This window comes from Deefgea chitinilytica (assembly GCF_016881405.1).
GTDB lineage: Bacteria > Pseudomonadota > Gammaproteobacteria > Burkholderiales > Chitinibacteraceae > Deefgea > Deefgea chitinilytica.
Map to the genome: position 1 here is coordinate 1 of NZ_WOFE01000011.1, position 57,671 is coordinate 57,671.

At 47.5% G+C, this 57,671-nt stretch carries 53 protein-coding genes and 3 tRNA genes (1 of these 56 running past the window's edge); 26 read left to right on the top strand and 30 right to left on the bottom strand.

From position 1 onward, the window contains the following. Positions 1-205 precede the first annotated feature (205 nt). Positions 206-1,048: an archaetidylserine decarboxylase gene (gene asd, locus GM173_RS14505; protein WP_203572110.1), complete on the bottom strand. Its 843-nt coding sequence runs from the start codon at positions 1,046-1,048 to the stop codon at positions 206-208. 117 nt (positions 1,049-1,165) lie between these two features. Between asd and pssA the strand changes: the two genes are divergently transcribed. Further along, positions 1,166-1,954 (top strand): CDP-diacylglycerol--serine O-phosphatidyltransferase, encoded by a 789-nt coding sequence (gene pssA / locus GM173_RS14510; protein ID WP_203572111.1) that lies wholly within the window; start codon positions 1,166-1,168, stop codon positions 1,952-1,954. A gap of 128 nt (positions 1,955-2,082) precedes the next feature. Further along, positions 2,083-3,891, top strand: coding sequence for a 2-isopropylmalate synthase (locus GM173_RS14515; RefSeq protein WP_203572112.1), 1,809 nt, complete (start codon positions 2,083-2,085; stop codon positions 3,889-3,891). Positions 3,892-4,102: 211 nt separating this feature from the next. Here GM173_RS14515 and GM173_RS14520 read toward each other — a convergent pair whose 3' ends face one another. Further along, complete coding sequence (locus tag GM173_RS14520) at positions 4,103-4,489, bottom strand: DUF2069 domain-containing protein (protein WP_239078543.1); 387 nt, start codon at positions 4,487-4,489, stop codon at positions 4,103-4,105. Continuing rightward, entirely contained in the window at positions 4,486-5,088 is a 603-nt protein-coding gene (gene wrbA / locus GM173_RS14525) for an NAD(P)H:quinone oxidoreductase (RefSeq protein ID WP_203572113.1), read from the bottom strand. Before wrbA ends, GM173_RS14520 begins: the two co-directional genes overlap by 4 nt. 62 nt (positions 5,089-5,150) lie before the next feature. On the opposite strand from wrbA, the gene GM173_RS14530 reads away from it, so the two are divergent. After that, entirely contained in the window at positions 5,151-6,386 is a 1,236-nt protein-coding gene (locus tag GM173_RS14530) for a YihY family inner membrane protein (protein ID WP_203572114.1), read from the top strand. On the opposite strand, the gene aroB is transcribed toward GM173_RS14530, so the two are convergent. The 7 genes from aroB to GM173_RS14565 form a co-directional block, all read right to left on the bottom strand. Further along, the gene (gene aroB / locus GM173_RS14535; RefSeq protein ID WP_203572115.1) at positions 6,317-7,408 is read right to left on the bottom strand and encodes a 3-dehydroquinate synthase; all 1,092 of its coding nucleotides are present in this window, start codon (positions 7,406-7,408) and stop codon (positions 6,317-6,319) included. The two genes, GM173_RS14530 and aroB, sit on opposite strands and share 70 nt — an antisense overlap. After that, complete coding sequence (locus GM173_RS14540) at positions 7,405-7,920, bottom strand: shikimate kinase (RefSeq protein ID WP_239078544.1); 516 nt, start codon at positions 7,918-7,920, stop codon at positions 7,405-7,407. The genes aroB and GM173_RS14540 overlap by 4 nt, the downstream gene beginning before the upstream one ends. A 66-nt stretch (positions 7,921-7,986) precedes the next feature. Further along, a complete protein-coding gene (locus GM173_RS14545) occupies positions 7,987-10,071 on the bottom strand; it encodes a type IV pilus secretin PilQ (protein ID WP_203572117.1) in 2,085 nt (694 codons plus the stop codon). Beyond that, complete coding sequence (locus GM173_RS14550) at positions 10,068-10,592, bottom strand: pilus assembly protein PilP (protein WP_308439611.1); 525 nt, start codon at positions 10,590-10,592, stop codon at positions 10,068-10,070. Before GM173_RS14550 ends, GM173_RS14545 begins: the two co-directional genes overlap by 4 nt. Positions 10,593-10,612: 20 nt before the next feature. After that, entirely contained in the window at positions 10,613-11,242 is a 630-nt protein-coding gene (locus tag GM173_RS14555) for a type IV pilus inner membrane component PilO (protein ID WP_203572118.1), read from the bottom strand. After that, positions 11,239-11,829, bottom strand: a complete 591-nt coding sequence (locus tag GM173_RS14560) for a PilN domain-containing protein (RefSeq protein WP_203572119.1) — start codon at positions 11,827-11,829, stop codon at positions 11,239-11,241. The genes GM173_RS14555 and GM173_RS14560 overlap by 4 nt, the downstream gene beginning before the upstream one ends. Next, positions 11,826-12,899 carry a pilus assembly protein PilM gene (locus tag GM173_RS14565; protein ID WP_203572120.1) on the bottom strand — a complete coding sequence of 358 codons (1,074 nt, stop codon included), beginning with the start codon at positions 12,897-12,899 and terminating at the stop codon, positions 11,826-11,828. Before GM173_RS14565 ends, GM173_RS14560 begins: the two co-directional genes overlap by 4 nt. Before the next feature lie 232 nt (positions 12,900-13,131). On the opposite strand from GM173_RS14565, the gene GM173_RS14570 reads away from it, so the two are divergent. From GM173_RS14570 to GM173_RS14585, 4 genes are all read left to right on the top strand, one after another. Continuing rightward, entirely contained in the window at positions 13,132-15,342 is a 2,211-nt protein-coding gene (locus tag GM173_RS14570; RefSeq protein WP_308439612.1) for a penicillin-binding protein 1A, read from the top strand. A 117-nt stretch (positions 15,343-15,459) separates the two neighbouring features. Next, the gene (locus tag GM173_RS14575; protein ID WP_203572122.1) at positions 15,460-16,089 is read left to right on the top strand and encodes a nucleotidyltransferase family protein; all 630 of its coding nucleotides are present in this window, start codon (positions 15,460-15,462) and stop codon (positions 16,087-16,089) included. Positions 16,090-16,108: 19 nt separating this feature from the next. Then, a complete protein-coding gene (locus tag GM173_RS14580) occupies positions 16,109-16,849 on the top strand; it encodes a flagellar brake protein (protein ID WP_203572123.1) in 741 nt (246 codons plus the stop codon). Further along, entirely contained in the window at positions 16,849-17,703 is an 855-nt protein-coding gene (locus GM173_RS14585) for an NAD(P)H-hydrate dehydratase (RefSeq protein WP_203572124.1), read from the top strand. Before GM173_RS14580 ends, GM173_RS14585 begins: the two co-directional genes overlap by 1 nt. Positions 17,704-17,832: 129 nt before the next feature. Here GM173_RS14585 and GM173_RS14590 read toward each other — a convergent pair whose 3' ends face one another. The 6 genes from GM173_RS14590 to edd all read right to left on the bottom strand — a co-directional run bounded on the left by GM173_RS14590 (position 17,833) and on the right by edd (position 25,634). Further along, the gene (locus tag GM173_RS14590) at positions 17,833-18,921 is read right to left on the bottom strand and encodes a porin (protein ID WP_203572125.1); all 1,089 of its coding nucleotides are present in this window, start codon (positions 18,919-18,921) and stop codon (positions 17,833-17,835) included. A 234-nt stretch (positions 18,922-19,155) separates the two neighbouring features. Then, complete coding sequence (locus tag GM173_RS14595) at positions 19,156-20,283, bottom strand: porin (protein ID WP_203572126.1); 1,128 nt, start codon at positions 20,281-20,283, stop codon at positions 19,156-19,158. Between the two features lie 222 nt (positions 20,284-20,505). Further along, complete coding sequence (locus GM173_RS14600) at positions 20,506-21,600, bottom strand: porin (protein WP_203572127.1); 1,095 nt, start codon at positions 21,598-21,600, stop codon at positions 20,506-20,508. A gap of 233 nt (positions 21,601-21,833) precedes the next feature. Next, entirely contained in the window at positions 21,834-22,838 is a 1,005-nt protein-coding gene (gap, locus tag GM173_RS14605; RefSeq protein ID WP_203572128.1) for a type I glyceraldehyde-3-phosphate dehydrogenase, read from the bottom strand. Between the two features lie 228 nt (positions 22,839-23,066). Continuing rightward, positions 23,067-23,690, bottom strand: a complete 624-nt coding sequence (gene eda, locus GM173_RS14610) for a bifunctional 4-hydroxy-2-oxoglutarate aldolase/2-dehydro-3-deoxy-phosphogluconate aldolase (protein ID WP_203572129.1) — start codon at positions 23,688-23,690, stop codon at positions 23,067-23,069. 120 nt (positions 23,691-23,810) lie between these two features. Next, entirely contained in the window at positions 23,811-25,634 is a 1,824-nt protein-coding gene (edd, locus tag GM173_RS14615; RefSeq protein ID WP_203572130.1) for a phosphogluconate dehydratase, read from the bottom strand. 304 nt (positions 25,635-25,938) lie between these two features. On the opposite strand from edd, the gene zwf reads away from it, so the two are divergent. The 8 genes from zwf to GM173_RS14655 all read left to right on the top strand — a co-directional run bounded on the left by zwf (position 25,939) and on the right by GM173_RS14655 (position 37,782). After that, the gene (gene zwf, locus GM173_RS14620) at positions 25,939-27,387 is read left to right on the top strand and encodes a glucose-6-phosphate dehydrogenase (protein WP_203572131.1); all 1,449 of its coding nucleotides are present in this window, start codon (positions 25,939-25,941) and stop codon (positions 27,385-27,387) included. Between the two features lie 110 nt (positions 27,388-27,497). After that, positions 27,498-28,196, top strand: coding sequence for a 6-phosphogluconolactonase (gene pgl, locus GM173_RS14625; RefSeq protein ID WP_203572132.1), 699 nt, complete (start codon positions 27,498-27,500; stop codon positions 28,194-28,196). An 87-nt stretch (positions 28,197-28,283) separates the two neighbouring features. Then, positions 28,284-29,129: a transcriptional regulator HexR gene (gene hexR / locus GM173_RS14630; protein WP_203572133.1), complete on the top strand. Its 846-nt coding sequence runs from the start codon at positions 28,284-28,286 to the stop codon at positions 29,127-29,129. Positions 29,130-29,187: 58 nt separating this feature from the next. Then, complete coding sequence (gene pgi, locus GM173_RS14635) at positions 29,188-30,834, top strand: glucose-6-phosphate isomerase (RefSeq protein WP_203572194.1); 1,647 nt, start codon at positions 29,188-29,190, stop codon at positions 30,832-30,834. Between the two features lie 95 nt (positions 30,835-30,929). Beyond that, positions 30,930-33,590: a pyruvate dehydrogenase (acetyl-transferring), homodimeric type gene (gene aceE / locus GM173_RS14640; protein WP_203572134.1), complete on the top strand. Its 2,661-nt coding sequence runs from the start codon at positions 30,930-30,932 to the stop codon at positions 33,588-33,590. Between the two features lie 150 nt (positions 33,591-33,740). Continuing rightward, a complete protein-coding gene (gene aceF, locus GM173_RS14645; protein ID WP_203572135.1) occupies positions 33,741-35,402 on the top strand; it encodes a dihydrolipoyllysine-residue acetyltransferase in 1,662 nt (553 codons plus the stop codon). 124 nt (positions 35,403-35,526) lie between these two features. Beyond that, the gene (gene lpdA / locus GM173_RS14650; RefSeq protein WP_203572136.1) at positions 35,527-37,317 is read left to right on the top strand and encodes a dihydrolipoyl dehydrogenase; all 1,791 of its coding nucleotides are present in this window, start codon (positions 35,527-35,529) and stop codon (positions 37,315-37,317) included. 288 nt (positions 37,318-37,605) lie between these two features. Beyond that, entirely contained in the window at positions 37,606-37,782 is a 177-nt protein-coding gene (locus GM173_RS14655) for a hypothetical protein (RefSeq protein WP_203572137.1), read from the top strand. Positions 37,783-37,841: 59 nt separating this feature from the next. Here GM173_RS14655 and GM173_RS14660 read toward each other — a convergent pair. The 4 genes from GM173_RS14660 to GM173_RS14675 form a co-directional block, all read right to left on the bottom strand. Then, positions 37,842-37,916: transfer RNA gene (locus tag GM173_RS14660), tRNA-Glu, on the bottom strand. Positions 37,917-37,955: 39 nt separating this feature from the next. Then, positions 37,956-38,030: transfer RNA gene (locus tag GM173_RS14665), tRNA-Glu, on the bottom strand. A gap of 7 nt (positions 38,031-38,037) precedes the next feature. Then, positions 38,038-38,113 (bottom strand) — tRNA-Ala (locus GM173_RS14670). 72 nt (positions 38,114-38,185) lie between these two features. Continuing rightward, complete coding sequence (locus GM173_RS14675) at positions 38,186-38,989, bottom strand: outer membrane protein assembly factor BamD (RefSeq protein WP_203572138.1); 804 nt, start codon at positions 38,987-38,989, stop codon at positions 38,186-38,188. Here GM173_RS14675 and rluD point away from each other — a divergent pair. Together rluD and pgeF are read left to right on the top strand one after the other, a co-directional pair. Continuing rightward, complete coding sequence (gene rluD, locus GM173_RS14680; RefSeq protein ID WP_203572139.1) at positions 38,988-40,040, top strand: 23S rRNA pseudouridine(1911/1915/1917) synthase RluD; 1,053 nt, start codon at positions 38,988-38,990, stop codon at positions 40,038-40,040. The two genes, GM173_RS14675 and rluD, sit on opposite strands and share 2 nt — an antisense overlap. 5 nt (positions 40,041-40,045) lie before the next feature. Next, the gene (pgeF, locus tag GM173_RS14685) at positions 40,046-40,777 is read left to right on the top strand and encodes a peptidoglycan editing factor PgeF (protein WP_203572140.1); all 732 of its coding nucleotides are present in this window, start codon (positions 40,046-40,048) and stop codon (positions 40,775-40,777) included. Between the two features lie 57 nt (positions 40,778-40,834). Here pgeF and GM173_RS14690 read toward each other — a convergent pair whose 3' ends face one another. The 10 genes from GM173_RS14690 to GM173_RS14735 all read right to left on the bottom strand — a co-directional run bounded on the left by GM173_RS14690 (position 40,835) and on the right by GM173_RS14735 (position 47,716). Continuing rightward, on the bottom strand, positions 40,835-41,026 hold the full coding sequence (locus GM173_RS14690; protein ID WP_203572141.1) for a hypothetical protein: 192 nt from the start codon (positions 41,024-41,026) through the stop codon (positions 40,835-40,837). 132 nt (positions 41,027-41,158) lie between these two features. Continuing rightward, the gene (gene folE2, locus GM173_RS14695) at positions 41,159-41,944 is read right to left on the bottom strand and encodes a GTP cyclohydrolase FolE2 (protein ID WP_203572142.1); all 786 of its coding nucleotides are present in this window, start codon (positions 41,942-41,944) and stop codon (positions 41,159-41,161) included. Between the two features lie 100 nt (positions 41,945-42,044). Next, on the bottom strand, positions 42,045-42,833 hold the full coding sequence (fliR, locus tag GM173_RS14700) for a flagellar biosynthetic protein FliR (RefSeq protein ID WP_203572143.1): 789 nt from the start codon (positions 42,831-42,833) through the stop codon (positions 42,045-42,047). Further along, positions 42,830-43,099: a flagellar biosynthesis protein FliQ gene (fliQ, locus tag GM173_RS14705; protein WP_203572144.1), complete on the bottom strand. Its 270-nt coding sequence runs from the start codon at positions 43,097-43,099 to the stop codon at positions 42,830-42,832. Before fliQ ends, fliR begins: the two co-directional genes overlap by 4 nt. A 44-nt stretch (positions 43,100-43,143) precedes the next feature. Continuing rightward, positions 43,144-43,890, bottom strand: coding sequence for a flagellar type III secretion system pore protein FliP (gene fliP, locus GM173_RS14710; protein WP_308439614.1), 747 nt, complete (start codon positions 43,888-43,890; stop codon positions 43,144-43,146). Further along, positions 43,887-44,303: a flagellar biosynthetic protein FliO gene (fliO, locus tag GM173_RS14715; protein WP_203572145.1), complete on the bottom strand. Its 417-nt coding sequence runs from the start codon at positions 44,301-44,303 to the stop codon at positions 43,887-43,889. The genes fliP and fliO overlap by 4 nt, the downstream gene beginning before the upstream one ends. Before the next feature lie 8 nt (positions 44,304-44,311). After that, positions 44,312-44,743, bottom strand: a complete 432-nt coding sequence (fliN, locus tag GM173_RS14720; RefSeq protein ID WP_203572146.1) for a flagellar motor switch protein FliN — start codon at positions 44,741-44,743, stop codon at positions 44,312-44,314. Beyond that, a complete protein-coding gene (gene fliM / locus GM173_RS14725; RefSeq protein ID WP_203572147.1) occupies positions 44,736-45,755 on the bottom strand; it encodes a flagellar motor switch protein FliM in 1,020 nt (339 codons plus the stop codon). Before fliM ends, fliN begins: the two co-directional genes overlap by 8 nt. A 41-nt stretch (positions 45,756-45,796) precedes the next feature. After that, positions 45,797-46,351, bottom strand: coding sequence for a flagellar basal body-associated FliL family protein (locus GM173_RS14730; protein ID WP_203572148.1), 555 nt, complete (start codon positions 46,349-46,351; stop codon positions 45,797-45,799). Positions 46,352-46,519: 168 nt separating this feature from the next. Continuing rightward, complete coding sequence (locus tag GM173_RS14735; protein WP_203572149.1) at positions 46,520-47,716, bottom strand: flagellar hook-length control protein FliK; 1,197 nt, start codon at positions 47,714-47,716, stop codon at positions 46,520-46,522. An 83-nt stretch (positions 47,717-47,799) separates the two neighbouring features. Here GM173_RS14735 and flhB point away from each other — a divergent pair, with 83 nt between their 5' ends. The 9 genes from flhB to GM173_RS14780 all read left to right on the top strand — a co-directional run. Further along, positions 47,800-48,945 (top strand): flagellar biosynthesis protein FlhB, encoded by a 1,146-nt coding sequence (gene flhB, locus GM173_RS14740; protein ID WP_203572150.1) that lies wholly within the window; start codon positions 47,800-47,802, stop codon positions 48,943-48,945. A gap of 55 nt (positions 48,946-49,000) precedes the next feature. After that, positions 49,001-51,079 (top strand): flagellar biosynthesis protein FlhA, encoded by a 2,079-nt coding sequence (gene flhA / locus GM173_RS14745; protein ID WP_203572151.1) that lies wholly within the window; start codon positions 49,001-49,003, stop codon positions 51,077-51,079. Positions 51,080-51,247: 168 nt separating this feature from the next. Then, on the top strand, positions 51,248-52,777 hold the full coding sequence (flhF, locus tag GM173_RS14750; RefSeq protein WP_203572152.1) for a flagellar biosynthesis GTPase FlhF: 1,530 nt from the start codon (positions 51,248-51,250) through the stop codon (positions 52,775-52,777). Positions 52,778-52,816: 39 nt separating this feature from the next. Next, positions 52,817-53,716, top strand: coding sequence for a MinD/ParA family ATP-binding protein (locus GM173_RS14755; RefSeq protein ID WP_203572153.1), 900 nt, complete (start codon positions 52,817-52,819; stop codon positions 53,714-53,716). Beyond that, on the top strand, positions 53,703-54,791 hold the full coding sequence (locus GM173_RS14760; protein WP_203572154.1) for an ABC transporter permease: 1,089 nt from the start codon (positions 53,703-53,705) through the stop codon (positions 54,789-54,791). Before GM173_RS14755 ends, GM173_RS14760 begins: the two co-directional genes overlap by 14 nt. Positions 54,792-54,793: 2 nt before the next feature. Continuing rightward, the gene (locus tag GM173_RS14765; RefSeq protein ID WP_203572155.1) at positions 54,794-55,561 is read left to right on the top strand and encodes an ABC transporter ATP-binding protein; all 768 of its coding nucleotides are present in this window, start codon (positions 54,794-54,796) and stop codon (positions 55,559-55,561) included. 99 nt (positions 55,562-55,660) lie between these two features. After that, positions 55,661-56,704, top strand: a complete 1,044-nt coding sequence (locus tag GM173_RS14770; protein WP_203572156.1) for an MlaD family protein — start codon at positions 55,661-55,663, stop codon at positions 56,702-56,704. Continuing rightward, positions 56,701-57,291 (top strand): ABC-type transport auxiliary lipoprotein family protein, encoded by a 591-nt coding sequence (locus GM173_RS14775; protein WP_203572157.1) that lies wholly within the window; start codon positions 56,701-56,703, stop codon positions 57,289-57,291. The genes GM173_RS14770 and GM173_RS14775 overlap by 4 nt, the downstream gene beginning before the upstream one ends. A 42-nt stretch (positions 57,292-57,333) precedes the next feature. Continuing rightward, positions 57,334-57,671: the beginning of an RNA polymerase sigma factor FliA gene (locus GM173_RS14780; RefSeq protein WP_203572158.1), read on the top strand. 409 nt of this gene lie beyond the right edge of the window; only the first 338 of its 747 coding nucleotides appear in the window; the start codon lies at positions 57,334-57,336; its stop codon lies beyond the right edge, outside the window.

The window sequence follows — 57,671 nt, forward strand, 5'->3', positions numbered from 1 at the left end:
CGTTTTTGGCTTGAGGCTTCAGATGGTGCGCACATTTTAATTTGCGCACGCGGATTCGGTGCTGATTGATTATCTCGATATTCATTTCATCGCACTCGGTGTGCAAATCCCTGCGGGATTTGCACACCCTACAACCCCCACCAAAATATCGGGGTATATCAATCCACGCTTCATTTAAAATTGATCACATCGACATACCCCAACATCAATCCGCCATCACTTCACCCAACCGCACGCCACGCCCCGCTTTCCAATCGGCATTAAATTCCAAATCACCCTCAGGAAACAGCAGCACCACGGTTGAGCCGAGTAAAAAGCGGCCCATTTCGGCGCCCTGCTCCAAGATAATTTGTTGATCGCGATAATCTTTGGTCCACACCGACTTACTGCGTGGAGGATTAACAACACCGTGCCATGTGGTGGCCATGCTGCCGACAATCGTCGCGCCGACCAGCACTTGCACGAAGGGCTGACCTTTATCGTTCTCAAACACGCACACCACGCGCTCATTGAGTGCGAATAGTGCATCAACGCCGCGCGCAGTAGCAGGATTCACTGAAAACAACTCACCCGGCACATAGGTCATTTCCAGCAAGCGGCCACGGCATGGCATGTGAATGCGGTGATAGTCTTTCGGGCTCAGATAAATCGTTGCAAATAGTCCATTTTCAAACTTTTTCGCCAGCGCGGCATCGCCACCGAGCAAGGCTTTAGTGGTGAAATATTTGCCTTTGGCTTGATAAATTTGGTCTTTTTCAATCGGCCCAAACTGGCTAATCGCACCATCCACAGTACAAATCAATTCGGCATTCGCGATTGGCCGAGCGCCGTCTTTCAGCGGGCGCGTAAAAAATTCATTAAACGTGGGATAAGCGGCAATATCTGGATTAGCGGCTTCTGCCATATTCACTTGATACTTAGCGACAAAACCTCGAATCACTGCGGTCGTCAGCTTGCCTGCGCGTAAACCGGCCAAAAAACCCATTAGTTGCGTCAACAGCAACTTTGGAATGACATACTGCAACATCACAAAAAGGCGATCGGACAACGCAAGTCCCCAATATCTAAAAAGAGCGCGAATTATAGCGTATCCGGCGCTGCGCTACCGATGCGACGATGCCTCAGTTACAATGTTGCCTCATACGCCTGAATTAAAGAGGTTTTCATGCCGCAATCGCCGTACACGAAACCATCACTGAACCGCGCACAGACCTTGCGCCGCCAAAGCATTTATCTGCTCCCCAATTTATTCACGCTGGCCGCGCTGTTTTCCGGCTTTTATGCCATTGTGCAGGCGATGAACGGTAAATTTGAACACGCCGCTTTAGCGATTTTTGCCGCGATGATATTAGACGGCCTCGATGGTCGTGTTGCCCGTATGACGCACACCCAATCTGAATTTGGCGCGCAATTTGATAGCTTGTCCGATATGGTTTCATTTGGCGTTGCGCCCGCGCTGGTGATGTACTCTTGGGGTTTATCGGGCTTTGGCAAGCTCGGCTGGGCGGTGGCGTTTATTTATTGCGCTGGCGCTGCGCTACGTTTAGCGCGCTTTAACACCAATATTGAAACGGTCGATAAACGTTTCTTTCAAGGACTGCCCAGCCCCGCCGCTGCGGCGCTGGTCGCCGGCTTGGTATGGATTAACATCGAATACCACGAAGATCTGGCACCGCTGGCTGAATTACTCCCCTATGCCGCGATGTTTTTTACGCTGTTTGCTGGGCTAACAATGGTATCAAACGTCCCTTTTTGGAGTTTCAAAGAACTACACATGCGCAAGACCGTTCCCTTTGTAACGCTATTGATTGCGACCCTAGTTTTGCTGATCGGCGCATCGCGACCTGCACTGGTGCTATTTAGCTTTTTCATTTGCTATGCTGCGTCCGGCTATCTGTACTGGCTTTGGAAGATCATCAAACGTCCGGTTACCAGTCCAAAATTAGACATTTAGTCCAATACTTATTAATTAAACACATAAAATAGCGCCAAATTTCTCACTGGCGCTATTTTTTTATCAAAATATTTGACATCAAGTCTAATAATATTTAATCTGAACTCATTAATGCGAAGGGGAATACTGTGTCATTAGACATTGACCGTCTAATCGCTGATTTTGGTGGCCCAAGTACGCTGGCGGATCAGCTTAATGCTGCATTTCCAGCTGACCCAGTCTCCCGAGCTGCGATTTATAAATGGCGTGAACGCGGCAGTTTGCCACTCACCCAAGTGGACAAACTGGCCAAATTGGCCACAAGCCAAGGCCGTAGCTTTAATATCCAAAACTATATGAGCGATGCGCAATCCGCAGCGACTCACATTCAGGAGAGCACCATGAGCAGCACCAATAATCACAACAATCGTTTGGTTATTTTTGATACAACATTGCGCGACGGCGAACAATCGCCCGGTGCGTCGATGACCAAAGAAGAAAAAATTCGGATTGCCCGCCAATTGGAGCGCTTGGGGGTTGACGTGATTGAGGCTGGTTTTGCTGCTGCCAGCCCGGGCGACGCCGATGCGATCAAGACTATCGCCGGCATTATCGAAAACAGTACCGTCTGTTCTTTGGCACGCGCGAACGAACGTGACGTGCGCGCTGCTGGTGAAGCAATCAAAGACGCCAAACGCGGCCGGATTCACACTTTTATCGCGACTAGCCCAATCCACATGGAACACAAATTGCGTATGACGCCGGATCAAGTGGTTGAAGCGGCCGTCAAAGCAGTAAAAATCGCAGGCGAATACACCAAAGACATCGAATTCTCAGCCGAGGATGCACTACGCAGTGATATTGATTTTCTGGCGCGCATTTTTGGCGCGGTGATTGCAGCGGGAGCGACCACCTTGAACGTGCCGGATACCGTTGGCTACGCCGTACCGCAACGCACCGAAGCATTTTTCCGCGAATTGATCGCCAAAACTCCAGGTGGCGACAAGGTCGTTTGGTCCGCGCATTGCCACAATGATTTGGGCATGGCGGTAGCCAATTCATTGGCGGCAGTTTTGGGTGGTGCACGCCAAGTGGAGTGCACGATTAATGGCCTCGGCGAGCGCGCAGGCAATGCGGCAATGGAAGAAATTGTGATGGCCACCCGTACTCGTCGTGATATTTTTGGCGTTGAATGCGGTGTCGACGCAACACAGATCGTCCCAACCAGCAAACTTGTGTCAACGATTACCGGTTATCCAGTACAACCGAATAAAGCAATTGTCGGCGCGAATGCGTTTGCACATGAATCGGGCATCCACCAAGACGGCGTGTTGAAACACCGTGAAACCTACGAAATTATGAGTGCCGAATCAGTAGGCTGGAGCACCAATCGCTTGAGTTTGGGCAAATTGTCAGGCCGCAACGCCTTTAAGACCAAATTGCTTGAACTTGGTATTGAATTGCAATCCGAAGAAGCATTAAACGCCGCGTTTGCACGCTTCAAAACACTGGCTGACAAAAAGCGTGAAATCTTTGATGAAGATTTGCATGCCTTGGTGTCCGATGAATTGATCACCATCGAGCAAGAGCACATCAAGCTGATTTCACTGAAAGTGATTTCTGAAACGGGCGAAACACCAAGTGCCGATTTAGTGGTCAGCGAAGCAGGCACTGAGCGCCGCGCAACCGCACTGGGCGATGGTACCGTTGACGCGACGTTCAAAGCGATTGAGTCGCTGTTCAATAGCGGCGCTGAGCTGCAATTATATTCAGTCAATGCAATTACATCAGGTACGGACAGCCAAGGTGAAGTGACGGTTCGTTTGATGAAGGACGCTAAAATCGTTAACGGTCAAGGCGCGGACACCGACATTATCGTAGCCAGTGCGAAGGCTTACATTTCCGCGCTCAACAAAATTCACAACAATATCAGCCGCGTGCATCCGCAACCGGTTTAAAGCTTTGCGATTACGGAGCGAGTCGACACCACCCTGTTAACTCGTGAGGCTGTTGCCACCAGCGATAGTACTCAAGCCAAGTAGCTCGTGAACCCAAGCGAGAAAAACTAGAAACCGAGCGTAAAATTACAAAGCCCCGCATATCCTGCGGGGCTTTGTTCGTAGGTATATCTACAAAAACATTTGAAGTTATTACTCACAGAGCAATACCCTAGCCATTACTTGAATTAACTTGTTGCAATAAACTAGGTCGTGAGTATTTTGCATACAGTGTCGCGGACACAAAGCTAATCACCGTCAACGCGACTTGGACTCCTGCCAGCAATTGCGAAACGCCTTTATCACTCCACGCCCGCATTACGCCTTCCATAAAAAATAGCAGTACAAACATCGTGTACCACTGATAGGTATAGCGGCGACCATACAATAAACCGCGTAGTGGCAACATTAATACAAAAGCTTTTAACACCACCCAAGATGGCTTCCCCCCCATAGGTGCTAACCACAACTCCCAAGCCAGAACTAAAAAGATCATCGCCACCACAGCAGACACGGTCATTTTTTGCAGCACAGGTAAACTCTGTGGACTTAGCTTCATTTTGTCTCCCCTTTCAGTTTGAGCGCTATTTCAGCAATACGGCGACCTTGAGCTAAGCACAACTGACGTTCAGCTTCAGAAATCGGTTGATTCGACTCAGTTCCCGCCCAGTGGCTTGCGCCATATGGCGTCCCCCCCGTAGTGGTCGATAATAAGGCGGTTTCTGAATACGGAGTACCGACGATCACCATGCCGTGATGCAATAAGGGCAACATCATCGTGAGTAATGTTGACTCATTACCGCCATGCAAAGTCCCCGAGCTAGTAAACACTGAAGCTGGCTTGCCAATTAAAGTGCCCTTGAGCCAATCGGCAATCGTTGAATCCCAAAAATATTTCATTGGCGCGGCCATATTGCCAAAACGGGTTGGACTTCCCAATACCAAGCCATCGCACTCCAATAGATCTGCCAACGTCACATACGGCGCGCCCGCAGCCGGCACATCCGATTCCACGCTTTCACATACAGTAGAAATGCGCGGCACGGTACGCAGTCGCGCTGAACAATCAGCAACCGACTCGACACCGCGGGCGATTAACTGCGCCATTTGCCGCGTCGCGCCGTGAGTTGAGTAATACAAAACAAGAATTTCAGTCATTATGCGAGCCCGCTTTCTGGATGCGCTATTATAATGGGATTCGCATGTTACCGTGACTCACCATGAATCTTGCCAGCACTTTTCCACTCATCGCTCGAGTGAGTGGTTTTTCCCGCTTTGTTGGTCGCCGCCTGATTAATGATCGATGCCTAGAAACCGCAGGTAGCCTTACATTTACGACCTTGCTGGCGGTGGTGCCACTCTTTACGATTGCACTCACCTTGATTTCGGCATTTCCGATGTTTGGTATCAATGTGAACCGCTTTCGCGGGTTTATCCTGAACAATCTGGTTCCCGAGGCCTCTGGCAAAGTGATTGGTGTCTATATGCGCCAATTTGCCGATAACGCGGATAGCCTCACAACGATGGGTATGGTCGGCTTGCTCGCAACGGCATTGCTGATGATGTTCACCATCGAAAAAACATTTAATACCATTTGGCGCGTCAAGCGGCCAAGAAAACTACTGTCTCGAACATTAACGTACTGGGCAACTATCACACTGGCCCCAATATTGATAGGTCTTAGTCTATCGGTCACGAGCTGGCTCTCACAAAATGCAGGCTTAAGCGGGCTAAATTTTCCACTGTTGAAGATATCATCTTGGTTGCTGATGTTCGTGACCTTGAGCCTGCTGTATCTAACTCTGCCAAATTGTTTTGTACCACGCTCTCATGCCCTCACATCTGCGCTGATTGTCAGTGGCGGTTTGGAATTGATGAAAATTTTATTCGGCTTGTATATTAAGCAATTTACCACCTACAACTTGGTTTACGGTACGTTTGCAAGTTTCCCGATTTTCTTAATCTGGCTCTATTTATGCTGGGTACTGATTTTAGGCGGCGCAGTGCTATCGGCCACACTCTCTTATTGGTATGGCAACGGTTGGCGCTGGGATAATCATCACGGAACTCGTTTTGAACAAGCGGTACGCATCTTAGCTGCTTTAGCTGCCGCGCATCAAAACGGGCAACTGATGCATATCAATCAGTTGCGTCGCAAAGTTGAATTAGGAGTCGATGTCACCCAAGAAATTCTGGAGCAAATGACTACCAAGCAATGGGTCGAGTCAACGCGTGATGGGGAATGGATTTTAGCTTGTGCTGCTGAGCGTATTAGCTTGCTAACCGTCTTTGAGTTGGTGGTAAGTCCACTCAATAGTGATGTAGATAGCGGGCTAGAATCTCGCTTAGAAGCCGCCCGCTCAAGTTTAAATTTAAGTCTTGCTGATTATTTGGCTGCTGCGCAGCCTGAAATCAATGCTGCATCAATAGCAACTTCAGGTAGCTCGCCGATATAAGCATCGCCTAAAGCGCGCAAGAGAATAAATTTGATGCGCCCCGCATCCACTTTCTTATCTTGCGCCATTAATGCTTTATAGCGCTCAAGACCCAAAGCGGGCGCGACCACAGGTAAGCCAGCTCGCTCAATCAAGCTAATTACGCGGGCAATATCTGCATCATCTAAATGCCCTAAAGCACGGGAAGCGTAAGCTGCCAACACCATTCCAGCAGCGACCGCTTCTCCATGCAGCCACGTACCATAGCCTAAGCCGGCCTCAATGGCGTGTCCAAAGGTATGCCCCAGATTTAACAGCGCACGCTGCCCAGTTTCTTTTTCGTCCGCAGCAACAATCCGCGCCTTATTTTGGCAACAACGTTCAACAGCATACGCGATTAATTCTTTATCACGGTTCATCAAACCGACGATATTCTGTTCAAGCCAGGTCAAGAACTCGACATCATCAATTAAGCCATACTTGATCACTTCAGCCATACCGGCTGAAAACTCACGCTGCGGCAGCGTATCGAGTGTAGTCAAATCAGCCAAAACCAATTTAGGCTGGTAAAACGCCCCAATCATATTTTTGCCCAAAGGATGATTAATCGCTGTTTTGCCACCAACCGAAGAATCAACCTGAGCTAGCAAAGTAGTTGGAATTTGAATAAATGGCACACCGCGTTGATAAATCGCTGCGGCAAAACCCGTCATATCGCCAATAACACCGCCACCAAGCGCAATGAGCGTAGTTTTTCTTTCTGCACGCTCTGTCAGCAACGCACCAAAAATCATATTTAGGCTATCCCAAGTTTTATATTGCTCACCATCGGGCAATACAATTGCTTGGCTTTGCACACCAGCTTGCGCTAATAAAGCAACTAGGCCATTTAAATAAAGCGGCGCTATAGTTTCATTCGTCACGATTGCAACACGCTTTTGTGCTAGAAGCGGCAAAATGCTTTCAACAGAGCTGAGTAAATCTTGACCAATTAAAATAGAATACGGGGCGTGGTCAATATCAACGTTGACGATTCGGCTCATAACTGGCGCTCCAATTCTTTTAAAAGTAATTGCAAAAGTGAGTTAACAGTCTGCTGGCTGGTATCAATCACAAGATCAGCAACCTCACGGTATAACGGGTCACGAATTTGATAGAGCTCTTTGAGCTTGGCCAAAGGGTCGGCTGTTTGCAATAAAGGTCGATTTTTATCATGGCAAGTCCGCGCATAGAGCTCTTCTGGACTTGCTCGAAGATAAATCACATAACCATTGCGTCGTAGCAGCTTACGATTATTGGGATTAAGTACGACGCCACCGCCGGTACCAAGCACGATACCTTGCAATTGCGTCAAAGCCGCAATGGACTCCGCTTCACGTTCCCGAAACCCACTCTCACCTTCAATTTCAAAAATCACTGGGATCTTGGCGCCAGTCCGCGCCTCAATGTCATGATCTGAATCATAAAAGGTTTTTTGGGTTGCACGCGCTAAGGCGCGCCCAACGGTGGTTTTGCCAGCCCCCATGAGACCGACCAAATAAAAATTGCCTGGCATTTTCATGCCAGGCATTTTACTTGAATATCCAACTCTTAGCGAGTTAGCAAAGGGACTATCTGCCAATTAACGCAGAGTCAAATCAGACTCCAGAACACGAGGCGTCAAGAAAATTAAGAGCTCACGGCGTACTTTATTAACAGCCCTATTTTTAAACAAATTACCGACCATAGGGATATCACCCAACAATGGAACTTGCGTCACGGTATTGCTGTTATCTTCAATATAAATACCACCGATAACAACGGTACCACCACTTTCAACCAACACTTTAGTTCGGATTTGTTTGGTATTAATTGCAGGACCACTGATGGTATTTTCACCCCGGCTATCTTTATTAACTTGCACATCCATAAATACACTACCGTCAGGTGTAATTTGTGGTGTAACACGTAATGAAAGTGTTGCCTTTTTAAATGCCACAGTACTAGCGCCATTTTGAGCGGATTCAGTGTAAGGGATTTCTTGACCATCTTCTATCACCGCCTCAACTTGATCAGCAGTAATCAAGCGTGGGCTTGAAACGATCTTTAATTTGCCGTCTTGCTCAAGTGCATTTAATTCAAGACCTAAAATGCCATCCGACCCAGCAATTAACATTGCAATGGATGCAGGACTAAAGCCTCCGATACCAGCTGCAGGCAGACTTACCTGAGGGATATTGCCAGCAATCGCAGGAACTGGACCGTCATTGGGAGGTGTTCCAACTGTTTTAGTGGTAGTGCCGCCACCAAGGGTGACATCACCACGCCATGCTAGGCCGTGCAACTTAACACCTAAGTTACGCTGGAACCCATCCTCCGCTTCAACAATCCGTGACTCAATCATTACCTGACGGACTGGCACATCAATTTTGGCCAATAGCTCACGAATTTGCTCTAATTTTGCAGGTATATCTTGCACAACCACTTGATTTGTACGCGGATCAATTACAGCCGAACCACGCGGAGACAAAATACGCTGTTTCTCATCACTTAAGATTGTTTTCAACGCATCTGCCTTGTGATACTTCAATTGAAAGAACTCTGTTCGAGTGGGCTCCAACTCTGAAATTTGCTTGCGGCTTTCGAGTTCCGCCTTTTCTTTCGCGGCCAATTCATCTCGCGGCGCGATCCACATTACATTTCCAGTTTTGCGCTGATCCAAACCCTTAGCTTGCAAAATGATATCTAATGCTTGATCCCAAGGCACGTCTTTCAAACGCAATGTCAAAGCACCACCGACAGAATCACTAGTAATAATATTCATACCAGTAAATTCAGCGATAACCTGAAGAACCGTTCTCACTTCAACATTTTGAAAATTCAAAGACAGCTTTTCACCTTTAAAATTAGCTTTAGAAGCAAGCTTATCTTTGCTTTGTGACGCATCACGCACCTCAACAACAAAACGATTCTCTGTTTGATAGGCTGAGTATTCCCAATTTCCTTGAGGCTCAATCATCATCTTCACGGAGTCGCCTTGAGCAAAAGTTTCTACTTTTTGAATTGGCGTTCCAAAATCTGTTACATCGAGTCGGCGCTCTAAATTTTTTGGCAACGCCGATTTGGGAAATTCAACAACCAAATTTTTACCTTGTTGGCGAATATCAATTCCAACATTTGGGCTGGTCAAATCAATAATGACTTTCCCTTCACCACTGGAGCCACGGCGAAAATCAATATTTTGTATTCCTTCTCGTTTTCCGCTCGGTTTACTGTCGGCAAATTGAGTATTTTTCTGTGCTGGTGCACTACTAGCAGTACTAGCTGAACCAGCGGAAGCTGCATCCACCGTAATAAACAAAGAATTGCCTTCCACCTTTGTTTCATAGCCAGCTAACTTCTGCAAATTAAACACCAAACGTGTACGCCCTGTACCTTCGGCAACATTTAAGGTTCGTAAAGCAGCGCCATTCACCTGAATTGTATTTTTTCCAGTCTGATTAGCTGTATTTGCAAAATCAAAAGCAATACGTGGGGGCGTATTAACAGAAAAACTAGTCGGAGTCGGCGGAGCCTCATTAAAAGTAACTTTGACGACCTGCTTGTCTGCACTAACGTTACTAACTTCAATATTCGTAATGCTTGAAGTATCAACAGCAAACGCAAGTGGAACCCAAAGGAACATTACAACTTTGCTTAAACGAGTTACGAACTTATTCATTTTCATTTTTTCTGCTCCGCATCATCCAAGCTCAAACTAGTGGTGCGCTCAACCCAATCGCCACCACTGTCCTCAACAATTTCTTTAAGAGTAACTTCTGTTTCCGACACTTGAGTTACCATCCCAAAATTTTGCCCCATGTAACTGCCTTGCTTAACACGGTATAAATTTCCATCTGGAGCACGAACCAAAGCTTGGACTGTTTTTCCTTGTTGCAAGGTACCCACCATACGCAACTTCTCAAGATCATAATTTTCTAAGACTTCTTTAACGCGGTTGGTATTGGGAGCTAAACCGCTACCACTTCCTTTTTTTGCTAGCTCCATCTTGCTAGCACGGAATGGATCTGGCAATTCAAACGCATTATATGGAAATGCCACGTATACTTTTGCTTCAGGCAAAGGCTCTACTTTACCTCGTAAGCCTTTAGACTCTTCAGCCATCCACTCTTTTAAATCTCCATGCTCTTCGCCAAAACAGCCAGTAAGTCCTGTTAGCAGTAGCAGGTAAAGGAGGCATCTATTCACAATTATTCTCCGATGGGCCTTTATTTTTTCTTTTTACGGGCTTCAGCTTCAGCCTGTTGGATTGCCTGTCTTTCAGCTTCATCCAGCGCTCGATATGTTTTAATCGTTGCTTCCATTGTGAGCAATTGATCTTTGGCTCCGATTAATTTCACATCGGTCAAAATAACAATCCGAGAGAGTTGAGCAATATCACTAACAAATGCTGCTAAATCATGATAAGAGCCAGTTACTTTAATCGCGATAGGTCCCTCAACAAACTCTGCGGTCTTAACTTCAACACCAGGCTTGAACAATTCAAATAATAAACCCCGACCAACGCCAGCCTGATTAATCTCTGTTAATAATGTCTCCATTTCTGAGCGATTAGGCAACTGTTTTAGTAACGCTCCAAAAGACTGCTGAATTTCAAGTAACTGCTGCCTATACTCAGCTAGATTAATTGCACGCTTTTTCTTGTCTAAATAATCAATCTTTAACTGCTCTTCTGTAGCTTTTGCTGCGGCAAGCTCTTCCATTTGTGAACTCCACAAATAAAAATAGCCTCCCGCAACAACTAAGATCAACACAAGTACAAAAGAAGCAATTTGAACTTGTACCGGCCAGTTACCCGCGTCTTTAGGATCTAAGTTTCTCAAGTCATCAAGTGTCATGTTCGACCTCGTTTAACAGCACTGGCAGTTGATTCAGTGGTTTCATCGGCACGGGTCAATTTCACATTGAGAGTAAATTCAGAAAGACGCTGATTACCCACTGTCGCAGACTTGGCCTCAATTAGCAACGGTTGCTCAAAAGTGGGAGAATCATTCAAATTTCGCATTAACGTTGACACTCGCGCATTTGATTGAGCGTAGCCAACCAATACTAATTGGTCATTAGCTTGCTTAACATCTCTCAAATAAACACCTTCAGGCACTTGTCGGGTTAATTGATCTAATAAATGAACAGTTTCAGTGCGATTAGACTGCAAACGCTCAACAATTTTTTTACGATCTAAAAGCGCCTGCTTTTCTGCTTTCAATTTATCAATTTCGGCGATTTCACGATCAAGCTTAGCATTCTCTTCTGTTAAGAATTGATTACGATCGGCCTGCGTATCAATTTTGGCAGAAAGAAACATATAGCCGGCCAAAACCACACCTGCCGCAACTAGGAAAGACATAACTAACATCGAAACATAACGACGCTGCCTTGCGATTCTTTTTTGCTCACGATGCGGAAGCAAATTAATTCTGATCATACTGGGTCAAACCTCCGCATAGCCAATCCACAAGCAATTAAAAGTGATGGCGCATCCAACTGAATTTGCTTTCCTTTCACTTTACCTGTAGACATGCTAAAAAATGGATTCGCACGCATCGTACTAGCAACTTGAGTACGACTGGAAACGGCTTCATCCAAGCCATGAATTACACTGCAACCACCAGCGAGTAAAATATGATCTACTGAATTGTAATTACTAGACGTATAGAAAAATTGCAAGGAACGAGAGATTTCTAGCGCCATAGTGTCCATAAATGGCTGCAATACATCGGGCTCGTAATTATCAGGCAATCCACCTTGACGCTTTGCCTGCTCTGCTTCTTCTGCAGACATATTAAATTTTCTTTGAATTTCTTGAGTCAATTGATTACCAGCATAACCTTGATCTCGGCTATAAATCGACTGACCATCTTTAAAAATATTCATGTGCATTGCTGTTGAACCAATATCAACTACCGCAACAATTTGATTATCACCACCATTAGGTAATTGTGGTCGCATTAATTCAAAAGCAGCTTGTGTAGCAAAGGACTCAACATCTAAAACAACAGCCTTAAGACCGGCCTCTTCAATCGCAGCAACGCGCTCATCTACTTTATCTTTTTTTGCTGCAGCAATAAGCACGTCTTCTTCTTCTGGATTGTTTGCCGCAAATCCTAATACCTGAAAATCTAAATTCACTTCATCGAGTGAAAATGGAATGTATTGGTTAGCCTCTGTCTCAACTTGACTTTCCAATTCACGCTCATTCATGCCTGCAGGAACAAGAATCTTTTTAGTAATAACAGCGGAAGCTGGCAAAGCAGCAGCGACATTTTTGACCTTCGTGCCCATTCGTTTCCAAGCGTTTCGAATCGCAAGCGCCACAGCTTCAGAATTGACAATGTTATTGTCGGTAACCGCATCCTTAGGAAGCGGTTCGATTACATATCGTTCAAGGCTAAAATTGCGCCCTGCTTGACTCAGCTCCACCATTTTCACGGCCGACGAGCTGATATCCACACCGATTAGCGGTGGGGCTTTCGGTTTTAGAAAATCGAGGTTCAACGCAATATTCCCTATTTTAGTTGGTAAAAAATCGTATCAGTCCACGCTTACTCCTGTAAAGTAAGCTAGTTCTCAATCTCTTTTTTTGCAACATCTAAATAAAACCCGTAAATTACAATAACATCAAACATTCAACTCCGATGACATGGCAAAAAAACTACTTTATTCACTGCTAATCGCAATATTTGGCTTAAGCTTCATCGCAATTAGTCTAGCAGCACTTGCAGTCATAGTGACCTACCCCAAGCTCCCTGCATTGAATGCGCTGACAGACTACAAACCCAAAATCCCATTGCGCATCTTCAGTGAAGATAATGTATTAATCGGCGAATTTGGCGAAGAAAAGCGCGCGTTCACACCAATTAGCCAAACTCCTCCGCTGATGATTAAAGCACTTCTTGCCGCGGAAGACGAACGGTTTTACCAGCATGGCGGAATCGACTACATTGGTGTTTTGCGTGCAATTGGTGGAAATTTGCTCTCAGGCCGCTCTCAATCAGGGGCCAGTACAATTACAATGCAAGTAGCTAAAAACTTCTATCTTTCTAATGAAAAGACCTACACGCGAAAATTTAATGAAGCCCTTCTGTCGTTTAAAATTGAGCACAATTTATCTAAAGATCAAATTCTAGAGCTGTATCTCAATCAAATCTATCTTGGGCAACGCGCGTATGGTTTTTCTTCTGCTGCGCAAATTTACTTTGGCAAAGAGCTTAAAGAACTTAGCATCGCTGAATACGCAATGCTAGCGGGCTTACCCAAAGCTCCTTCTGCATACAATCCGATTGTCAATCCTAAGCGTGCCACACTCAGACAAAAATATGTATTACGCCGCATGGCGGAATTGAACTTCATTACAGAGGCGGAATACCAAGCAGCACTGAATGCCACGTTAACTTACAAACGTAGCAGCGAACAATACCCCGTTCACGCCGAGTATGTTGCAGAAATGGTAAGACAGATGATGGTCAAAAAGTACCAAGAAGCCGCTTATACTCAAGGGTTCAAGGTCTACACCACGATCAATAGTCAAGCACAGCAAGATGCTTATTCTGCACTAAGAACTGGCATATTAAATTACGATATCCGTCACGGTTACAATGGACCAGAAGGATTTATTGATGCAACTCTACTTGATGGGCAGCAAGAAGAACAACTCGATGAAGCATTAAGCAACATCAAAGACGCCGACGACCTTCGCCCTGCAATTGTTTTAACCAGCAACGCCAACCTAGTCACTGCTTACTTACATGGCGGAGAAAAAATCAATATCCAAGGTGAGGGTTTGCGTTTTGCCAGAAACGCATTATCCGAGAAAAATCCTCCTGCCATTCGCATTCGACCTGGTGCAATTATTCGGGTCACCGCAACTGAAAAAGGCTGGATTATCACCCAGCTTCCCAAAGTGGAAGGTGCGCTTATTGCCATGAATCCAAACAATGGCGCAATTCGCGCGCTGGTTGGGGGGTTTGACTTCAACAACAGTAGTTTCAATCATGTGACCCAAGCATGGCGGCAACCGGGCTCGACATTCAAGCCCTTCATTTACTCTGCCAGCTTAGAGCGTGGTGTAACACCAGCAACGATGATTAACGATGCACCTTTAGTGATTGAAATGAACGGTCAACGCTGGGAACCCAAAAATTATGATGGTAGTTTTTCAGGAATGACTTCCGTTAGACGCGCCCTAACCTTCTCAAAAAACTTGGTATCAGTACGAATTTTACAAGCAATCGGCGCAGATTACGCACAGCAACATATCGCAAAGTTTGGCTTTGAACCGAAGCAACACCCCGCCTATCTAACGATGGCGCTGGGAGCTGGCAGCGTTACCCCACTACAAATGGCAGAGGGTTACTCGGTGTTTGCCAATACGGGCTACCGTGTTCGATCCTACTATGTTGATCGTATTGAAGACGCCCGCGGCAAAGTGCTCGCCAAAACACAACCAGAAATCGCCGGGAAAAATGCGCCAAGAACGCTCGATGCTAGAAATGCATTCATCATGACCTCAATGATGGGCGATGTCATCCGCATGGGAACCGCAACAAAGGCTAAAGCACTGGGCAGGAACGATTTAGCAGGCAAAACCGGAACAACTAATGATGCATTTGATGCATGGTTTGCAGGTTTTCAACCCAATTTAGTTGCAGTCACTTGGATCGGTTTTGATCAACCGAAAAGCTTAGGAGCTAGGGAAACGGGCGGCGCTGCAGCCCTTCCAATTTGGGTGAGCTTTATGAACAAAGCGCTCGCAAATGTGCCAGAATCACCATGGCAAATACCAGACGGGGTAATCGCAAAAACAACAGAAACCGAACGCGGACCACTAACTGAATATTTCTTTCAAGAGTTTCAATCAACCAGCCCACAACTGGGTCTGAGTGGCAGTGCGGACTCTGAGTCAGCGCCAATTGACGAAATTAAAGAACAGTTATTTTAAATTGCACGACGTATATGCCTCAGATCTTTATTAAACAATAATTTGAGGCATATACATCAGAATTAAATTGCAAACTATTGAGTTCCAAAGCCGACTTTGAGACAGAACAAGCACTGGTTGATTCAACACGCAACGATGAGAAGAACGATAATGTCGACCCCAACTCAATCAAACACAGCACGTATCGCACAACGTGCGGCACAGTTAATTTGCAATCACCAGCAAAGCGATCCCAAAATAGCGAGCCTGCAAGCTACTTTAGAATTAGGGCTATCCAGAAAAGAAGCGCAACCCAACGAAGCAGAAATCAACGCAGCAATTGCAGACTATCGCCAATTATTTAGTCCAAATTATGATGCCGATCTACTTAACTTGCGCCAGAAATCATTAGCTTTACTGGATTTTTTCCAGCAATTTCAACCTTTTCTCATCGGTTCCGTACTCAAAGGAAGCGCGAGCAAACACTCGGACATTAATCTACTTATTTTCTCTGATGACCCCAAAGTCATTGAGATTTTCTTACTCAACCAACAAATAGCCTATAGTTGTAAAGAAAAAAGAACGCAATATCGTCAAACTGACTCGCCCGCAATCGCTTTTTGGTTTGACAACACTCAGGTACATCTGCAGGTTCTACCCACTACGGCGCGCCATCAAGCCAATAAGAAAGCCGACCGAGCCAACTATGAACAATTAAAACAACTAATTGCATCAAGCACACAAATTGATTGTATTGCAACCGACTAAAAATGCAGGAATCACAGTTATGACTGCCAGACAATCTCTCACCCCCATTCAATTTAAAGACCCTAGCCCCTATTTAGTGCGTGATGTTGACGAGATTGAATTCATTCTTAAAACATTAGCTCGCAAGCCTGAATTAGCCTGTCTCTACGTAAATAATCAGCGACACACTTTTGTTTTAAGTGCAATATTGGGCTGCGAATCTGGCAATTTAATTTTTGACTACGGCCCAGACTTAGCGCTAAATCAACAACTCGCCTCAGCAACAGCTATTTGCTGCGTATCTCATCTAAATAGTGTTCATTATCAATTTGACTTGAATACCATTCACACAATTGAATACAAAAATAAGCCAGCCTTCCTAGCTAGCATCCCACAACAAATTTTACGACTTCAGCGCCGTGATTTTTTCCGGCTCTCCGTACCATTATCGACTCCTCTATCCTGCTTAATACCTTTAGGGGATGAGCAAGCTGAAATCTCTATTGCAGACATTAGCTTAGGAGGTTTAGGCTTGCTAGGATATTTTCCTGATATCTCCCTGAATGTCGGTAATATTTTAAAAAACTGCCGCATTGAATTACCCCAAATTGGAGTAATTACTTCTGATATTGAAGTTTGCACAAGCACTGAACAATTACTCAAAAATGGAATTCGTACTTTGCGCAGTGGCTGTCGTTTTTTAAATTTATCTGGAACAGGCCAAACACTTTTGCAGAGGTATATTAATCAGGTTGAACGCAAACGTTTAGCGCTTGAATAATGAACGTTAACATTCTTACAACACCACCGTTAGCTTTGAAAATGCTTATTCGCAAAGCGGATACGCACAAAGGAATGTATGGCAATGTTGCCATTATTGGTGGTGCCCCCGGCATGATAGGCGCGGCACTGCTCGCGGGACGCGCGGCGCTTCATTTAGGTGCAGGAAGAGTACACATTGGATTACTAAAATCGAAAATAGCCGTTGATTTTATGCAACCAGAATTAATGATGAATAGCCCTCAGCGACTCATTAATAATGATCTGATTACTCATTTACTCATTGGCCCAGGACTAAGTCAAAGCCGTAAAGCAAAATACCTCATTTCAGAATCCCTAAATTCATCCAAGTCCTTAATTATTGATGCCGATGGACTAAATATCATTGCAAACAACTCTAAACTACAGCGCACATTAAAACACCGCCAAGCAGAAACAATAATTACTCCACATCCCGCAGAAGCGGCTCGCCTATTAAATTGCGAACTCGCGAACATTCAATCCAATCGACAATCAGCTGTTATACAGCTATTTAAAACGTATCAGTGTGGAGTTATTCTAAAAGGCCACAATACTTTAATTATGGCGAGCGGTGATATTATTCATCAAAATACATCTGGTAATTCCGCATTAAGTAATGCAGGCCAAGGTGACGTACTCGGCGGAATTATTCTTTCACTCTGGGCCCAAGGCCTAAGCTTAATTAATGCCAGTTGTAGTGGAGTTTTCTTGCATGGACAAGCCGCTGATTTATGGCGAACTCACAACGCAAATCGAATTGGTCTAACTGCGAGTCAAGTTATCGAATTAGCCAAGTCCGCTTTAAACAATTTCATCCTGCCAACGATAGATTAAATTCTCGCTTAGTATTCAGCTGTAACTAGAACCAATACAGCATTTTAATCAAAAAGCTAATTATTAAAAAAACGCCCTATCATCTGATAGGGCGTATGAAGTTCAAGCGCTTATATCCAATACTATAAATTAAAAGTCCGTACGAACACCAACTGAGAACAAGTCGACACTTTGACCATTATTCACCGTATAGCCAGACTCTGTTGTGAAGCTTGCATGTTTATCATTATTCAACATGGTGTAAGTCGCATAAATACGAGATTTTTTCGACAAATTATATGTAGCACCTAATGAAAGCTGATCACCACCAGAGTCAGCTAAAGTATCTACATCACCCACGTTGACATAAGTTACCAAGAAATTGAATTTGTCGAGCTTATATGATGCAGCAACAGCGAAAGAATCTTGATCTCGTGATTTTTTCCCATCGTCACGAGTTAGGTTTTCATAAGTCAAACCCAAGCCAAAATCCATGTATTTAGCATTTGCACCAATCATATAGCTGCTTACATCTGCACCGTTGCTGGCTGGTTTAAGCGAAATTTTAGATGATTTATAGTCTGAAGTTTGATCTTTTGACAATGAATAAGCAGCGCCTACATTAAACATACTGTTTGACCAAAATGCCGCCAATTGGTATGTGTGAGCATCATATGCAGCTGTTTGATCACCAATAGACCATGAACCATGAGCACCAAAACCATTAAAGTTTGGTGTTTCATAGTAAACGACTTGTCCATCGCGACTACCTACACGGCGCAACATTTGTGAAGTACCCATATAGCTTGAAGTATCATTAATTGAGCCTTCAATCGTCGGCGCAATATTTTTGTATGCCGCTTTATAAGCATTATCCATTTTACCAAAGCGACCAAAACCGAAATCGCCTTTATAACCTACATATGTATCGCGCGACCCCCAAACTGCACCTGAAGTTTTTTGATATGGATCACCAACGTAAAAACGGTTTTCTAAAACCCAAACTAATTCACCACCAAAATCTAATTTATCTTTGCCAGAAAAACGGATACGAGAGCCTTGATCCACCAATTGTGTTTTGCTAGAGCCATCATTTTTAGCCGTTTTAGACGTTGTGCCTACATTATCTGGATTTGAATATTCAAAAGCGGTTCTAATGCTACCGCTAATTGTAACTTCAGCATTCACCGCTGTAGAAGCCATTGCAGCAGCAATTGACAAGGCAATAATCTTATACATATCTCTATTCGCTTATTCAAAAAGTTAAAAAAGTAACTGCTAAACAATCAAATTAATGCAAAATAAAATTTGCTTTTTGATTAACTCGTGAATATTAACACGAAATAGATTGCAGAATAATGACAAAGCAATCAACACTGAACAGCTATAGCAGATATTTTTCAATAGTTTTTGAAATAGAAAAAGGCAGCCGAAGCTGCCTTTTCAATTCTAATTAGTAATTAAATTACTAGATTAGAAACCAGTCCAAGTACCAACTAAGATACGAGTTGAATTGTCTTTAGAACCTGCTTTACCATCAGCATTTTGCCATGCTGCTTCGTTATCAGCCCAGTTTTTGCCGACCATGTTGTGACGGATTTGCAAGAATGCGCCAGTATTTTTAGACAATGAGTAGTCCCATTGGAAACCAATCGTGTCAAAATCATTGTCGCTATGAGATTCGCCATCTTTCTCAGCAGTTTGGTGCATATAACCAAGGCTCAGCGCATTTTTACCAAAGCCGTAAGTACCGCTGAGCAAGTAACCCATTTGATCAGCTTTTACATTTTTACCTGCAGTACCAACTTCAGATGTAATGTTACGTACAGCAGCACGGATTGCTACGTCTGCGATAGAACCGCGAGCACCGATAATCCAGTTAGAGAACTTACCACCTTTCAAGCTCTCCATGATGTCTTTACCAGTAACTGCATCAGTACCGATCTTACGCTCACCAGTCAAGTTATTACCTTTGCTACCACCATGAGATACAGGCGCGCCATCTTCTACTGCAAAGTAGCCCATATCCAAGTTAACAGGACCAATTGCGCCTTGCAAAGTTACTTCGTAAGCAGTAGGAGCATCTTTGTTGCCATTACCAAAGTCATAAGCCGCTTGAAGATTAAAGCCGCCAAATGAAGGTGATGTATAGCTAATACCAGAACCAAAACCAGTGTAGCCAGGTTCACCCATAGTGCCTGAGAAGCCTTTAGAAGCATATGGCCAGTCTTGGATCAAGTAAGTGTTAGACCATTGGTTACCAAACTTCAAGCTACCCCAGTCGCCACCGTAAGCGATCCATGCTTCACGCGCACCAAACGAGTCAAAGCGCCAGTCAGTGGCAACTTTTTGAGCAAGACGCCAAGACAAAGTGCTGCCGTTGTCTAGTTTGTCTTTACCGTCAACGTTCACAACGATTGCGATTTCTTGCAAGAATTTTGTTGTTGTATTGTCATTACCTGCTGCATCTTTAGTGCCGTCACCGTTATTGGTACGAGCAAAAAAGTCCATTTCAGCAGAACCAGAAATAGAAACTTCAGCAAAAGCTGGAGCAGAAACTGCGGCAGCTACAGCTGCAGCGAGTAGAACGCGCTTGAACATTTATTATTCTCCAAAGATACGAGAGTTAAGTTAAAACCACCGTAACAGCAGGCTGCAACCTGAACAATTGCTGCCACTGCTTTACAGACTCGAGAATACGCACATTTATAAGCTCAAGCAAAGACAAGACACTTACGCGCAACAAACTGTAGCTAGTGCGCAACAAAAAACGGCACATTGCTGTGCCGTTTAGATGCATAACCAAAGAAGGACGCTAAAGACTTAGAAGCCTGTCCAAGTGCCGACCAGAATACGTGTGGCTGAATCTTTGCCACCATTGGCCGCTCCGTCTAACTGCCATGCACCGTGCATCACGCTCGATTTATTTGCATCATCCATCATATGGTGACGTGCTTGCACGAAAGCGCTAGTATTTTTCGACAATGCATAGTTGTACTGAGCATTGATCACATCCATACCATCATTTGCAGTTACGCCGTCTGTTTTACTATCGGCAACGCGTTGATAGCCCAAATTAAAGTTGTGCTTGCCAGTTGTATAACCTGCACGAACCAAATATTGATCTACCGTTGTTTTACCATTGCCACCGTGAATACTATTATCCACATCGCCAGACCATTCGTTGCGCTTCATACCCGCGGCAATATCAAAACCATTATCGAATTTATAGATTGCACCTACGTTGTAAGCACGTACCGTATTCTCTTTGCTAAAGTCATTACCGCTACCCCAAGTCGAGCCGCCAAACACCAATGCCTCTGATGAGGCATGACCATCATTCTTAGCCTCATGGAAGCCAGCGTCTAAGCGCAAGCCACCTTGAACATATTTTGCGGTAACTTCATAAGCACGCGCATCACTCGTACCTGAGCCCAAGTCATATTGAGCTTGGAAATCAAAACCACCAAATTTAGGAGAGAAGTAACTCACTGCTTTTGAATATTGCACTTTTTGTGCACCAAAATCAGCCCATAAATTACCTTGACCTTGGGCGCCATACGGCCAGTCAAGTGCTAAATACTGATTAGAGAATTGATTGCCAAAACGCAATTCACCCCAGCCGCCTTCATAACCAATCCACGCTTCACGCTGACCAAATGAATCATAACGGTAATCCGTTGCCACTTTCTGCGCCAAACGCCATTTCAACGTATCACCACTATCTAGCTTATCTTTACCATCCACATTCACAATGATGGCGATTTCTTGACCAAATGCACCATCACCATTATTTGAAGCCTGGTTCGTACGGTAGAAAAAGTCCATTTCAGCAGAACCAGAAATAGATACTTCAGCCATTGCGGGTGCAGCAAATGCAGTTGCAAGCAAACTGCCCATTAAAATACGTTTGAACATATTTAAAAACTCCAGATTTGAACAGAGAAAACCCAAAACCTAAGGGCATGGGACGCATTATCCCGACTCAGTAAAATGCGCTCTGTGCAAAATGCCGCTCTAAAAACATGTAAAACTACACCTATCTAACAGGCAAAAACCTGCTCGTCATATCAATCAGCCAAAGTTTTAATTCAGCAACAAAAAAGCCAGCCGACAATGTCGACTGGCTTTTTAACAAATTAAATCGCAGCTTATTTTGCTGCCATAACACGAACCATTTCCAGTACTTTGCTCGAATAGCCCCATTCATTGTCGTACCAAGACACCAACTTAACAAACGTGCCATCCAATGCAATACCAGCGCCCGCATCAAACACAGAAGTGCAAGACTCACCGCGGAAGTCAGTTGAAACGACTTTCTCTGTGGTGTAACCCAACACGCCTTTCATAGCACCTTCTGAAGCGGCTTTAATCGTTGCGCAGATGTCTTCATACGACGCTTCTTTGTTCAACTCAACGGTCAAGTCAACCACCGACACATCCGACGTTGGCACGCGGAATGCCATACCCGTCAATTTGCCTTTGATTTCTGGAATCACCACACCAACGGCTTTCGCAGCGCCCGTTGACGATGGAATGATGTTTTCCAAAATACCGCGACCACCACGCCAATCTTTGTTTGATGGGCCATCAACCGTTTTTTGCGTTGCAGTAGCAGCGTGAACTGTCGTCATCAAACCACGTTTGATACCAAAGTTATCATTAATCACTTTTGCCAATGGTGCCAAGCAGTTCGTTGTACACGATGCATTAGAAATAATCGCTTGACCCGCGTAAGTGTCGTTATTCACACCGTATACAAACATTGGGGTGTCGTCTTTTGAAGGAGCAGACATGATGACTTTTTTCGCACCAGCAGCCAAATGCGCTTCGCAGGTTTCTTTAGTCAAAAACAAACCTGTTGACTCAACAACAACATCAGCGCCGACTTCATTCCACTTCAATTCTGCTGGGTTTTTTACTGCGCTAAGGCGGATTGTTTTGCCATTAACGACCAAGTTACCGTCAACTACAGCAACCTCACCTTTGAATTTGCCATGCACTGAATCGTGCTTAAGCATGTAGGCTAGATAATCTGGCTCAAGCAAATCATTGATACCAACGATTTCGATATCATCAGCAAAGTTATAAACAGCAGCGCGGAATACCATGCGACCAATACGGCCAAAACCATTGATACCAACTTTGATAGTCATGAATCATCTCCAGAAAATGGGAAAATCGAATAAATCGGGACGGTTAAGCATGCACCAAGTAGCACATTCTTGCCTTTGCGCCACGACAAACACCGCGCAAATAATTCTAAAAACAGTAGAATAAAACAGATATTAATTACAACAGCAGTAACATAATTTATACGGGCTCACCCTAGGCAGCAAGCCCGCCATCGCCAGCGATCAACGACCACAGCGACATCAAACAAATTATGGGCGCAACGCAGCCGCTTCACGTGCTAACGCAGTGATACCAGCCCAGTCGCCAGCTGCGACCATTTCTTTCGGTGCCAACCAAGAGCCACCAACACAGCCAACGTTTGGCAAAGCCAATAATTTCGGCGCAGACTCCAAGCTCACGCCGCCCGTTGGGCAGAATAAAATTTGTGGCAATGGGCCGCCAAGTGCTTTAAGCATAGCCAAGCTACCAGCTTGCTCCGCTGGGAACAATTTCATGGCATCAAAGCCCTCTTCCAATGCAGCAATCGCTTCTGATGGCGTCATAACGCCAGGCAGCAACTCAATACCACACTCACGCGCAGCCGCGGCGAGTTTAGGCGTCAAGCCTGGAGTAACAGCAAATACCGCGCCTGCGTCTTTCGCTTGTTGGAATTGCTCTGGACGAACCACTGTACCGACACCCACAATCGCGCCGGGTACGTTATCAGCGATAGCTTTGACCGCGGCCAATGCAGCCTCAGTACGCAAAGTCACTTCCAGTACTCGAATACCACCCTCAACCAAAGCTTGCGCCAAAGGCACAGCGTGTTCCACTTTTTCAATGACCAAAACTGGCATCACCGAGCAAGAGCGCATAATGTCGCGAATTTGCATGTTCAACTCTTCCGTTTTCGTTATAAAAATAAGCCACTCAATAAAAATGACCCAATAAAAATCTTGGGTATATCGAACAAGCCATTATTAAAAAATGGTCCGATCAATATACCCAACAAATCAATGCGCCAAACCCATACTCACGGCACCTTCTTCGGCGCCAGTCGCACTTTGACGGAATGTCGTAAACAATTCACGCCCCATGCCAAAACCATTTTTCGATAAATCAGCGCTAACGACTTCACGTGCTGCCCACTCCGCAGCATCAACTTGCGCCACGAGCTCACCGGTTTCAGCGTTCAACAAAATCATATCGCCGGTGCGTACTTTACCCAGCGCACCGCCAGATACCACTTCAGGCGTAATATGAATTGCAGCAGGCACTTTACCCGACGCGCCTGACATACGTCCGTCGGTCACGAGCGCCACTTTGAAACCACGGTCTTGCAACACACCCAGTGGCGGCGTCAGTTTGTGCAACTCAGGCATACCGTTGGCTCGTGGACCTTGGAAACGCACTACTGCCACAAAATCACGCTCGAGCTCACCACGTTTAAAGGCAGCAATCACATCTTCTTGATCATCAAACACAATCGCAGGCGCATTGACAATGCGGAATTCTGGCGCAACCGCCGAAGTTTTAATCACCGCACGACCCAAATTACCTTGCAGCAACTTAGTGCCGCCATCCGCTTGGAATGGTTTTGCAACCGTACTCAATACCGTTGCATCACCGGCAACCGTTGGCGCATCACGCCAAACCACTGCACCGTTATCAAGGAACGGTTCTTGTGCGTAGTGGCGCAAGCCAAAGCCTGCGGCAGTCCACACATCATTGTGTAACAGACCTGCGTCCAGCAATTCACGGATGATATAGCCCATACCACCTGCGGCGTGGAAGTGATTCACATCCGCCGCGCCATTTGGATACACTTTTGCCAATAACGGAATAACAGCGGACAAATCACTAAAATCAGACCAATCAATGATCACGCCAGCCGCACGCGCGATTGCGATCAAATGAATCGTGTGATTGGTTGAGCCGCCGGTCGCCAGTAAGCCGATAATGCCGTTGATGATGGTTTTTTCATCCACCACTTTACCAACAGGAATAAATTCATTGCCCAGTGCGGTAATTTGCGCGACGCGCTTGGTGGCCGCAGCGGTCAAAGCATCTCGCAGTGGCGTACCTGGATTGGTAAATGCCGCGCCAGGTAAATGCAAGCCCATGATTTCCATCAGCATTTGGTTCGAATTCGCGGTACCAAAGAAGGTGCAGGTGCCTGCGCCGTGGTAAGAGCCTTCCTCTGACGCCAACAAGGCGTCACGCCCCACTTTCCCTTCGGCAAACAATTGGCGAGTTATATTCTTCTCTTTATTGGAAATGCCCGAGGTCATCGGGCCGGCAGGTACAAAAATCGTCGGCAAATGACCAAACTGCAACGCACCAATCAACAAACCCGGTACGATTTTGTCGCACACACCTAAACACAAGGTCGCATCAAACATATTGTGCGACAAGGCCACCGCCGTTGACATCGCGATCACATCGCGACTGAACAGCGACAATTCCATCCCCGCCTGACCTTGGGTCACACCATCGCACATCGCCGGCACGCCACCAGCAAATTGTGCGGTGGCGCCAACCTCATGGGCGGCTTTTTTAATAATTGCCGGGAAAGATTCAAAGGGCTGATGCGCCGACAACATCTCGTTATACGACGATACGATGGCAATATTCGCAGACTTCATCTCGCGCAACATGATCTTATCGGTCGCTGGCATAGCAGCCCAAGCGTGCGCTTGATTTGTACAGGCCAAACCTTTACGCACCGGCTCTTTACTCGCCGCCTCTTCCAAACGAGCCAAATATCGACCGCGTGAATCTTTACTGCGCTCTATAACACGCTGTGTTACCTCAGCCAGACGTGGATGCAATGTCATACGAAACTCCAAAAATTCTGGGTGCGATGCCCCAGCAAAAACACACGGAAAGTAGGCGTAGTTTTACTACAATCAACGCCATAGAGCAACCCAAAAAGTAGACGCCCGCCTTGCGTTGCAATGCAACATTGGCGTTTACTACCATGGACTTGCTACTCTTTGCGAACAAAAACCTTATGATAGAATCAACAATTAACAAATTCGTTTGCACCGTCATTTATGCATGTAGTAAGATTACAAAGCTTACTTGTCTGCATGCACGTTAGGTGCACATCAAACCTCAAACTAGGAAGGATTTTCGGCAATGACTCCGATCGACGCTTTCGACATGGTATTTTTTGGCGGCACTGGTGACTTGGCACTGCGCAAGCTATTACCAGCACTTTACCACCAACACCAAGATGGCAACCTTCCCGTGGATGGTCGCATCATCTGTTTGGGTCGTAGCCCATCAGATACAGCAAGCTACGTTGCGAAAGCACAAAGCAAAGCGAAGGAATTCTTAGGCAAGCATTATAACGAAGCTGACTGGGCTTTGTTCGCCTCTCGCATTGAATATTTCAAAGTTGACGCAAATACCACGGCTGATTTTGTCGTATTAGCTGAAGCGCTCAACAAATACCCTACACGCAATCGTGTATTTTATCTTTCAACAGCGCCAGATTTCTTTGCGCCGATTGCTAAAAACTTAGCCGAAGTTGGTCTGAACAAAGGCAATGCGCGTGTCGTACTCGAAAAGCCGCTCGGCCACGATCTCGAATCATCAAATAAAATCAACGACGAAGTCGGCGAATACTTTACCGAACAACAAATTTACCGGATTGACCACTACCTCGGCAAAGAGCCGGTACTAAATTTAATCGCACTCCGTTTTGCCAATACCTTGCTCGAGCCACTGTGGCGTCGTGAATGGATCCGTGATGTGCAAATTACGGTGACCGAGCAAGTTGGTGTAGAAACTCGTGCTGATTTTTACGACAAAACCGGTGCCTTGCGCGATATGGTACAAAACCATCTCTTGCAGTTATTGACCATTGTGGCCATGGAGCCGCCAGCGTCAATCGACGCGGATGCCGTTCGTGATGAAAAACTAAAAGTTTTGCGTGCATTAAAGCCGCTGACTCCAGAAACCGTTCACAACAAAGTCGTTCGTGGTCAATATCGAGCGGGCGCAGTCGGTGGCAAAGCTGTTCCTGGCTACCAAGATGAACCCGGCGTTCCTGCTGGCTCAAAAGCAGAAACCTTTGTGGCATTAAAAGCTGAAATCGAAACTTGGCGCTGGGCTGGCGTACCGTTCTTCTTACGTACCGGCAAACGCCTACAAGAACGTCTAGCTGAAATTGTCATCAATTTCCGCGAAGCGCCAACGTCGATTTTCGGCAAAAACACTCAGCCAAATCGCTTAGTGATTCAATTGCAACCCGCGGAATCGGTTCGCCTCTATATGCTCGCCAAAGAGCCTGGCCGTGAGCGTTTGCGTGAAGTGTATCTGGACTTGGATTTCAAAGAAGCGTTCAGCACCCGCAGCCCTGAAGCCTACGAGCGTTTGTTGATGGACGTGATCAAAGGCGATCTGTCGCTCTTCGTTCGTCGCGATGAACAACGTGCGGCATGGCGTTGGGTTGAACCAATCATCGAAAGCTGGGAAAACAGCAACGAAGGTCCAAAAACTTACTCAGCTGGCACTTGGGGTCCTGCGGCGTCTTCAGCCTTGTTATCACGTGATGGCTTGTGCTGGCACGAAGAAGCCTAACCAATGCGTAAGCTTTAAATCAGTTTCCCGAATTATGCTGACTCGTGGCAGAATTCGGGAAACTCCGAATTGCGTTGCAAATATCATATTGAATTTCTGGAGAAGCCTGAATGTCCCTGCAATGGCATGAGTTCGCAAGTAAAGATGAACTCGACCTTAATCTTGCTCACTATATTGCTGCACAACTACAACAAGCAATTGCTGAGCGTGGCACAGCCAGCCTAGCCGTTTCCGGTGGCCGAACGCCAGCAGGTATGTTCAAAGCATTACGCGCTAGCGATGTAGAGTGGAGTAAAGTCTACATTACTTTGGTCGACGAACGCTGGGTGCCCAACGATCACGCCGACAGCAACGAGCGCCTCACGCGTGAAAATCTATTGCAAGATGGCGCGGCGGCGGCAAACTTTATTTCCATGGTGAATGATGCCGCAACGCCACACGCGGGCTTAGCAGGTATCGAAGCGCGACTCTCAGTTATCAAAACACCTATTGATATACTTATCCTGGGTATGGGCGATGACGGTCATACTGCTTCCCTGTTTCCCAATGCCGTTGAACTCGAACAAGCCTGCGCGTCAACCCAACTGGTCGCTGCCGTTACTCCGCCAGTAGCGCCTCACCAGCGCATTACGCTCACGCTCCCCACGATCGTGCAAGCTCGAAACGTACTGGTGCATATTACCGGCACTGGTAAAAAAGAACTGCTCAATACCGCGATGCAAGAGCAAAAAGCCATCACCGAACTTTATCCGATTCGCCGGGTGCTCGATCAAGTGAAAAGCACCGCACAGGTCTACTGGACAGCTTAAGTGATCGGCATTTTTTTCCATTTTTTATCCAACGCCAAAGCAGATTTTCTGCTTGGCGTTATTGCGTTTGATTGAGGGCGCTAAACCATGCTCGAACGAATCAAAGCAGTACTCGACACACTATCTAAATCAGAACGCAAGGTCGCCGACCTCGTATTGGCGCAGCCCAATTTAGTGGCGAACGCACCCATTGCGCAAATTGCTGAGCTTTCAGACGTGTCGCAACCGACGGTCATTCGTTTTTGCCGTTCTCTCAACTGCTCTGGGCTGCAAGACTTCAAACTGCGCCTCACGCGCAGTTTGGTATCTGGCGTACCGTATGTACACTCGATGGTGTCATCCGATGATTCAGCCCATGATCTGGCCAAGAAATTATTCGATAATAATATTTCCCACCTATTACGCTGCCGCAACGAACTCGACACCGATGTGCTCGATAAAGCCATCAAAATTCTGTCCAGCACAGGAAAAATCGAAGTTTGGGGTCAAGGGCAATCCGGTGCGGTGGCGATTGACGCGCAAAATAAATTCTTCCGCCTTGGCGTACCGACAGTTGCGTACACCGACCCGCATATGCACGGTATGAGCGCATCGATGCTCAAACCGGGCGACGCGGTCATTGCCGTTTCCAACTCAGGCCGCACGCTCGATATGTTGCGTTCAGTCGAAATTGCCCGTGACTCTGGCGCCGATGTCATCGGCATCACCCATTCAAAATCACCGCTCGCCAAACGCTGCAATATTTGCCTGTTTGCCGACACGATGGAAGATCCTGATCTATACACGCCAATGATCACTCGCATTGTTCACTTAGTGATTATTGACGTACTTGCCGTCGGCGTTGCGCTCAAACGCGGCCCAGAGCTGATCGATCAGCTCGAGAAAATGAAACGCAATATGAAAGAAAAACGAGTCCGTGGACATGACCACTAAAAAACCACGCAGCAACACCAAGCCACAACCAGTTTGCGATCAACAAGGAACGATTCAGATGTCCAACCTCACCGCGTCCCCTGCTTGGCAGGCGCTTGTAGAACATTTCAAAGAAATTTCACCACTGCAAATGCGTGATCTATTTGAAAATGATCCGCACCGCTTTGAACGTTTTTCACTTGAATCAGGCGGTTTGTTTTTTGATTACTCAAAAAACCGCATCAATGAAAAAACCATGACTTTGTTGATGGATTTAGCTCGCCAATCTGGTTTAGCTGAGCGCATTGAGAAAATGTTTTCCGGTGAAAAAATCAATACCACTGAAAACCGTGCTGTTTTACATACTGCATTACGCAATCTCGATCGCAACCCAATTATGGTTGACGGCGAAGACGTGATGCCCAAGGTCAATGCGGTCAAAGAACAAATCGGTAATTTCTCTGATAAAGTTCGTTCTGGTGAATGGCAAGGCTACACCGGCAAACCGATTACCGACGTTGTGAATATCGGGATTGGTGGCTCAGATCTAGGCCCATTGATGGTGTGCCAAGGCCTAAAAGAGTACGGCCATGCGCGTCTGACGATGCACTTTGTATCAACCGTGGATGGTGATCAAATCGTTTCCACACTGAAACAGCTCAACCCAGAAACTACGCTATTTATCGTGGCGTCAAAAACCTTCACCACGCAAGAAACCATCACCAATGCCCGCACTGCACGCAAATGGTTCCTGTCTACCGCAGGTGACGACAAACATATTGCCAAGCATTTTGTTGCTGTTTCAACCAATAGCAAAGCCGTTGCTGAGTTTGGTATCGATATTAACAATATGTTTGAGTTCTGGGATTGGGTGGGCGGTCGCTACAGCCTGTGGTCGGCGATTGGTCTGCCGATTGCGATTTATCTGGGTAAGCATAATTACCAAGATTTGCTACACGGCGCGTACACAATGGATCAACACTTCCGTGGCAAGCCACTCGAGCAAAACTTGCCCGTCATCATGGGTATGCTCGGCATTTGGTACGCCAATTTCTTTGAAGCAAGCACACACCTGATTTCACCATATAACCAATGTCTATCACGCTTCCCCGCGTATTTGCAGCAGCTGGATATGGAATCGAACGGAAAATCAGTCGATCTAGACGGCAATCGCGTTGACTATGCCACTGGCCCGGTGGTATGGGGTGATGCGGGTATTAACGGCCAGCACGCATATTATCAAATGCTGCACCAAGGTACCCAGCTACTGCCTATCGATTTCATTGCAACAATCGAACATCCAGACATACCAGAGCCACACAGCACGATTTTAATGGCGAACGTGTTTGCCCAAACCGAAGCTTTTATGCGCGGCAAAAATGAAGCCGAAGTGCGTGCCGAACTCGACAAAGCCGGCATCGTTGGCGAAGCGCAAGAAAAACTCGTTCCACACAAGATTTTCAAAGGCAATCGCCCAACCAATACGATTTTAATGCAACGTCTCACGCCACGTCGTTTGGGTGCATTGATTGCGCTATATGAACACAAAGTGTTTGTGCAAGGCACCGTGTGGAATGTCAACTCTTACGACCAATGGGGCGTAGAACTCGGCAAGCAACTCGCCAAAGCGATTGAAGCCGATCTCACCACCCCGGGGCTGACCAATACGCATGACGCCTCGACCAATGGCTTAATTAATTATTATAAGCGGAACACCCCGCGCTAAACCCTGAAGGCGATTACTCATCGCCTTTTAATCAAATCCACATCCGAAGCAAACCTCGGATGAGTACAAAACCACCACTCACAAGGTAGATACAAATGGCAGAGCAATTACATGACCATGATCCACAAGAAACTAAAGAATGGCGCGACGCCCTCGCAGGCGTTATCGAAGCCGAAGGTGCCGAGCGCGCGCACTTTTTAGTTGAACAACTCGTTGATCATGCTCGTCAGGATGGCGTGAACATCCCGTACACCGCCACCACCGCCTACATCAATACGATTCCGGCGCATTTGCAAGCCAAACACCCTGGCAATGCACACCTCGAAGAGCGCATCCTGTCGTACACCCGCTGGAATGCTGCGGCGATGGTCGTCAAAGCCAATCGCTTTGATGGCGATTTGGGTGGTCACGTTTCATCGTTTGCTTCTGCAGCAACTTTGTACGATGTGGGCTGGAATCACTTCTGGCACGCTGCCGATGAAAATCACGGTGGCGATTTGGTGTATGTACAAGGTCACTCGGCACCCGGCGTTTACGCCCGTGCCTTCCTAGAAGGCCGTATCTCTGAAGACCAACTGAATAAATTCCGCCAAGAAGTCGATGGTGGCGGTTTGTCATCTTACCCACATCCATGGTTGATGCCTGATTTCTGGCAATTCCCAACTGTGTCGATGGGTCTTGGCCCGTTGATGGCGATTTACCAAGCCCGCTTTATGAAATACCTCGACGACCGTGGCTTTAAACAAAAAGGCGATCGTAAAGTTTGGTGTTTCTGCGGCGACGGCGAAATGGACGAGCCAGAATCACTCGGCGCGATTTCATTAGCGGGTCGTGAAAAACTCGACAATCTGATTTTCGTAATTAACTGCAACTTGCAACGTCTGGATGGTCCAGTACGCGGTAACGGCAAAATCATCCAAGAACTCGAAGGCGATTTCCGTGGTTCGGGCTGGAACGTCATTAAAGTCGTTTGGGGTACAGGCTGGGATGCGATCTTGGCGCAAGACAAAAAAGGCTTGCTGCAAAAACGCATGATGGAAGTTGTTGACGGTGAATACCAAACTTATAAATCGAAAAATGGCGCGTATGTACGCGAACATTTCTTCGGAGCTTACCCAGAATTGCTCGACTTGGTTTCAGCCATGTCAGACGACGACATCTGGAAATTGACGCGCGGCGGCAATGACTTGTACAAAGTCTATGCAGGCTACAAAGCGGCCGTGGCACACAAAGGCCAACCAACGCTGTTACTGGTAAAAACAGTGAAAGGTTTTGGTTTGGGCACCGCTGGCGAATCACAAAACGTGGCGCACAACACCAAAAAATTAGCCAACGACGATTTGCTGCATCTGCGCGACCGTTTCAACATTCCATTAACGGACGAACAAGCAACCAACTGCACGTTCTACAAACCGGCAGCCGATTCTCCAGAGTTGAAATACATGCACGAACGCCGTGCAGCGTTGGGCGGTTACTTGCCAAGCCGCAATCCAGTGAACGAACCGCTAACGGTACCAGGCCTAGAGCTATTTAAAGGATTGCTTGAAAGCTCGGGCGAGCGTGAAATGTCTACGACCATGGCTTTCGTGCGTATCCTGACTGCCTTGGCGAAAGACAAAGCCATCGGCAATCGCATTGTGCCTATCGTACCGGATGAATCACGTACCTTCGGTATGGAAGGCTTGTTCCGTCAGCTCGGCATTTGGTCGCACGTAGGTCAATTGTACGAGCCACAAGATGCTGACCAATTGATGTTCTACAAAGAGTCAAAAAGCGGTCAAATCTTGCAAGAAGGGATTAACGAAGCCGGCGCAATGAGCGACTGGATCGCTGCTGCCACGTCATACGCCAACCACGGCGTAACGATGATTCCGTTCTACATCTATTACTCAATGTTCGGTTTCCAACGCATCGGTGACTTGGCTTGGGCAGCAGGCGACTTGCGTGCACGTGGTTTCTTGATTGGCGGTACAGCTGGCCGCACGACATTGAACGGCGAAGGTTTGCAGCATCAAGACGGCCACGGTCACTTGTTTGCTGAATTCATCCCAAGCTGCGTTTCGTACGATCCAACGTTTGCCTATGAATTAGCGGTTATCGTACAAGACGGTATGCGCCGTATGTACCAAGACCAAGAGAACATCTACTACTACCTATCAGTAATGAACGAGAACTACACCCAGCCAGCGATGCCAGCGGGTGCGGAAGCCGGCATTCTGAAAGGGATGTACATGTTCCAAGAAGGCCCGAAAGACGCGAAACTGAAAGTGCAATTGATGGGTTCAGGCACGATTTTCCGCGAAGTGATTAAAGCAGCTGAATTATTAAAAGCCGATTTCGGTATCGAATCCGACATCTGGGCTTGCCCAAGCTTTAACGAATTGCGTCGTGATGGTATGGCCGCAGAACGCCACAACTTACTCAACCCAATGAGCGAACCAGTGGTGCCATACGTTACGCAATGCTTAGCAGGACGCTCGGGTCCAGTCGTTGCTGCAACAGATTACAAACGCGCCTTTGCCGATCAAGTTCGTGAATACGTGCCAGGTCGTTACGTAGTATTGGGTTGCGATGGTTTCGGTCGCTCAGATTCGCGCAAACAATTGCGTAAATTCTTTGAAGTTGACAGTTTCTACGTGGCCGTTGCAGCAATTAAAGCCTTGGCTGACGAAGGCAAAATCGGTAAAGAAAAAGTGCTTGAAGCCATGGAAAAATATGGCATCAACCCAGCTAAACCGGCCCCTTGGACAGTGTAATTGAGTGAGGCGTGAGGTGTGAGGTGCGAGGGGTATAAACCTCAAGCCCACACCTAAAAATGGCTAGCGACATATACCCAGCCATTCACGCCACGAAGAGTGGGTTTACCCCTCACTCTTCTCCCCTCACCCCTCACAGGATTTAAGCGAATGAGCAATTTAATTGAAGTAACTATTCCAGACATCGGCGGCCACGCCGGTGTTGATGTCATCGAAGTGTTTGTCAAAGTGGGCGACACCATCGAAAAAGAACAATCCTTGATCGCGCTGGAAACCGATAAAGCGACGATGGAAGTACCCGCGACACACGCTGGTGTTGTCAAAGAAATGAAAATCAAAGTCGGCGACAAAGCTTCAGAAGGCGACGTGGTATTGCTGCTTGAAGTTGGCGAAGCCGCTGCGGCACCTGCCCCCGTAGCTACGCCTGCCGCTTCAGCGCCTACTGCACCAGCAGCCGTTGCAAGTGTAGCTGCAGCACCCGCGACAAGCGGTGGCATCGTTGAAGTGAAAGTACCAGATATCGGCGGCCATGCTGGTGTTGACGTGATTGAAGTGTTCGTCAAAGTCGGCGATGTGATTGAAAAAGAACAATCACTGATCGCACTAGAAACCGACAAAGCCACAATGGAAGTGCCTTCAACTCACGCTGGTATTGTTAAAGAAGTCAAAATCCAAGTCGGCGGCAAAGCCTCTGAAGGCGATGTGGTGTTATTGCTTGAAGTCGCTGGCACTGCCGCAGCGAGCGCACCAGCGCCAGCACCCGTTGCAACACCTGCAGCACCTGCAGCACCTGCCCCTGCTCCGGTTGCCGCCGCGCCAGCAGCCGTAGCTGCGCCAGTTGCGACCACTTCAGCGCCAGCCAAAATCGACGAAGCCAACTTCAGCAAAGCGCACGCTTCGCCATCAGTACGTAAATTCGCACGCGAACTCGGCGTTGATTTGAGCAAAGTCGGCGGTAAAGGCCCGAAAGGCCGCATTTTGCATGAAGACGTGCAAAACTTTGTTAAATCTGTAATGACCAGCGCAGTTGCATCATCGCTAGCGGCACCAGCTGCGGGCGGCGCATCGCTTGGTGGCGGCATTGATTTGTTGCCATGGCCAAAAGTGGACTTCGCCAAATTCGGCCCAATCGAAAGCAAACCGCTGTCAAAAATCAAAAAGATTTCTGGCGCGAACTTGCACCGCAACTGGGTGGTGATCCCGCACGTTACATTCAACGACGAATGCGATATCACAGAACTAGAAGATTTCCGCAAGACCATCGGTAAAGAATGGGAAAAGAGCGGCCTGAAACTCTCGCCACTCGCTTTCATCATCAAAGCGGCTGCCGAAGCACTGAAAGCCTTCCCGGAAATGAATTCATCGCTTGATGGCGATAATTTAATTCTGAAACAGTACTACCACATTGGTTTTGCTGCAGATACGCCAAACGGTTTGGTGGTTCCGGTCATCAAAAACGTTGACCAAAAAGGCCTCAAACAAATCACGAAAGAGTTGACCGAATTGTCAGCCTTGGCACGTGAAGGAAAACTGAAACCGACTGATATGCAAGGCGCAACCTTTACGATTTCTAGCTTGGGCGGCATTGGTGGTACGAGCTTTACACCGATCGTGAACGCGCCTGAAGTGGCGATTCTAGGTGTTTGCAAATCGCAAATCAAACCAGTATGGAATGGCAAAGAGTTTGCACCACGCCTGATGTGCCCATTGTCGCTGTCATTTGATCACCGCGTGATCGACGGCGCGCAAGCAGGCCGCTTCACAGTGTTCTTGGGCAAATTATTGTCTGATGTTCGTCGCTTAGTTTTGTGAGAGGCGTGAGGTGTAAAGCTTCGCAGTGAGGTGTTAGGCGTAAGGAGTGAGGGGTAAAAACAACTCACTCCAAAGATTGCCACACACTTCTCCCCTCACCCCTCACCCCTCACAGGATTTTAAAATGAGCAATACGATTGAATTAAAAGTACCCGATATTGGCGGCCATGCTGGCGTTGATGTGATTGAAGTGTTTGTCAAAGTCGGCGACACCGTTGCCGTTGAAGACAGCTTGATCGCACTCGAAACCGATAAAGCCACAATGGAAGTGCCAGCAACCCATGCTGGTGTTATCAAAGAAATGCGCATCGCGACAGGCGGCAAAGCCACTGAAGGCGATATCATTGCGATTATCGAAGTGAGCGCCAGCGCGTCAGCACCTGCTGCTGCGGCGCCTGCGCCTCAAGCTGCGCCAGCACCGGCAGTATCAGCCCCTGCTGCAGTAACAGCCCCAGTCGCAGGGCAATACTCAGGCAATGTAGATATTGAATGCGATATGCTCGTTATCGGTGCCGGCCCGGGCGGCTATTCTGCAGCGTTCCGCGCAGCGGATTTGGGCATGAAAACCGTCATCGTTGAGCGTTATGCCACACTAGGCGGCGTGTGCTTGAATGTGGGCTGCATTCCATCAAAAGCCTTGCTGCACAATGCGGCGGTGATTGATGAAGTGGCGCATATGGCGAAAAACGGTATCAAGTTTGGTACGCCCGAAGTCGATATCGACGCCTTGCGCGGCTACAAAGAGCAAGTGATTAACAAGCTCACTGGCGGTCTGGCTGGCATGGCGAAAATGCGTAAAGTTGAGCAAGTTCGAGGGGTTGGTGCCTTCCTCGATGCCAATCATATGGAAGTTCAAATCACCAGCGGCACTGGCAAAGATTTAAACGGTGAGAAAAAAGTCGTTAAATTTAAGCAAGCAGTGATTGCTGCGGGCTCGCAAGCGGTGAAACTGCCATTCATCCCGAATGATCCACGTATTGTTGATTCAACTGGCGCGCTGGAACTCAAATCAGTACCAAAACGCATGCTGATTATCGGCGGCGGGATTATTGGTCTGGAAATGGGTACCGTATATTCAACGCTGGGCGCACGTCTGGACGTGGTTGAGTTATCCGATGGCCTAATGCAAGGCGCAGATCGTGATTTAGTGAAAGTGTGGCAAGACTGGAACGCGCATCGCTTTGACAACATCATGCTCAGCTCGAAAACCACATCAATTGTGCCAAAAGAAGACGGCATCTGGGTGACGTTTGAAGGCCCGAAAGCGCCAACAGAAGCCCAATGCTACGACTTGGTGCTGTACTCAACAGGTCGTTCACCAAACGGCAAGAAAGTCGGCGCAGAAAATGCTGGGGTTATCGTTGATGAGCGTGGCTTTATCGCGGTTGATAAACAAATGCGCACCAATGTGCCGAATATTTTTGCGATTGGCGACTTAGTCGGCCAACCAATGTTGGCGCATAAAGCGGTTCATGAGGCGCACGTGGCTGCTGAGAATGCCGCAGGGCATAAGGCCTACTTTGACGCACGCGTAATTCCAGGCGTTGCCTACACCGACCCAGAAGTAGCTTGGGTAGGTTTGACCGAAGATCAAGCCAAAAAAGACGGCATCAAAATCACCAAAGGCGTATTCCCATGGGCAGCCTCGGGCCGCGCCATTGCCAATGGCCGGACTGAAGGCTTTACCAAGTTGATTTTTGATGCTGAAAACGGCCAAATCCTCGGCGGCGCGATTGTTGGTCCACACGCGGGCGACATGATTGGCGAGATTTGCCTTGGGATTGAAATGGGCGCTGACGCGGTTGACATTGGCAAAACCATCCATCCTCACCCAACGATGGGTGAATCGATTGGTATGGCTGCTGAAGTGGCAAAAGGTGTTTGTACCGACCTGCCTCCACAGCGCAAAAAATAATTTGCAGTTAGCGATGCAAAAAAGCCACGGTTTTCCGTGGCTTTTTTATATGCACTGCGTTTAAAACGATGAATGGTAAAGTCAAAAATACCAACTAAAAACAATGTTTTAGCGGCAATTCGTAACGTAAAACCGCAGCTTTGCCGCTAAAAAAGGCAAATATTGCCGCTCTTTACTCAAAAGCAGTGAGAAATTGCGCTATTTCGACATTCTTATACGTATTTTCCGCATTGCAGCATGGCACAAGACTTGCAATACTCTATTTACAGTGTTGCTAGGAGTAATTAGATGGCCAGCTGTCAGTCGGGCGTGTCAAATCAAACGCCCAATACCAAAGAGCAGTTAAGCAGTGAAGTGACAACGCAACTGCAGCAATATTTGGAACTCTGTGCAAATTTACGCATCGATTTCTATGATTGCCTTGCTCATGCCCGAATCGAATACGACAAAAATCATCATCATTAATCGTTAGACCATTCTTCAGGCAGTAAAAAAGCACTCGCTAAACGAGTGCTTTTTATATTTGGCGTCCCCACGGGGAATCGAACCCCGGCCGCCGCCGTGAAAGGGCAGTGTTCTAACCGCTAAACTATAGGGACATTAACTTTTAAACTAACTTCAACTTCTACAACAAATTCTGGCGTCCCCACGGGGAATCGAACCCCGGCCGCCGCCGTGAAAGGGCAGTGTTCTAACCGCTAAACTATAGGGACTTTGTTCTGGTGGAGGTAAGCGGAATCGAACCGCTGACCTCTTGCATGCCATGCAAGCGCTCTACCAACTGAGCTATACCCCCTCAAAGAGAGCAGAATAATAGACGGCTATTTAATGCCCGTCAAGCCCTCTTTCATTAATCTGCAATCTTTTTTTAAATCGGCGCCCACCAATAGGCATCGGTGTTAAAGACGTCTTTGTCGGCAGTCGACTCAGGGTAGTTTTTTAACAACACACGTTTGGTGTCTGCGCTTAAATCGGTTAAACCCAGCCGATCATACGATTGAATCATTAGACCCAATGCGCCTTCAACTTGTTTGGTATTGGCGTAATTATCAATCAAGGCGCGGCCACGATTTGCTGCAGCTAAATAAGCACCGCGCTGGAAATAATAGCGACCAACGTGTAGCTCATACATAGCTAATGCACCAATCAGATAGCCCATGCGAATAGTCGCATCTTTAGTGTATTTGCTATCTGGAAAACGCTGCGTCAAATCGCGAAACGAATTAAACGACTCTTTCGCCGCTTTGGGGTCTCGTTCTGACATATCTTGCTTAGAGATACTAGACATAAACCCTTGTGACTCATTGAAAGTCACCAAGCCTTTCAAGTAATAAGCATAATCAACACTAGGATGACTTGGGTTTTGTTTTACAAAGCGATCAATTGCCGCCAGCGCCAATGCAGGCTCTTGGTCTTTGTAATAGTTGTAAGCCATTTCCAATTGCGCTTGCGATGCAAAACGGCCATATGGATAACGTGCTTCTAATTTCTCAAACAATTTATTCGAAGCTTCGTAGCTGCGACTTGCTTGCTCTGATTTGGCCTCGCTGAACAATTTTTCAGCACTCCAACCTAAAGTATCATCTGCTTTTTCATTATTGAGCGAAGAACATCCTGCCATTAAGCTAACTAATAAGGCAGAAATCAGGATTCGCGGTAGAATCTTAGTCATGATGCAATCCGATATTGAACTAAACGATTATAACGACTTCGCAGACATTCGTGTTTTGTCTGTGCCTGATGATTTAGCAGGCACACGCTTAGACGCTGCTTTAGCGAAGATTTTGCCTGATTTTTCCCGTAGCCGCTTGACTACGTGGATTAAGGAAGGCCGGGTGACGGTGGATGGAGAAACCGCACAGCCGAAAACCAAACTCTGGGGCGGGGAAACCCTGGCGGTCGACGTGCAGCCCGACCCCAATGAAGTCGCCTTTGATGCAGAGGATATCGACCTCGATATTCTGTACGAAGACGCCACGATCTTGATTATCAACAAACCAGCGGGTTTAGTCGTTCATCCTGGCAATGGCAATTGGAGCGGCACGCTATTGAACGCCCTGCTTTTTCACTATCCTGAATTACGCCAAATCCCACGTGCCGGCATTGTTCACCGCTTAGACAAAGAAACCAGTGGTCTGATGGTGGTGGCTCGTACCTTGCAAGCACAAATCCATTTGATCAATCAATTACAAGAACGAACCGTAAAACGCCATTACCTAGCCGTTGCACACGGTTTAATCGCTGCAGATGGCACGATAGACGCGCCGATAGCACGCCACCCGAAAGACCGCATCAAAATGGCAGTAGTACGCACTGGCAAGCCCTCTATCACGCATTACCATGTGCTGGAGCGGTTTACCGCTTATACACTGATCGAATGTCGCCTTGAAACGGGCCGTACGCATCAAATTCGGGTGCACATGGCACACATCAATCATCCACTCGCCGCAGACCCGGTCTACGGCATTGCGCCGAAAATGGATACCAGCAGCGAAGTTCGCATGGCGCTAGAAGAACTCAATCGCCAAGCGCTACATGCCAGAAAGCTCTCTTTAGTTCACCCTGAGAGTGGCAAAACAATGACATGGAAAGCGGCGATTCCGTTCGACTTGGAACAACTCATCGGCACGCTGCGCGCCGATGTTGGCATGAGCCAAGATGAGTTTGACGATGATGATGAAGACGACGATCACGATTGTGAACTGATCTATGTTCGTGAGTAACGAAAATGATATCTGTGAATAATACCCATTGTTTCACGCCTGACTGGCCAGCCCCAGCCAATGTGAAATCGCTACAAACGACGCGATTGGGTGGTGTGAGTGCCGCGCCGTACACCAGTTTCAATCTGGGTGATCACGTAGGAGACGACATCAATGCAGTTGTCGCCAATCGGCAACAACTGCCCTCACCTGCAGCATGGCTCAAACAAACCCACAGCACGATTGTTGTTGATGCGGCGACAGTTAATGCGCCAATTGAAGCCGATGCCAGTTTTAGCCGTACGGCGAATGTGGTCAGCGTCGTGATGACTGCGGATTGTTTGCCAGTCTTGTTTTGTGATCAACAAGGCAGCGTGGTTGCCGCTGCGCATGCTGGCTGGCGTGGACTCTGCGATGGCGTTCTTGAGGCCACAGTCAAGGCGATGAACGTCAAAGCCGAGCACATCATGGCTTGGCTGGGCCCTGCAATTGGCCCACAGGCTTTTGAAGTGGGCGACGATGTCCGCGATGAGTTCATTCGCCACGATGCCGCAGCGACGGCGGCATTTGCAGCGCAAAGCAATGGCAAATGGTTGGGGGATATTTATCTTCTGGCACGGCAACGCCTTAATCAGCTCGGAATCACAGCGATTTACGGCGGCAAGGAATGTACCTTCAGTGATAGCGAACGCTATTTTTCCTATCGCCGCGATGGGGTAACAGGACGCATGGCTAGTTTAATCTGGTTAACTAGTTAGTAGCACGTATCTGCCGAAAGCCCATATTTTATAAAAGCTTTAGGCAGATACATCGTGCTACGGCATTTCTTTATGCTCGACTTGCTTGTGTTTTTTCTGTTGGATACGGCGCTGTAACCAGAAAATGAACCAAGTCGGTAATACCGCGAGCACCACAAAGAAAAACAAGCCAAAAACCCAATTGCTCGCGCCAACCACGGCAGCAAACATCACAATCACAAACAAATAACCAATCAATAAAATATACATATGAATTCTGTGAGGAGTGAGGCGCAAGTGCAAGTGACTGGTATATGACTACAAGCGCTAATTAGCAAAGCCTACAAGCCAATACCCAGCAACAATTTCACACCTAACTCCTTACCCCTCACTCCTTATTGATTAGCGTTTGTCGTGCTCGATCAAAGCGTACGCAGAATGATTGTGGATGGATTCAAAGTTTTCTGATTCAACCACATAAGCCAGAATACGCGATTCGGCATTTAGGCTAGCGGCCACATCGCGAACCATATCTTCAACAAATTTTGGATTATCGTAAGCGCGCTCAGTCACGTATTTTTCATCTGGGCGTTTCAGCAAACCGTACAGCTCGCACGACGCTTGTTTCTCAACCAGCTCAACAATTTCTTCAATCCATACATGTTCACCCAAGGTTGCGGTAATCGTGACATGCGAGCGTTGATTATGCGCGCCGTATTCAGAGATTTTTTTCGAGCAAGGGCACAAGCTCGTCACAGGCACAAGGACTTTCAACGTTTGTGTGAATTCGCCGTTTTTCAGTTCACCAATCAGCGACACATCATAATCCAGCAAGCTTTGCACACCAGACACGGGCGCCGTTTTATTCACAAAAAATGGGAAGCGCATTTCTAAATAGCCGGCGTCAGCTTCAAGGCGTTCGCACATTTGGCGAAGAATCGTTTCAAATGATTCAACCGAAATTTCTTTATTGTGACTATTTAAAATCTCAACAAAGCGCGACATATGTGTGCCTTTGAAATGCTGCGGCAAAAACACATACATATCAAAAGTCGCAATAGTATGCTGCACACCGTCAGTGCGATCAGCGACTTGCACCGGATGACGAATCGACTTGATTCCCACCTTGTTGATGGCGATATTGCGGGTATCTACGCTATTTTGCACATCGGCAATGGCCACGCTCATGAGAATCTCTCTTTGAAAAAATTTAAAGGACGACGGATTATACCCCGAGGAGCAATACCCGAGCAAACTAGTCGGGAATTGCATTTTTTTATCGGATTCATTACTTCTGACTAAAAGTGAGCAATATCTGAGCGATGTAACGGGTGTAATTGTTAATTGCTTGGTCAATGTGTGGCACCAGCATAGGCAATGAAAAATACATCGCAGCAAAACCTACACCGAGCGTTAATGGAAAGCCTACCGCAAACACATTCAATTGCGGCGCAGCACGCGTCATTACCCCAATCGCTAAATTAGCTATCAGCAGTGCCGCCAACACAGGTAAAGCCAGTAAGACACCGGTTCGAAAAATAATCGCGCCATAATTGGCGATCAATTGAAATCCATCTGCGGAGATCCGCACAGTGCCCAACGGCAACTGCACCATGCTATCGATCAAAACCCGCAAGACAACTAAATGCCCACCCACCGATAAAAACGACAACAACATAAATAAACTCATCAACTGAGAGATCACCAAGCTATTGCTGGCATTTTGTGGATCATAAAATGAAGCAAAACCCAAGCCCATCTGCAAACCCGATAAATGCCCCGCCATCTCAACGCTGGTAAAAATCAGCCGCATCACAAAGCCAATTGACAAGCCAATAATCAGCTCACGAATTGCAATCAACATCCCTTCTGGAGACACCACCGGCACTGTTGGCAAGGTGGGTAGTAACGGGCCGATTAAGATGGTCAGCAAAATCGCCAACGCAACCCGAATTTTGAGTTGAATCGCACGACTAGAAAAAAAAGGATCAGCCAGCAATAAACCAAAGATACGCAAAAAAGGCCACCAAAATAAGGCGAGCCAAATTTCAATTTGCGCTTGAGTGAAGGTAATCATCCGATCAACTGCGGAATGCTTTGATATAGGCGGATTGTGTAATCCATCATCGTTTCAATCAGCCAAGGTAAAGCCAACACCAAGACTAAAAAGCAAGCCAGAATTTTGGGGATAAATGACAACGTCGCCTCGTTAATTTGCGTTGCGGCTTGAAAAATACTCACAATCAAACCCGCAATCAAAGCAGTAAGCAACACTGGTGCGCCAAGTAATATCATTACTTCCATTGCTCTTTGTAGCAACGTCACGACGGTTTCTGGTGTCATCGAAATCTCGGTATCAAAACGTGATTTAATCAATCACAAAAATATCAACTCGTAATATAAAAACTTTGTACCAGCGAGCCCATCAATAACGTCCAGCCATCCACCAATACAAACAACATAATTTTAAATGGCAAAGAAATAATCACCGGCGAGACCATCATCATCCCCATGGCCATCAAAACACTCGCAATCACAAGATCAATAATCAAAAATGGAATAATGACCATAAAACCGATTTGAAACGCGGTTTTTAATTCGCTAGTTACAAATGCAGGCACCAATACACGTAAGCTAACATCTTCTGGCCCATTAGGTGCTTTCGCGCCAGACACTTCAATAAAAAAAGACAAATCTTTTTGCCGCGTTTGCTTAAGCATAAAGTCTTTCAAAGGAACAGCGCCCAGCTCTAGGGCCTGATTGAAAGAAATTTTTTGTTCTGAAAACGGTTGATAGGCGGTGGCGTAAATTTTATCGAAAGTTGGTGCCATAATGAACATCGTCAAAAATAAGGACAAACCAACGATGACCTGATTGGGCGGACTTTGCATCGTACCCAGCGCTTGGCGTAGTAATGATAAAACAATAACAATCCGAGTAAACGAAGTCATCATCAACAACATGGCGGGAATAAATCCAAGCGCAGTCATAAATAACAGCGTCTGAATCGGTAAAGAATAAGCCGTTCCCGCAGCTGTCTGCGTTGAAGACATAAAAGGTATACCTGCTGGATCAGCAGCAAATAAAGCACTTGAAAGCAATACCCCTAGCAGTGTAACCGCAACTTTCATCATTTGATCGTTTTCCGTTTCGCCATTGCCTTTTGCAACCATTCGGCAAACTGTGGGGGAGTTGGTTTCATTTCTGGCGCATCGAGTGGCTTCTCTAATGAGTGCAATAGATTCACTTGCTCACTAGTAACCCCGAGTACCAGCCATGTATCGCGCACCTCAACAATTACAACTCGCTCACGTGTGCCGACCATCACGCCAGAAACAACGCGCATCTGAGCATTCGCACCGCCAGGCACTAATGAAAAGCGGCGCATCGCCCATGCCGCACCGACAATAATCGCCAGCACCAGCAGTAAGGCAAAAATCACTTGGAAAATTTGCCCTGCAACCGGCGAGTCTGCTTTTGCGGTAGCCGCCAAAACGGAGAACGGCAGCCCAAAAAGGCTGCCGCAAAATAGTCGAATTAAATTCATGGATCGTTTTATTTATGCAAGCGACGAATGCGCTCGGCTGGGGTAATAATATCCGTGAGACGAATACCAAATTTATCATTCACAACGACCACCTCACCCTGAGCAATCAAACACCCATTCACCAACACATCCATTGGTTCACCGGCCATCCCATCCAACTCAACAACCGAGCCTTGCGCGAGTTGCAGCAAACTGCGAATTGCAATTTTCGTGCGCCCCAGCTCAACAGTTAGATTGACAGGGATATCGAGAATCATATCGATATTATTGGGCGCACTTGACCCAGAACTCGGCGTATCAAATCGCTGAAAAATATCAGCGGCTTGCACGGTAGACGCCGTATCAGCCGACGCATCAGCAACTTCCTGCTCAGCTAAAGCGGCAGCCCAATCATCCATAATATCATCAGGGTTTTCTTCAGCTGTTGTTTCATCAGCCATTAGATTCTCCACGGAGTTCTTCATCTTGCACGCCGTTTAAAGCCTCGGCCGAGCCAAGCACTTTATCGACTTTTAATGCATATTGGCCGTTAAGAATACCATACTTACACTCCAACACTGGTACGTTATCCACCGAAGCAATAATCGCCTCAGGAATATCCAGAGAAATTACATCACCCGCTTTTAAATTTAAAATATCGCCTAGGGTGATTTTGGCATTCCCCAAAGTAGCCACCAAACTCACATCAGCATCATGCAACTGCTTGCGCAGCAATGACGACCAGCGTGTATCCGATTCAATTCGATCCGTTTGCATCGAGCTATACAACATATCGCGAATCGGCTCGATCATCGAATAAGGGAAGCATACGTGGAAATCGCCACCACCGGCGCCCAATTCAATTTTGAAGGTATAGGCAACGACAACTTCAGTAGGCGTCGCGATATTAGCAAACTGCGTATTCATTTCTGAGCGCATATAGCTAAATTCACACTCAAAAACGGGCTTCCAAGCTTTTTCGTATTCTTCAAACACAACTTCGAGCAAGCGCTGAATAATGCGCTGTTCGGTCGGCGTAAAATCACGGCCTTCCACTCGAACATGATAACGACCATCCGAGCCAAATAAATTATCAACGACCAGAAATACAAAATTGGGATCAAAAATAAATAAACCCGTGCCACGCAAGGGTTTCATTTGAATCATATTTAGATTGGTTGGCACCACCAAGTTGCGAATAAATTCACTGTACTTTTGCACCCGAATTGGGCCGACACTAATTTCCGCATTACGCCGCATAAAGTTGTACAGCGCAATCCGCAAATTACGTGCAAATCGTTCGTTAATAATTTCCAGCGTGGGCATACGCCCACGCACAATTCTTTCTTGGCGGCCAATATCATAGTTGCGGACAGCCGAAGGGTCGATGTCATCTTCACCATCGTCCTCTTCACCGGTCACACCACGCAGTAGCGCATCGACCTCTTCCTGAGAGAGAATATCGTCAGCCATTATTTATTTCAAAATCCAGTGTTACTCGATTGCAAATCAGATTATTGATAAAAATACTTAGTGAAATTAACGCTCAAGACACCCTCATCTTTCGCTTCAACTTCAAGTATTTGATTGATTTTTTCCCGAATCTGACGCGCTAATTCTTCTTGACCTTCGGCCGTTTTGACTTCTTCCAGCGTTTTCGAACGTAATAAGCGATTCACTACGTCCAAAATTTTAGGTTGCACCGAAGTAATTTTCTCTTTATCAGCCTCTTCAGCCAACTCAACCATAATTTCAACCTGTAATACAGAATCAGCTTCACCACTCAAGTTAACCGTAAACGGCTGATCCTGCAATTTGGCAAACACAGGTTTAGCGTGCTCGTCTTTCTTCTCTTTTTTCTTTTCTTTTTTCTTCTCTTCCCCATGGGCAGCAGCTTCAGCGGTTACCTCATCTGCGCTCCCTTCCGCGGGGCTTTTTAATAAGAAAAATGCCAAGCCACCGACGAGGACAAGAATAAATACCAGCAAACCAATGACGGCAATAATCAAAATATTTTTCTTTGATTTAGGTGCAGCCTCTGCCTTTGCCTCCGCTTTTGCTTCTGCCATTTCACATCCTCAAACTTTTTTATTTACCAATAAATTTTAGCGCTTAAAACAAACTCAACCAGCGTTCACCATCTCTTTACTAAAACTCACGCAAAGAAAAGAGATTCACAGCGAAAGATACATTAAAACATAGACTAAGCAAGCATTTTAGATGTGAAGGATAACAAATTAAACAAATAAACTCACTCCCCCTTTTGCCAGGGGTACTCGCATCGAGCCTAATTCCTGCATTTTCTCACCGTCTATACCTGCTGGAACACCATATGCGCCTCCCAAATCACGCCCGGCATGCTGCTGATTAAAGCCAGAGCCTGTTGCCGTTTGTTGATTTTGCTGCTGTTGTTGCTGATGCTGCAAAGAATCGGAAGCTACCTGAACATTAGTCAGCGTAAAGCCTTGATCCGCTAACAATGTTGTCAATTTTGGCATCGCGGCAGCTAATGCCTCACGCACTGCGGCATTTTGCGAACTAAATACGACGCTAGCTTGGTCTTGCGCAAGATTTAAGCGTACTTCCATTGGGCCTAGATTGGGCGGATTAAGCTGCATTTCAATTTTTTGCTCTTGCCGACCAAGCATTAATCCAACGCGCTGCGCAACGGCATCACCCCAGCGCGATTCACCCACTGGCGTAGCAATATGGTGTACAGGCACTTCTGTTGACTTTACATTCGCTGGCGTAGCGTTAAGTGCGGACTGAGGGCGAAGCTCATTGATCGCTGCAATCGAGGTTTTTAGTTCATTCACAAACAAGGGCTCAGCGGGCTTTGCATCAGACTGTGTCGAAATGAATTTTGCCGCATCAGCGGCAATGCTTGCCGCATCACTGGCATCAGTTTGCAACTGGGTTAGATCAGCTAAGGCGACCGTTGCATCAGAATCCACGGTTACTGCTGTGCTTGGATTCTGAGCTTGTGTGTTAGCCTGCGACACAGATAGATTAAACGCAGGCAAGGCAGTCGCATTGGCACCTAAAGCCAAAGTCTCATCACCTTGCTGAGTTTGCCCACCAGCATCACTCAAATCCGTCGCCAACTGCGCCACATCCTGAGACTGCTCTGGATTGACTTTATTCAATGCGACGCCTTGCAGCATGGCCAGCCAAGGATCCACTGTCGCAGCCTGCACCAACTCGGCATTGTCATTGTTCTGACTTATTTCATCGCTGGCGGTCTGCTTTTCCTGTGCAACCGGCTTTGACGGGGGCTCGATGCGACTCTCTTCAGTTCGATCACGATTCAGCTCACGCTTAAATTCTCGACCAAAATCACCATCGCGACTCACGCTATCGCGCTGAGGGCGTGATTCATTCGACTTAACTGAAGCTGCTTGAATCTGCACAGGAGCTGCCGGAGACATTGCCATGATTACACCCACCTAAAAGAGACTTTGCTACAGATAAGCAAAGACAATGCCAGCGACAGAATCGCTCGTGTTAAGCTGTCAAAATGGCAGAAGATTCCGATCTCGAAAAAACCGAGCCAGCCTCCCCCAAGCGCATTGAAGATGCGCGTAAAAAAGGTCAGGTGCCGCGCTCACATGAGTTAACAACCTTTGCAACGTTGATGGCAGGGCTCATCACGGTGTTTATCCTTGCGCCAGATATTTATCTCGCAATCAAAGAAATCATGGTGAAAAATTTTACTTTTGCCCACCATGATTTAGTCAATACCAAACCAATGCAGGAAGCCTTGGTTCAAAGTTTAGGTGGCGCTTTAGTGGCGCTACTGCCTGTTTTTGCTGCCTGCGTCTTGGTCGCGATTATGGTGCCGATTTTAATTGGCGGCTGGGTATTTAGCATGGAAGCCTTAGCCCCAAGCTTTAGCAAACTAAATCCAATCTCTGGCATCGCTCGCATGTTCTCGGTGCGCACGGTCGTTGAGACCATCAAAACGATTTTAAAATCGGGGCTGATCGGCGGAATTGCCGGTTGGTTACTCTGGAGTGAAAAAGAGCAATTTATTAGCCTGATTACCATGCCACCCGATGCTGGTTTTTTAATGCTGTGGCAAATGCTGAAGTACACGCTATTAATGACCGTCTGTGGCATGGCCGTCATCGTACTGATCGATGTGCCCTACCAATTATGGGATTACTACAAAGGCTTGCGCATGACCAAGGAAGACGTGCGGCAAGAGAACAAAGAATCAGAGGGTGACCCACACGTTAAAGGCCGCATTCGCCAACTGCAACGCGAAGCGGCACGCAAACGAATGATGGCCGAGATACCAAAAGCCAACGTCGTCGTCACCAATCCGACTCACTACGCGGTCGCGATTCAATACGACGAAGCGATGCGCGCCCCCAAGGTTGTCGCCAAAGGTTCTTTTTTATTGGCGGAGCGGATTATTGAATTAGCCAAAGCACATAAAGTCACCGTGGTACGCACACCACCGTTTGCCCGAGCGCTCTATCATCACGCGCAATTGGGCGAAGAAATCCCTGCAGCGTTGTATACTGCGGCAGCAGAGGTACTGGCCTACATCTATCAGCTCGATCAGTATCGTAAAGAAGGTGGCCTTGAACCGGTACTGAATACCGACTTACCAGTTCCTGCAGAGCTCGACCCCGAAGCCAATATCAGGGGTATATAAGGCTAAGTATTTTAAATGAATATGTGCAATGAAATACATCAGATAGGTAATCGCCATGTGGCGTAGCAAAAAACTGTCTACCCTCGCCATGCCAGCCTTAGTGCTGATGGTACTCGGCATGATGATTCTGCCGCTACCACCGCTCGTGCTCGATTTTTTCTTCACGTTTAATATTGCCCTGTCGATTATTGTGTTGATGGTCAGCCTTTACACGCACAAACCGCTGGAATTCTCTAGTTTTCCAACGGTACTGCTGATGACGACGCTGTTGCGACTATCGCTTAACGTCGCATCTACCAAACTCGTTCTCACTGAAGGCCATGCTGGTGGCGATGCGGCAGGTAAAGTGATTGAATCCTTCGGCCACGTACTGATTGGCGACAATATTGCCGTCGGGATTGTGGCGTTTATTATTCTGACCATCATTAACTTTGTCGTGATTACCAAAGGTGCGGGCCGGATTGCGGAAGTATCAGCGCGCTTTACTTTGGATGCGATGCCCGGCAAACAAATGGCGATTGACGCCGATTTGAATGCGGGCTTGATTGGTGAAGAAGAAGCTCGCGCCCGCCGTGCACAAATTTCTGACGAAGCAAACTTCTTCGGCTCAATGGATGGTGCGAGTAAATTCGTTCGTGGAGATGCCATTGCCGGTATTTTGGTAATGGTGATTAACTTAATTGGTGGTTTGCTAGTTGGCATGTTGCAACACGATATGTTGTTTGCCGATGCGGCCAAGACCTACACGCTATTGACGATTGGCGATGGTTTGGTCGCGCAAGTGCCTGCACTGATTATTTCGGTGGCAGCCGGTATCGTGGTATCGCGCGTCGGCACCAATCAAGACTTGTCCGAACAAATTCTGGGGCAACTGTTTTCCCGTCCGCAAGTCATGTATGTCACCGCTGGCGTGCTGGCCGTACTTGGTATTATTCCTGGCATGCCACATATCGCCTTTCTAATGATGGCACTAATCGCGGCAGGACTCGCTTGGTTCACCGAACAAAACCTACTCAAACCCGCTGGCAGCGCTAGTGGCGGCGCAGCCTCAGGAGCGGCTCCGGGCGCAACGCCAACGCCCCCTGCCGAAGCACCGCTACAAGAAGTCAGCTGGAACGATGTACAACCCGTCGATCCGGTTGGATTAGAGGTGGGTTATCGCTTGATTCCACTCGTTGACCGCAATCAAGATGGCGAACTCTTGCGCCGGATTCGCGGCATTCGAAAGAAAATTGCACAAGACTTAGGGTTTTTAGTGCCTGCCGTACACATTCGCGACAATCTTGAACTCAAACCGAACCAGTATCGAATTCAGCTCAAAGGCGTAGATGTGGGCGCTGGCGAAGCCTTTGTTGGTCAATGGCTGGCAATTAATCCCGGCAATGCAGCCGGCACTTTACCGGGTACCGCCACTACTGATCCAACTTTTGGCCTACCCGCCACATGGGTTGACAGCAATATGCGCGATCAAGCGCAAGCGATGGGTTATACCGTCGTTGACGCATCCACCGTAGTTGGTACGCACATCTCGAATGTATTGCAATCGAATGCAGCCGAATTACTCGGTCGCGAGGAAGTTCAAGCGCTAATAGACCACTTTGCGAAAGACTCGCCCAAACTCATCGAAGAATTGGTTCCCAAAGTGGTACCCATCGGTACACTGCAAAAAATACTGCAAGCCTTACTCGAGGACGGCCTGAATATTCGCGACCTACGCTCGATTATCGAGACCTTGGCCGAGCATGTGATTCGCACCACGGATATTGATGAACTCACCTCCGCCGTTCGCGTCGCATTAGGTCGTTCGATCGTGCATCAGCTGTTTCCGGGAGAAAACGAGTTGCAAGTTGTCGCTTTAGAACCACAACTCGAAAGCATTTTATTGTCGGCCGCCAGCGGCAAATCACAAGGAGGCTTAGAGCCGGGACTGGCAGAACGCTTACTACAACAAGCAGCGGCGCTCACTGAACAATTAGAAATACAGGGAATTAATCCCGTTTTAATCACGCCAGTGCAACTACGCCCGATGTTATCGCGTTTTTTACGCCGCTCGATTCCCGGATTGCGGGTCATTGCCCACACCGAGATTCCCGACAATAAAACTTTGCGAATCATTAATGTACTTGGCGCATAACAGCCAAAACGCCGCGACGGACTGGCCAAATCGATGCAAAAGTTTGGCATTAAATTGTGTAGAAACGCAGGAACAGTGATAATCGCCGTTTATTGCAGATATAAAAATTTGGGGCGTACTTGCTTAATGCACTTGTGTACGGAAACGCTGTGATCATTATTTCATCATATGCTCGTTAAAAAATTCTTCGGAGCCACCACCCGTGATGCGCTGCGCCAAGTTCGCGATGAACTGGGGCCAGACGCGCTTATCTTGTCGAATCGTCAAGTCGCAGGTGGTGGCATTGAAATTATGGCGGTCGCCGATGCCGATGTGGCCGCGCTAACGAATATCCAAACCGTCGCAGCGCCGCCAAAACCGGCAACTCGTGCTGCACAAAATGGCGCACGACTGATGAATTCAGCACAACAGCAAGCGCCCGCCTCGCCAACGATCAGCAAAGCATTAGCCCGCTCTTACGCCATCCCCGACGATGAGCAAGAGCCCACGCTCGATGATGTTCCTTACGAAGTGCCATCCGTATTACGCAGTAATCGCCCTGCGGCGACTGCGCCAGCACGACCAGAAGTCGCGTTTACCGATTACATCAATCGACCAGCCCCCGCTGAAGAGTCGCGTAAAGAGCCACCAGCTCGCCCTGCGCCACCACCGCGTCGGCCTGCTGTTGCAGAAAAGCCACTTCCGACGTTTAGCTTTGAAGACGAAGTCGTCAAGCCAGCTGCACCATCGGTTGACCAAGAGGCAATGCAAGACATTGCCCGCGAAATCCGCATGTTGCGAGGTTTACTCGAAAGCCAAATGGCAGGCATGGCATGGGGAGAGCTCTCCAAGCACGCGCCAGAAAAACTCGAAGTACTGCGCCAGCTACTCAGTGCTGGTTTTTGCGCCGCCCTATCGCGCCAGTTGATCGAAAAAATGCCCAATGGCATGAGCCTAGACACTGGCATGAAATGGGTGAAAGCCGCACTAACGCACAATCTGCCCTCGATCAGCGCTAAAGATGACATCGTTGAGCGCGGCGGAGTCTATGCGCTAATTGGCCCTACTGGCGTTGGTAAAACCACCACCGTCGCCAAACTCGCCGCTCGTTGCGCCCTTGCCTACGGCCCACAGTCAGTTGCACTACTCACCACCGATAGCTACCGGATTGGCGCGCACGATCAATTACGAATTTACGGCCGCATTTTGGGTGTTCCCGTGCACGACGTCAAAGACGAAACCGACTTGCAACTCACCTTGGGCGAACTCAGCGATCGGCATTTAGTCCTAATCGACACCGTGGGAATGGGGCAGCGCGACCAAAGAATTGGCGAGCAACTCGCGATGTTTGGTCAAGATAACGTCGGCACGGTGCTGCTGCTCGCTGCCAACGCGCAAGCGGGTACCTTGGATGATGTGGCTCGCCGCTACAAAAATAATCACCTAGTCGGCTGCATTTTGTCCAAACTCGATGAAACGATGGCGCTCGGTGGTTGCCTTGATGTCGCGATTCGCCATCGGCTGCCGCTGCACTTTGTGACCAATGGCCAACGCGTTCCCGAAGATTTACATCGAGCGAACTTGGCCTACTTGGTCGACCGCGCATTTCGTAGCCCACAAGAAAATAGCGTCTTTCAACTGCAAAAAGATGAATATCCCTTGTTTATGAGCACGCAAGACACGCCAACTGACTTCACCATCTCGACCGCACCACGATGAGCATGCAGCAACTTCCGTTCAAGCATCAAGGAAAGCTCCGTGCCTAAACGCTGGCTCGATCAGGCGGCGGGTTTGCGGCAACTGGTTACCACGCCCACCTGCCGCACGGTTAGCCTGTCTGGCGGTCGCGGCGACGCTGGAACGACTACCCTTGTTATTAATCTGGCCGCTGCGCTCGCCGAACGCGAGCGTCAAGTGGTGGTACTTGACGAATTTACGGGCTTACACAACATTCCACATCGGCTGCATTTAGCGGCAGGTTTCGAGCTTGGGCACGTTTTGCGCCGCGAAGTCAGCCTGTTTGATACGCTCATCGAAAGCCAATACGGTTTTGGCATTTTACCGATTGCCGCCCAGCCGCATTTACTTGCCAACCTCAACGAAGGTGAGCAACGTTGGCTCGCGGCTGAGTTTGAACAACTGACCGAACCCCTCGATTACTTATTGCTCGATACACGCCCAGCGATGGCACAAAATGTACCCAGCCTGTCGCTTGCCGCCGATGATGTGGTGATTGTGCTCTCAAACCGCGCCGAATCGTTAACCGATGCCTATGCCTGCATCAAACAACTCGCCACCGAGTATGCGCGGCGCGATTTTCGAGTCTTGGTCAATCGCGTCGCCAGTTTAGGCGAAGCGATGACGCTGTTTGATCGGGTACGCGCGGTGGCGCAACAATATTTAGGTGAAGAAATTCAGCTCAAGCTAATCGGCTATGTCCCGGAAGATGAATGGCTCAACCGCGCCACTCGACTTGGTCGCCCGGTACTTGAAGCGTTTCCCGATGCCGAAGCCAGTGCTGCCATTCGGCAGCTAGCCGATGCGATGCTAAGGTGGGTACCACCCCGCCAGTCAAACGGAACAATGGCTAGCATCATATACCGCCTGATTGAATCATCAAAAATAGTGGCGGAGCGAATTCCACATGGCAGCCACTAAAACGCAATTAATCCCTCCAGAAGCGCAAACACCATTTCGACTGTGCGGAGATTTAACACTCGCCACCGTGCCTGAGCTGTGGCCGTTGATTCGCAGCACCGAATGGGCCAGCACCTGCATTGATGCCAGCGAAATTCAGCAATGCGATGGCGCTGGCGCTGCGCTCTTATTCGAACTGATCCAGCGCGGTGCGCAACTCGAAAACTTACCAGAACAAAGTCAGCGCTTACTTACGGCCCTTAATCCTGAACAAGCGCTGATTCGTGCCTCAGCCAAACCGCGTGTCAATCTAATCGCCCAAGTAGGCCAACAAACAGCAGGCATTTTTGCTGAATTTGAACGGCAAATCAGCTTCTTGGGCGCGATTGCACACGCCGTGTTCAACACCATTACGCAGCCTAAGACCTTTCGCTATCGCGATTTCTTGCAGCAATGCGAGCTGGTCGGCGCCAATGCAGTGCCGATTGTGGCACTCATTTCGATTTTATTAGGTGTGATTCTCGCCTTTCAATCGGCGATTCCAATGCGCCAATTTGGCGCGGAACTGTATGTGGCCAACTTGCTCGGGCTATCGCTAATTCGTGAACTTGGGCCGCTGGTTACTGCGATTTTACTGGCAGGCCGCTCGGGCGCAGCGTTTGCCGCTGAAATCGGCACGATGAAAGTGAATGAAGAGGTCAACGCGCTGGTCACGTTTGGCTTTGATCCGATGCGCTTTTTAGTCTTGCCGCGCTTAATGGCAGGGGTTTTGATGGCGCCACTCCTCACCTTATTTGCCGAAGCGGTCGGTTTATTCGGCGGCGCCTTAGTGATGAAAGGCTTTGGTATTCCATTCAGCACCTTTTGGAATCAAGTCAGCACCCAAGTTGACTTGGTCGACTTTAGTACCGGCCTAGCCAAAGCAGCAATTTTTGGTTTTATCGTCGCCTCCGTCGGTTGCCTGCGTGGTCTGAATACCGGCAACGGTGCCAGCGCCGTCGGCGCAGCAACCACGCAAGCGGTCGTGCAAACCTTGGTCTTGCTTGTCGTTGCTGACGGTTTATTTGCTGTGGTGGCTTACCACATGGGCTGGTAATCATGAGCGCGCTGATTGAAGTTCGAGATTTGAACTGCGGTTATGGCACTAGACTTATTCTAAAAGACATCAATTTTGATATTCAGCGCGGCGAAGTCGTGGCGATTTTGGGCGGTTCAGGCTGCGGGAAATCCACCTTGCTCAAGCATCTGATTGGCCTATTTCCTCCGCTCTCGGGCAGCATAAAAATCGCAGGTATTGAGCTAGTAGGCACATCCGGCAATGAGCGTAGCGATATACTGCGTCACTTTGGTGTAATGTTTCAATCGGGAGCCTTATTTGGCTCACTCACTGTGCTTGAAAATGTCGCTCTACCGCTGGAAAGCTTTAGCCAGCTCGATGCCGCTGCGATTGATGCTTTAGCACGACTAAAATTGCGCCTAGTTGGGCTAGAGGAATTTGCCGATTACGCGCCAGCGGAATTATCGGGCGGCATGCAAAAACGAGCGGCGATTGCCCGTGCGATGGCGCTTGACCCTAAAATTTTATTCTTAGATGAGCCATCAGCAGGCCTAGACCCAATCACTTCGGCTGAACTGGATGAACTCATTCGCCGCATCGCCGAAACGCAACAAGTTACCTTTGTCGTTGTCACGCACGAACTCGCCAGCATTAATGCAATTGCCGACCGCGCCATCATGCTCGATAAATCTATGCAAAGTATTATTGCGATTGATACCCCACAAGCGCTCGCTAATTCAGAAGACATCCGAGTCAGTGGTTTTTTTAATCGCGGACAAACACCACAGAAGGCAGCTGCTAATGATTGATTTTATCGCTGTCATTCACGCAAAATAGAAGCGCAAGCTCATTTCACCAATAACTGACTCATTATAAAGAAACAAACGATGCAGGGATTACACTAAACCATGGAACAAAAATCCAACTTTCGCCTCGGCTTGTTTATCTTAGCTGCCATTTTACTGGGAGCGATTTTGATGATTGGGCTTGGCAGCGGAAAATGGTTTAACAAAACCTTCCTACTCGAGACCTACTTTGATGAGTCGGTGCAAGGACTTGATATTGGCTCAAAAGTTCGCTATCGCGGCGTCGTAGTCGGCGAAGTCAGTGCAATCACCTTTACCTATGCCCGCTATGAACAAGGGCTGCCTAGGTCAGATCGCTTGCAATTAGTTCTCGTTGAAACACGACTTTCCAGCGATATGTTTGCCAGCAAAGGTCTCTCCAATCCAACGCAAGAGACACTGGATGTTGAAATTAAAAAAGGCCTGCGAGTCAAAATTGCACCGCAAGGCCTAACTGGCACCAGCTATCTTGAAATCGACTATCTGAATCCGCAAACCCGCCAACTGGCTTTTAACTGGACGCCAGATCATCTGTTTATCCCATCAGCCCCCAGCACCGTAGGGCAATTTGTCAATGGCGCACAAGAGTTGATGAGCAAATTAAAACAGCTCGATTTGGAAGGTACGCTAGCGAGATTGGATCAATTACTGACGACCGCCGAACAAAAAATCGCCCCCTTACCCTTACTCAGCATTACGCAAAAAATGGACACCGTATTAGGTAATATGACGCAAATTCCAGTCAAAACAATGGCTGATGAAGCAACGAATTTACTCATTGAAACACGGCAAACCAATCAAGCTTTGCAAACCGTCCTTAGCCAACCAGGCTGGATCAGCGCACCAGCAGACTTAGCACAAGCAGCGCAAGATGCACGCCAGATCATCGGCAATCCCGCCATTGCCAGCGCGGTGCAGCGCATTGATCGAGTAACTCAGCGCCTGGATCGCCTCACCGCCAGCCAAGAGTCGGAAGTGGGTCAACTGATTGAAAACCTCAACAGCAGTAGCGCCAGCCTCAAATCGATCCTCGAGCAAGTTGAGCAACAACCAAGCCGACTGTTGTTTTCGCAACCCGTTCCACCTTACGTGCCGCCCAAACCATGAAAATTTATTTCAGTCTATTATTGCTGTGCACGGTCTTAGTCGGCTGCGGCTCAGCCCCCGTTCAACGGCAAGACTTTCTATTGAGCGCCGAACGCAGCGAACATAAAACCACCCTTCCCCCTATATTTGGGGTGTTACAAGTGAGTGAGCTACGAAGCAGCCGGCCTTATAACGCGCAATCACTGATTTATAAAGAAAGCGCACAACGCTTTGTGCTAGACCCACACAATCGCTTTTTAGCGCCCCCAGCGCAGCAAATCAGCACACAAACCCGCGAACGATTATCGCGTAGCGGTTTATTTAGCGCAGTCTTACCGCAAGGCAGCACCCAAATTCCGGAGTGGAAATTAGAAGGCGAACTAATTCAGATTTATATTGACGTTAGCGCACCAGCCAAGCCGACGGTCGTCCTCGAAATACGCTATGCTTTATCAAATGATCTTCAAACGGTACCCAAGGTATTTTTACTGAGCAGCCGCGAAGCCATCACTGATGCCAGCCCGGAACAAGCCGTAATCGGTTTTAACCGCGCCTTAAATGCGATTTTATTGCAATTAGAAGCTTCACTGCTTGCGGCAAAGCCCTAGTAGTGAGCTACACTTAAAGACGGAATTACTTAATTAACATTCATGTCAGCTCATCGCGCACTTTCACTTTATCGCAACACCCAAAACAGCAGCGAAGATGATCGCGTGGAAAAGCACGCACCTTTGGTACGTAAAATCGCCTACCACATGATGAGCAAACTCCCGGCCAGTGTGGATGTCGATGATTTAATCCAAGTCGGCCTAATCGGCCTGATGGAAGCCGCGCGCAATTTTGACCCTGACGCCGGCGTGCAGTTTGAAACTTTTGCCAGCCAACGCATCCGTGGAGCCATGCTTGATGAACTACGGAATGCCGATTGGTTACCCCGCCAAGCGCGGCGCAATATGCGTGAAATCGAGCGCACGGTGGTGCAACTTGA

What these genes read in the sequence shown, in the direction of transcription:
- pssA (WP_203572111.1), top strand. Translation starts at nt 1,166, where the DNA reads ATGCCGCAATCGCCGTACACGAAACCATCACTGAACCGCGCACAGACC.
- GM173_RS14520 (WP_239078543.1), bottom strand. Translation starts at nt 4,489, where the DNA reads ATGAAGCTAAGTCCACAGAGTTTACCTGTGCTGCAAAAAATGACCGTG.
- wrbA (WP_203572113.1), bottom strand. Translation starts at nt 5,088, where the DNA reads ATGACTGAAATTCTTGTTTTGTATTACTCAACTCACGGCGCGACGCGG.
- GM173_RS14530 (WP_203572114.1), top strand. Translation starts at nt 5,151, where the DNA reads ATGAATCTTGCCAGCACTTTTCCACTCATCGCTCGAGTGAGTGGTTTT.
- aroB (WP_203572115.1), bottom strand. Translation starts at nt 7,408, where the DNA reads ATGAGCCGAATCGTCAACGTTGATATTGACCACGCCCCGTATTCTATT.
- GM173_RS14540 (WP_239078544.1), bottom strand. Translation starts at nt 7,920, where the DNA reads ATGCCAGGCAATTTTTATTTGGTCGGTCTCATGGGGGCTGGCAAAACC.
- GM173_RS14545 (WP_203572117.1), bottom strand. Translation starts at nt 10,071, where the DNA reads ATGAAAATGAATAAGTTCGTAACTCGTTTAAGCAAAGTTGTAATGTTC.
- GM173_RS14555 (WP_203572118.1), bottom strand. Translation starts at nt 11,242, where the DNA reads ATGACACTTGATGACTTGAGAAACTTAGATCCTAAAGACGCGGGTAAC.
- GM173_RS14560 (WP_203572119.1), bottom strand. Translation starts at nt 11,829, where the DNA reads ATGATCAGAATTAATTTGCTTCCGCATCGTGAGCAAAAAAGAATCGCA.
- GM173_RS14580 (WP_203572123.1), top strand. Translation starts at nt 16,109, where the DNA reads ATGACTGCCAGACAATCTCTCACCCCCATTCAATTTAAAGACCCTAGC.
- GM173_RS14585 (WP_203572124.1), top strand. Translation starts at nt 16,849, where the DNA reads ATGAACGTTAACATTCTTACAACACCACCGTTAGCTTTGAAAATGCTT.
- GM173_RS14590 (WP_203572125.1), bottom strand. Translation starts at nt 18,921, where the DNA reads ATGTATAAGATTATTGCCTTGTCAATTGCTGCTGCAATGGCTTCTACA.
- GM173_RS14595 (WP_203572126.1), bottom strand. Translation starts at nt 20,283, where the DNA reads ATGTTCAAGCGCGTTCTACTCGCTGCAGCTGTAGCTGCCGCAGTTTCT.
- GM173_RS14600 (WP_203572127.1), bottom strand. Translation starts at nt 21,600, where the DNA reads ATGTTCAAACGTATTTTAATGGGCAGTTTGCTTGCAACTGCATTTGCT.
- gap (WP_203572128.1), bottom strand. Translation starts at nt 22,838, where the DNA reads ATGACTATCAAAGTTGGTATCAATGGTTTTGGCCGTATTGGTCGCATG.
- eda (WP_203572129.1), bottom strand. Translation starts at nt 23,690, where the DNA reads ATGCAAATTCGCGACATTATGCGCTCTTGCTCGGTGATGCCAGTTTTG.
- edd (WP_203572130.1), bottom strand. Translation starts at nt 25,634, where the DNA reads ATGACATTGCATCCACGTCTGGCTGAGGTAACACAGCGTGTTATAGAG.
- zwf (WP_203572131.1), top strand. Translation starts at nt 25,939, where the DNA reads ATGACTCCGATCGACGCTTTCGACATGGTATTTTTTGGCGGCACTGGT.
- pgl (WP_203572132.1), top strand. Translation starts at nt 27,498, where the DNA reads ATGTCCCTGCAATGGCATGAGTTCGCAAGTAAAGATGAACTCGACCTT.
- hexR (WP_203572133.1), top strand. Translation starts at nt 28,284, where the DNA reads ATGCTCGAACGAATCAAAGCAGTACTCGACACACTATCTAAATCAGAA.
- pgi (WP_203572194.1), top strand. Translation starts at nt 29,188, where the DNA reads ATGTCCAACCTCACCGCGTCCCCTGCTTGGCAGGCGCTTGTAGAACAT.
- aceE (WP_203572134.1), top strand. Translation starts at nt 30,930, where the DNA reads ATGGCAGAGCAATTACATGACCATGATCCACAAGAAACTAAAGAATGG.
- aceF (WP_203572135.1), top strand. Translation starts at nt 33,741, where the DNA reads ATGAGCAATTTAATTGAAGTAACTATTCCAGACATCGGCGGCCACGCC.
- lpdA (WP_203572136.1), top strand. Translation starts at nt 35,527, where the DNA reads ATGAGCAATACGATTGAATTAAAAGTACCCGATATTGGCGGCCATGCT.
- GM173_RS14655 (WP_203572137.1), top strand. Translation starts at nt 37,606, where the DNA reads ATGGCCAGCTGTCAGTCGGGCGTGTCAAATCAAACGCCCAATACCAAA.
- rluD (WP_203572139.1), top strand. Translation starts at nt 38,988, where the DNA reads ATGATGCAATCCGATATTGAACTAAACGATTATAACGACTTCGCAGAC.
- GM173_RS14675 (WP_203572138.1), bottom strand. Translation starts at nt 38,989, where the DNA reads ATGACTAAGATTCTACCGCGAATCCTGATTTCTGCCTTATTAGTTAGC.
- pgeF (WP_203572140.1), top strand. Translation starts at nt 40,046, where the DNA reads ATGATATCTGTGAATAATACCCATTGTTTCACGCCTGACTGGCCAGCC.
- GM173_RS14690 (WP_203572141.1), bottom strand. Translation starts at nt 41,026, where the DNA reads ATGTATATTTTATTGATTGGTTATTTGTTTGTGATTGTGATGTTTGCT.
- folE2 (WP_203572142.1), bottom strand. Translation starts at nt 41,944, where the DNA reads ATGAGCGTGGCCATTGCCGATGTGCAAAATAGCGTAGATACCCGCAAT.
- fliR (WP_203572143.1), bottom strand. Translation starts at nt 42,833, where the DNA reads ATGATTACCTTCACTCAAGCGCAAATTGAAATTTGGCTCGCCTTATTT.
- fliQ (WP_203572144.1), bottom strand. Translation starts at nt 43,099, where the DNA reads ATGACACCAGAAACCGTCGTGACGTTGCTACAAAGAGCAATGGAAGTA.
- fliP (WP_308439614.1), bottom strand. Translation starts at nt 43,890, where the DNA reads ATGATGAAAGTTGCGGTTACACTGCTAGGGGTATTGCTTTCAAGTGCT.
- fliO (WP_203572145.1), bottom strand. Translation starts at nt 44,303, where the DNA reads ATGAATTTAATTCGACTATTTTGCGGCAGCCTTTTTGGGCTGCCGTTC.
- fliN (WP_203572146.1), bottom strand. Translation starts at nt 44,743, where the DNA reads ATGGCTGATGAAACAACAGCTGAAGAAAACCCTGATGATATTATGGAT.
- fliM (WP_203572147.1), bottom strand. Translation starts at nt 45,755, where the DNA reads ATGGCTGACGATATTCTCTCTCAGGAAGAGGTCGATGCGCTACTGCGT.
- GM173_RS14730 (WP_203572148.1), bottom strand. Translation starts at nt 46,351, where the DNA reads ATGGCAGAAGCAAAAGCGGAGGCAAAGGCAGAGGCTGCACCTAAATCA.
- GM173_RS14735 (WP_203572149.1), bottom strand. Translation starts at nt 47,716, where the DNA reads ATGGCAATGTCTCCGGCAGCTCCTGTGCAGATTCAAGCAGCTTCAGTT.
- flhB (WP_203572150.1), top strand. Translation starts at nt 47,800, where the DNA reads ATGGCAGAAGATTCCGATCTCGAAAAAACCGAGCCAGCCTCCCCCAAG.
- flhA (WP_203572151.1), top strand. Translation starts at nt 49,001, where the DNA reads ATGTGGCGTAGCAAAAAACTGTCTACCCTCGCCATGCCAGCCTTAGTG.
- flhF (WP_203572152.1), top strand. Translation starts at nt 51,248, where the DNA reads ATGCTCGTTAAAAAATTCTTCGGAGCCACCACCCGTGATGCGCTGCGC.
- GM173_RS14760 (WP_203572154.1), top strand. Translation starts at nt 53,703, where the DNA reads ATGGCAGCCACTAAAACGCAATTAATCCCTCCAGAAGCGCAAACACCA.
- GM173_RS14765 (WP_203572155.1), top strand. Translation starts at nt 54,794, where the DNA reads ATGAGCGCGCTGATTGAAGTTCGAGATTTGAACTGCGGTTATGGCACT.
- GM173_RS14770 (WP_203572156.1), top strand. Translation starts at nt 55,661, where the DNA reads ATGGAACAAAAATCCAACTTTCGCCTCGGCTTGTTTATCTTAGCTGCC.
- GM173_RS14775 (WP_203572157.1), top strand. Translation starts at nt 56,701, where the DNA reads ATGAAAATTTATTTCAGTCTATTATTGCTGTGCACGGTCTTAGTCGGC.